This is a genomic window from Mesorhizobium sp. M4B.F.Ca.ET.203.01.1.1 (assembly GCF_004791025.1).
GTDB classification, from domain to species: Bacteria; Pseudomonadota; Alphaproteobacteria; order Rhizobiales; family Rhizobiaceae; genus Mesorhizobium; species Mesorhizobium abyssinicae.
This window is the reverse complement of record NZ_SRUO01000017.1, coordinates 1-40,779: the sequence shown is the minus strand read 5'-3', so window position 1 is coordinate 40,779 and position 40,779 is coordinate 1. Positions and strand designations below refer to the sequence as shown.

Below are 40,779 nucleotides of genomic sequence, written 5' to 3'. Positions count from 1 at the left end.
CGCGCGCCGCCATTTGCTTTCGCAGCCGAGCAGTGCGCTCGCGGTATTCCTGCTGACTAAATGCAGGTACGCGTTCCTGTTGCCTAGAGGTGGGCATGAGCAGCTTTCTCCTATCTTGGTAAATGTCGATCGCAGGAGGCGATCAATTGGTTTTGCTTTCTTCAAGTGCGCCTTTGAATCCGATCGTACTTGGCTAAGTGGGCAGCCTAGGTCGACCCGTTCGAGGGAGTCAGGTACCGGTCCGATGCGGAGGCGTCGGCAATCCAATCCATCAGCCCCTTGCTAAGGCTGCGCGGGACAAGGAGGTCGCATTCGAACCCGCTCCTGCGCAGCAGCAGCACCGGCATATGATCGAGGCCCGTCTGGATTGCCCGTCCATCTCCCAGTGTCTCCCAATCCGCCGCGACACACCGCTCCAGCACCTGTTTGAGGCCCCTGCCAGACAGCCGGAGCCGAATCCTGCCCTCGCCGAGCGGGAGTGTGCAGCCGAATTCCGCGTCGACGTCGATCACAGGCGGCGGGCCGTCGCAAAGCAGCCAAAACCGGCGCGGCGCGATCCGAATGACGAGCCTATCGTCATGACGAGCAGTGTCGCCGACCTTGTTCGGCAAAGGCTCGCCCAGTATCCTATTCAGTACCACCTCAAATTTTGCCATTGCGCCGTCCCAACCCTCGAATTGCAGGATCGAGCAGTCATAGGCCGCCATCTCAAACCCGCCCATGTTCGAACCATCAGCCATGGAGTCGCTCACCCTTCGGGTCGAGGAAAATAGGCGAGACTATCCGGGCTCGAACCGTCTGGCCCTTCATGGGATAGGCAGCGACGATCTCAGCGCCCTCCTCCGCGGCATTTCGGGCAATCAAAGCGAGCCCAACCGAGGCGTCGAGCGTGGGGCTGTAGGTCACCGAGGTGATCCGGCCGAGACCATGGCCGTGCATCCGCTCGCCAGGCCTGAATAGAATAGCGCCTCCGCTCAACCTCTTGCCCGGCTCAAGGCAGCGTAGTCCGACCAGCCGCGGCCTCGCCGGGTCACTGAGAGCTTCACGGCGGCCAAGCACATCGCCTACATAGCCGCTGCGCTTACCCGCCATGCGGCTGAGTCCGAGGTCGTCGAGCGTCGTCCTGCCGTCGATCTCCGGCCCAGCGACATGGCCTTTCTCGACGCGCAAGGCGCCCAGAGCCTCGACCCCGTAAGGCTTTTGGCCGAAAGGCGTGCCGGCCTCGATCAACCGGCACCACATTTCCTTGCCGACGCTAGCACCGGTATAGATCTCGTAAGCCCGCTCGCCCGAAAAGCTGAGACGAATGATGCGCAGGGGCTTGTCCCTATATCGACCTTCAAGAAAACCCATATGCGGCAACGCTTCATTGGAAACGTTCAGATCGGGGAACGCGGCGGCGAGGATTTCCCGACTCGTTGGACCGGCCACGGACATCGCCGCCCATTCGTCGGTGACCGAAGTTACCGAAACACGCAGGCCCGGCCAGGCGGTATCGAGCAGGAATTCGAGCCGGGACATCACGTCCGCGGCCTTCGCGGTCGATGTCGTCATAAAAAAATGCCGCTCGCTGAGCCGCATCGTTGTGCCATCATCGAAGACGATGCCGTCGTCGCGCAGCATGATGCCGTAGCGCGCGCGGCCGATCGGCAGCTTGGCAAAACCGTTAACATAGACTCGGTCGAGGAATTCAGCCGCGTCCGGCCCCTGGACGTCGATCTTCCCTAGCGTGGAAATGTCCATCAGGCCGGCCGCCTCGCGTACCATTCGCATTTCGGCGGGATAGGCCTGGTCAACATCGCGGCCGGAAGCAAGGTAAAACGAGGGCCGCATCCAGACGCCCGTCTCCAGCATCTGCGCGCCGTTAGCGACATGCCAGTCATGCATTGGCGTGCGCCGGAACGGCTTGTAAAGATGGCGCTGGCTGCGCCCAGCCAGCGCTCCGACGGCGACTGGGGTATAGGGAGGCCGAAATGTAGTCGTGCCAACGTCCGGAACCGCCATCCCGCGCAGACCGGCCATGGCGGAAATCGCGATGACATTGCTTGTCTTGCCCTGGTCGGCGCCCATTCCGAGCGTCGTATATCGCTTCAGATGTTCGACCGACTCGTATCCCTCACGATGCGCCAGCGCGACGTCACTGACGGTTACGTCCATCTGCAGGTCGATGAAGGCCTTGCCTTTGGTAAGTTCCGCCTTTCGGTTCCCGAACCATCTCTCACCCGATCGAGTGGGGAGAGAATCCTGCGGCCGTCTGGCAGGGCTACCGTCCTTTCCCCCCACGAAGTGGGGGAGAGGTCCCGAGCGAGGCGAGGTGACGAAATGGCTACCATTAGGTCCCGCGTTGATCTCAGCAAGATCGAGGCTGAAGGGCGGCTGGACTGATTTCGTTGCGCCGCAGAACGCAGCTGCTTCGGCCCCCGCACGATGCCCCTCCTCGATGGCACCGGCTGTGATGAAGCCTCCTGTCACGGCGCCGGCGACGAACTGCCCCGCTCCGAGCTTTCCGGGAACGAAATCCTTTATGTCCTCGCGATATACGGGCCTTACCCCAAGATGGCAGGTCAGATGCACCGTCGGCGACCAACCGCCCGAGACCACGACCAGGTCGCATTTCAAGGTAATCGTACCGCCCGGTTCGGAAAGCGTAACAGCGCGTACGGCATGACGCCCCAAAGCATTGGAGATTAGCGACTTCCTACGGACGGCAATGCCCCAGTGGCGCGACTGTTCCAATCGTTCATGTGTCGGTTCCGCGCGGCCGTCGGCTATCGTCACTTCGGCCCCGGCTGCCGCAAGATCAAAGGCTGCGGAATAGGCGCTGTCGTTGTCGGTTGCGACCATCACCCTCGTACCCGCAAGTACGGCAAAGCGGTTCAGATAGGTCCGCGCCGCGGAGGCCAGCATGATGCCGGGCCGGTCATTGTTGGCGAAGGTAAGCGGCCGCTCGATCGAGCCCGTAGCGTAGACCATCGTTTTCGCGCGCAAAAGCGCGACCATCTGGCGCGCCTCGCCTTTTGCCGGATCGGCGGTTCCTGAGCCGTGCCGCTCCACGAGCCCGAGCACATTGCTGTCATAGGCACCAAACGCGGTGGTGCGCGTCATCATCGAAACATTCGGCATGTGGGCGAGCCGTGCGAGCGTTACGGAAAGCCAAGCCCGGGCCTCGCCGTCCGCCGGCTCCGACAAAAGCGTACCGCCAGCCAAAAAATCCTGCTCTACGAGGACCACCTTGGCGCCCGCCTCGCCCGCCGCCAGTGCCGCTGAAAGCCCCGCAGGTCCGGCCCCGATCACGGCCACATCGGCGAAGAGATTGCGCACCTCGTACCGATCCGGATCTGGCTCCTCGCCCGCTCGGCCGAGCCCGGCGGCATTGCGGATGAAATGCTCATAGACCATCCATGCCCGCCGCGTCGGGCCCATGAAAGTCTTGTAGTAAAAACCGGCCGACAGAAAAGGCGCGAACAGTCCGTTCACGCTTTGGATGTCGAACTTCAACGACGGCCAGCGGTTCTGGCTCTCGGCAACCAGCCCGTCGGCCAGTTCCACCGTGGTAGCTGGTAGGTTCGGCTCGCGGCGCCCCCTCGCCCCCACCGTCACGAGCGCATTCGGCTCCTCCGGCCCTGCAGAATAGATCCCGCGGGGCCGGTGGTACTTGAAGCTGCGGCCGACCAGGCCGAATCCGTTCGCCAGTAGCGCCGAAGCGAGCGTATCGCCTCGGTACCCAGCTAAAGCCTTGCCATCAAAGATGAATTCCATCGGTCGCGATCGGTCGATCCGGCCGCCTTCGTGAAGCCGCCTCATGCGCGTGCCTCCCGCGCGGAGCGGACTGAGGCGATCTCATGGTTGCGTGTATCGCGCCCGACCACCAACCATTGACGGCACCCTATCACGTGCTGCCAATACTCGCGATGCGGTCCGGCCGGGTTCTCGCGCACGAAGACGTATCGGTACCAAGCCTCGAAATCCGCGTCGTCGTGGACAGGACGGATGACCGACGCGTCACCGCCGTAGCGGAACTCGTCGTGGTCGCGCGGACCGCAGTAGGGACATTCGATGCGTAGCATGGTCTTGGGTCTCTCGGTTATTGCAGCCAGGCGAACGGCCCGATGCCGGCCTCGTCGATCGTGCGGCCGGTGCGGAAACGGTCCAGGCTGTAGCCGGCGCTCAGCGGATGCGCCTTTCCGGTGGCGATGGTATGCGCGAAGCACCATCCTGAGGCCGGGGTGGCCTTGAAGCCGCCATAGCACCAGCCACCGTTTAGGTAGAGCCCGTCGATTGGCGTAGGGCAGATGATAGGGCTGCCGTCCGGCGTCATGTCCATCACCCCGCCCCAGTGGCGCAGAATGCGCAGGCGGGAAATGCAGGGCATCAGCGCGACCGCTGCCTCCGCGACTTCACGTACCATGCCGAGATTGCCGCGTTGGGCATAGGAATTGTAGCCGTCCAGCCCGCCGCCGAACACCAGCCCACCCTTGTCGGATTGGCTAACGTAGAAATGCTCGGTCCCGTGGGCCACGATGTGGTGGACCAGGGGCTTGATCGGCTCTGTGACAAAAGCCTGCAAGACATGGCTCTCGATCGGCAGTTCAAGGCCCGCCTTCCGGCCGAGCAGTGAGGTGTGACCCGCCACTGCAAGCCCTACTTTCCCGGCCTGGATCCGGCCCCTCTTCGTATCAACTCCAACGATGCGCTCGCCGTCACGAACGAAACCCGTCACCTCGCAGCCCTGGATGATGTCGACGCCATGGGCGTCGGCGGCGCGCGCGTAGCCCCAGGCCACCGCGTCGTGACGTGCCGTGCCGGCGCGACCTTGGAAGATCGCGCCATGGATCGGGGCACGCGCCTTATCGGAGAAATCGAGGTAGGGGACGAGCCGCCGCACCTCATCTCGGTGGAGAATGTCGGCGTCGATGCCGTTCAGCCGCATGATGTTGGCGCGGAAGCCGAAGCTATCGAGCTGGTCGGCCGAATGGGCCGTGATGAGCATGCCTCGCTGCGAGAACATGACGTTGAAATTCAGCGCCTGCGACATGCCTTCCCAGAGCTTCATAGAGAATTCGTAAAACTGGGTGTTGCCGTCGAGCAGGTAGTTGGAGCGGATGACCGTGGTGTTTCGGCCGACATTGCCGCCGCCGACATAGCCCTTCTCCAGCACGGCGACGTTGCGGATGCCGTGGTTCTCGGCGAGATAGAAAGCGGCCGCCAAGCCGTGCCCGCCGCCGCCCACAATCACAACATCATAGGCCGGCTTCGGATTGGGTGCGCGCCAGGCGCGCCGCCAGTACCTGTCGCCGGAAAGGCCATTGCGTAGGATGGAAAAAACCGAATAGCCGGGCATACGGTTCCCTTATTTTGACGAAGAGGAGGCGGGCGAACCTGCAGAAGGCTTCCGCACCTTGCTCGAAGATACGGAAGGGTTCGGAGATTGCGATGCCGGGAAAGGGAAGCGTCGTGTGTCGTAGTTGAGGAAGGGTAGTATTGCGCGTCCATGTCTTGTGACGGCGCGATCCTGGGAGTCAGAATCGAAGAGGTTTGGCATTCCGTGCTGTCCCTTCCGGAGCTTCAAAGACAGTTCATAGAAAACGCGGATGCATGTGAACTCGGTCGTTACCAATTCACCAACATAGATGAACTTCGTCCTGAGTCAGGCCGGTCCGGATAGCAATCGGGTCGTCACAGAAAAATGCCTCAATACCAGGCGAGAGGACGTCTCTTATATGCACTACACTTCACTCTGCGTTGACGGGGCGGATGCAGCTGGAACACTGCCCCTAAAGTATGCGCCACTTGGCGTTGGATGCGCCAACATAGAGTCGCGAACGGTACCATCGCGTTTTCAGATGACAGAAGACGTGGCCCATGGGATGCGCTGGCGTTGAGTTGGCTCCTCGAAAGGTGGACCGCTATTCGACGCTTTGCCAGGCCCTAGCGCAGGCATCTTGCATGTGACCAACCCATCGCGGGCATTTAAGGACAGGGATCTGCGATGCAGGTCGCCACGAGGGTTAGATCGCCGCCAAGAGCGGTTTCACCCTACAAAACGAGGCTACCCACCTCTGACACTGAAGCCCGTGTCAAGCCGCGGGTACTGGACGCGCGCGCTGAAGGCCCAGGGTCGATCTCCACCCCGCAACGAAGAGGATCATCAAAACGACCAGGGGCAAAAGGATAAACAGCGTCGCTACTGCGGCAATGGTAGGGTCGATTTGGTGGCGAATATCTTCCCACATCTTTAGCGGCAGGGTGCGCATCGAGATCCCTCCTACCAAAGATGTAATGACGACCTCATCAAAGGAGTGAAGGAACGCGAACACAGCGCCGCCGATTATACCCGGCCGAATCAGCGGCAGCGTCACCCTCATGAAGGTCTGCAGTGGCCCAGCCCGCATGCTCATAGCTGCCTGCTCCAGCTGCGGGTCGAAATTCGCCAGCGACGCCGATACGATTACGAGGACATAGCCGATAGCGCCGATGGTATGCGCCAGGACAATGCCGGTCATCGAACCGAGCAACCCGAGTTTGAGCAGCCCGAGATAGGTCGCTATGCCGACGACGATAACCGGAAAGGTGATCGGCGTCAGCATCGCCATTGTCAGGAAGCTGCGCAGGCGCGGAAGGGCGCGGTTAAGCCCGAAGGCTGCAAGCGTGCCGATGATGGTCGACAGGATGACAACCATAAAGCCGATCTGGATGCTCATCCAGGCGGCGGCGTACCATGACGGATCGCCAAAGAAGGATTCATACCACTGCAGCGAAAAACCTGACGGAGGGAATTGCAAATACTTCCCAGCACTGAAGGACATGATGACGACAAGAACCTCTGGAAACAGTAGGTAGAACATAACGAGCGCGAGAAACATTATGCCGACTAGCTGCGGCCAGCGACCGTCGCCACCTGCGCGGTAGAGCTGTGCTATCCAGCGCTTCGCCCGATAGGAAATAAAAAACTCACCGAGACGGTGCCATGACTTCAGCGATGGTTGCGCCGTGCGGCGCGACGTACCTGAGAGATCGAGCCCGACCATCGAGAGCACGACGATGGCGACTGCCAGGAGGACAAAGGCCGAGGCAGCGACGCGTCCCATGTCGAAAGAGCTACGGACCTGCGACGCAATGAAGGTCGATAGCATGGCGTCTCCCAACCCGCCGAGTGCGGCTGGCGCGATGTAGAAGCCGAGGCAGACCACAAAAACCAACAGGCAGCCGCTGCGCACGCCCGGCATGCTGAGAGGGAAGAAAACGCGCCAGAAAGCTGTGGCCGGTCGCGCGCCCATGCTGCGAGCCGCCGCCATCAGTGATTTGTCGATGCCCATCATGGCACTGACCAGAGGCAAGATCATCATAGGCAGCATGATGTGCACCATTCCGATATAGACGGCCATGCGGTTGTAGATAAGTGGCAGCGGACTGGAAATAAGGCCGTGGTCAACCAGCAGATTGTTTATCAGACCGCCATCGCCAAGGATCACGATCCACGCATAGGTCACGACCAGTCCACTGGTCAGATAGGGCACCAGGACGAGCACAATGAGCGCCATGCGTAGCCGTTTCGAGGCGGCCACGATCAGATAGGCCGTGGGATAGCCGATAAGGAGGCAGATAGCCGTGGCTACTACACTAATCTCGATGGTCTGGAAGAGAACGCGCACATTTGCCGGCTGGCCGAAGAACGCCTTATAGTTGCCAGTCGAAAAAGCCGGTGCGTTAAAGCTGGTCAGGAAGAGCTGAACAATTGGTATGCCGAATACCACGAGAAGCACGGCAAGGGCCGGCCCAGTGAGAGCGATGGGCATTCGGCCAAATTCCCGAAGCGTCTTCATCAGAACCTCACGCCGTGACAAAGCGAACGTCGGACCGCAGCCAGTCGAGGCGTACCTCATCGCCAGGTCGGAAGATCTGTTGGCCCGCAGCCACGTGCTCGCGAACGATAAGCACACTGTCCCCGGCGCGCACTTGGTATTTCCGCAACGGGCCAGCATAAATCATGTCTTCGACAACGCCAGTGACAAATTGTCTTTGGTCCGCGTCGGCTCGCCTTTGAGCCCCCCGAGCGGCAACGCAGATACGCTCCGGCCGGAGCATCGCGACAGTGCCCAAGGGCGGCGCGGCATCGGATTCGACTTTGAACCCGCAATTCTCGAGGGCATTAGCCTCGCCCATAAAGTTCGCCACGAATTGTGTCGCGGGCCGGTCATAGAGAGCCTCCGGTGTATCGGTCTGCTCGATTTCCCCGGCGCGCATGACGACGATTCGGTCCGATAGCGTGAGCGCCTCCTCCTGGTCGTGCGTGACGCAGATGGTTGTTTTGCCAAACTCCCGGTGCAGGCTTTTAATCTCGCCTTGCATCTGCTCGCGAAGGTTGCGGTCGAGGGCCCCCAAAGGCTCGTCGAGCAGGAGAAGCGGCGGATCGGCGATCAGGGCTCGGGAAAGCGCCACGCGCTGTTGTTGCCCACCGCTCAGTTGGGATGGCACACGGCCGCCGAACTCTTTGAGGTGGACACGCTCAAGCATTCGATCGACCTGTACTGCCCGGTCGGAGGCCTTCATGCCGCGCATTTCGAGCGGAAATTCGAGGTTGCGGCGCACCGTGAGGTGCGGAAACAGCGCATAGCTCTGGAAGACGATGCCCTGGTCGCGCCGGTAAGACGGCACTGAAGCAACCGACTTACCAGCAATGAGGATGTCTCCCTTTGTAGGCGCTACGAACCCGGCGAGCAGCATCAGCACTGTGGTCTTGCCCGAACCGCTTGGACCGAGAATAGTCAAGAACTCGCCGCGACGGACTGCAAGTGACAAGTTCTTGACCGCAGCGACCGCCCCATACATCTTAGTGACGCCGCGGAACTCAATCTGCGCCGGAACCGTGTTTTTCTCCGAAACTTCATTTTCGGAAAATGGCCGGGTAATGTTTTCATGCAAGGTCACAAGTGATCCTTTAATACTGCCGGGACGTAGCTTTAAGCGAACAAGCTCCCAACCGCAAAGAAGAGCGCCGGACGAAGCGGCTCCATCGAGAGTTAAGAGGTGGGAAGGCGACGGACTCGTTCCTCGCCACCTTCACAACATACTCTGATCGGGGATCACTGAAGAATCCACTCGTTCCAACGTTGGATAATTTTGTCGTTGTTGGTCTTGCCGTCTGATCCCACCTCACTGTACCACTTGGAGTCCATTGTTATGGTGGACGCCGAGTAATCGGGATGGCTAGCGAATTTACGTGCGACAGCTTCTGGTAACAGTTTGAACGCATTTCGGTTGGTTGGGCCGTATGGCATGAGCTGTACAAAGGCTGCCTGCCTGTCAGCGCGGGTTATGAATTCAATGAATCTCTGTGCGTTCTCGGGATTCGGGCTATCCTTGGGGATTGCCCAGCTTTCCCAGGTCATCTTTTGCTGGTTTCGATTGATCTCAACCTGCGCGCCTTGGTCGATCAATGCAACGGCCCGGCCATCGTAGGACTCCGCCAAGTCGACAACCTTATCGTGCAGCATCTGTTGGATCTCGGACCCTGTAGCGAACCATTTGCGGATATGCGGTTTGATCTTGTCGAGGCTTGCGAAAGCTCGATCGATATCCAAAGGATAGAGGGCGTCAGCAGGCAAACCGTCCGCCAGAAGAGCTTCTTCCCAAGGGCCGTATTCTCCGTACTCTCCGGTTGGCAACGTGCGAACTCCGGGATACTTCACGACATCCCAAAACTCTGCCCAAGTAGCCGGCCGCGGTTTGTTAGCTGGGAATTTCTCGATGTTGTAGACCATGCATAATGCGTAAACGATCGACCCGACACTGTGCGGAGACTTGGCGAAGTCTAGCATCGCGTCCAACTCGTCTCTTTTATAGATGGAGTAATCGATTTCTTCGAGGTAGCCCTTTCGCGAAGCCTGCAAAGTTAGGCCTGGGCCTATGGGAACTACATCAACCGAAACGTTATTGTTCGACACCTCTAGCTCAAATTTGGCCATAGAAAATTCATCGGTAATCGGGGTCACTTTGATTCCCGTCTCGGCTTCGAATGGCCTTACATAGGCTTCCATACAGGCCTTTGCGTAGTCGCCACCATTGAGCATGGCTATCACTTCGCCCGCCGATTGGGCTGCGGCGCGGCGGGGTTGGTAAGACATCGCACCTGCTGCGATAGCGGATGCCCCGTGGATGAAACGTCTGCGGTTTATCGACACCATTTTTTGTTCTCCCTCATTGTCCCGCCCCTGGGCAGGATTCCTTTAGTGTTTTGCACTTCGACCTTAATCTCGGGCCGCCAGCGTAGTCTCAACCAGGCTCACCCAATAGCCGATGCTATCGGGCAGGGATTCGTCGTTGATGTCATACGCCGGGTTGTGCAATGAAATGTCGGGCCATTGCCAAGGTTAATATAAGAGCGAGGCTTCGCTTCAAGCATGTAGCGAATTCCTCAACCCCCATGCTGCTGGGTCGTGGCCTATCGTTGACGGAATTAAATCCAACGCGACCGCATGCCGCTGCTATCGCCAGATTAGTCCCTTCCGTGTGGTTCACCATGGATTTCCTAGCCGTCGGTGCGTGAACTCAATTTCCGCGCCGTATGCTTGCGCTTAGCACCTCCATCAAAATCAATCGCCTAGCGCCTCCCGTCAAATGCAGTTTGTATATCGGCGTCATCTAGGACCGAGATGGCTGTCCGAGTAGTCACGGGGAAGATGATCATATGGGGGTCATCGCGTCCGACGCTGATGCCGCGACGCTGCTGCGATCGATGCTGCGTGACATCCTGTCTTGATGAGATCTCCGCTGAGGTCGTGACTACCCGGTGCCCATTGCGCCGTCGGATTGCATTGATGCGCAGAATTCCGCACAGGATGGACAGACGGTGCGGTCAAAGCGCGTGAGCGGCCTGATGATCTCGCCGGCTGCGGCGGTCGGAGCAAGCTTGATCGCCACCATGGGTCACCGGATGATTGCGAGTTGGTCCGGCGGCATCCATTGGCGAGACAAGCCATAGTGGCGGATGCGGTGGAAGCCGTCGCGGGCAATGCAGCGGACGCGACCGGATGAACTCGCTCGGATCGAGCGACGTCAACCAGGGCGCGTTGCTGTGATGATAATCCCGCCAGCGGAAGGTTACGCTTGTCTCGTCGGCGCCTGACTAGGCGACTGTTGCGATGGCGACCCCGTGGGTATACGGCCGAGTATAGACGAGAACCTGCTCGGGCGAGCCGAACGGCGGCTTGGTATAGAAGGTCTAGCTTTGTCACGAAGCATGAGGAATCGCGCTCATCAAGGCGTGAGCCTGACCGAGTCCATCGAGCGTGCCGGGGAAGCGCAGTCGCATGGGCCGCCTGAGGAACAGCCACAGGAACGGGCCGGAGAGGAATGGATGGGCAAGAAGAAGGGTGGCCGCCAGCTAAGGGCTTAGGAGGGGTAGCGGCTCGGCGACGATGGAACTTGAACGCTGCGGCGACGCCGTCGCACAGAATGGCATAGACACTGCCTTATTTTGAAAGGCAATATCGGCGACTTCGGTCGGCACCGTAAATCGACTTGGAAGTACGCTAACGGCAGCAGATCGGCCGACGGCCGGTGAGCCACCGTCCGCGCGTTGCGCTCTGACACTGGGAGCCGGCAGCAGTTATAGCAGACGCGGGGATGTGCGCAGTCCTCACAGGCCTCGATGACCGCCAAGCGCCGGAGTCCGGCAGAGCTCGATCGCGGACATGACGCGGCCGAGATGGCCGCCATTAGGCAACACGAGACGAATGACATGGTACAGCAGACATGCCCACCTCCAGCTCGGTGCGCATCGCCCGGGCTTAGGCGGGCGGCGGCCACCTCCAGCGTCAGGCGGTCGAGCGGGCTCGGCGTCCTGGCGATTATTGCCACAGGGTGTAGTGCACGCCGTCTTCGAGAGGTCATTACGCGACGAAGCAGCCTTCGTCGCGCGCACAGTTGGGCTTCTTCAACGGGATGCTAATTACTCTGGAAGGCACCAGCATCTTATCTCCTTTTCCTGCTGGTGCGGTCCAGCGGGAGTTCGATGCGCATCCGACTGTCAGAGTTTGAGCGATCGCGCCACGAGCGCTACTCCTTCGTTGGCGTCGACATGCGCGCCCGATCGTATGGCGAAGACGATGGATGTTCCAGGCGCCCGGATGTCAATGGACTCAGCGGACAGCGAATCCATCGGATGCAGGATGCCTATGAGATCTCCCTCCTTCACTTCATCCAACACCGAGCAGCGAGGTTCGAAGATGCCCGGTGCAGGCGATTTCAACTCGTCGGACGGATGCGTTTCGAGCGTTTGGCCGGACTTCTGTTGACGGAACGTTGGATACTTGGCTTTACCCTCGACCAACCCGAGCGCGATGAGCGCGTTGCGTACTCCAGCCTCGTAGATGGCGAGATTATCCGCGCCGACCGTGCCGCCGCCGAATTCAGCGCACACAAAAACCTTGCCCTGCTCCTGGGCCAGGATATCGAACATTCCAGCCGTGTCGTTGTAATCCCAGACCAATGACAAGGGCAATTTAAACGCTTCCGCCATTCTCACCGTCCTGGCCATAAGATCGAGATCGGCAATGGGGTGCGTCGTGGCCGCCGGTGGAAAATCCCACGTTGGTCCGAAGCTGTGCAAATCAAATACAGTGTCGGCCATTGGCAACAATACGCGCGAAACCGCATCCGCGATTCGTTGTGTCACTGACCCGTCGGCGCGGCCCGGAAACACGCGATTGAGATTCAACCCGTCGAGCGGAGTATTGCGGCTCCATGCCTCCACGGCCAATGGATTGAGCACCGGTAGGACGATGACCCTTCCACAGGTTTGCGCTTCTGGCAGCCAGTCGATAAGCCGTCGCGCGACAAGTGGCCCCTCCAGTTCATTACCGTGATTTCCGCCGGTGACAAGAAGGCGTGGTCCCTGCCCTTTATTGAGACTGAAGACCGGGAGCGAAAGCTCTCCGCAGTCGACACCTCCAGGCACAACGAGATGCCCCCTGCTCACGCCAGGCGTATCGAGATCAAACGTAAGATGTGATGCTTCGCTCATTGTTCAGCCTGTTGGTTTTTTGGAGCATTTTTCAAGAGACGGACGCGAGCGTCAGTCGACATAGTTCCGTGATGTCGTAGATGGGCAGCCCTGTGCTACGGTGATCGCCGGCGTTACCACCGGGAACGCCGTGCATTCGAACAAGATCGCAGCGATCGCAGGATGCGCTGCACGGAGTCGAGAGATGCAGGCACTAACCTCTTTCTCGATATCCGCGACTTCGGTGGGGATTGGGGGCCGCACCAACTCGTTTCGCAGCAACTTGCCACCTTCGATGCCGCCGATAACCACCCTCCCCAGATCGGCCGGATAGTCGACCCAATCTTCGCCGCAATTGGTCGAGTCGGCAGTCACAACGGCGAGCTTAGCAGCGCCAGGCAACTCCCGGAGCAGCGTCGGCACCAGGAGCAGGCTCGATAGCGCCACATGGACCTTGATCGCCACAGCAACCGCCCCCTGGTGCCGGATAAAGAAGCCGTAGTCCGCGCTTACTACGATCGCACCCCGTTCAACTAAGCTCTTGGCAGCTGCTATGCAGGCTGGCTCAAGGGCTGGATCGCCGCGGATAACGATATCCGCCCAAGCTCCCTCTACAGTCTCCGTGATGATCGGAAACTCGTAGGTAGCCGGATTCAATATGGAGCCGGGATCAGGCATCGATGAAATAGCTCCAGGCAGGAGGCCATATTCAAGGCTTAGAATCCCCAGAGAGCGTTGGGTTAGCGATCCCACGTACTAAAGTCCTTCAAACGATGCTTCAGGCCTTGTGCCGGACCAGCCGCTCTGCTGACCGAATTCGCAATCGACGGCACGCGCTCAGCCCTGTTCCGCCCAGTCATAGGAGCCTTCGTCTTTTCCGAGTTGTTATGCGCGATAGAGCGTGGGTGGTATTTGGCTCAGTAGTTCCGCACCACGCTCTGTCACTAGGACGTGAGCGCCAGCCCCGAATAAATAGCCGTTTTCGCTGCACAATATATTTGGCATGTGCAAGGTCATGCCAGACTTCAGGATATCCTCCGCGCCCGGCTCCAAGCTCAGATCACCGCGTTCAGTCCAGTTGATGCCGGTTTGGTATCCGGTTCGTTGGCGAAAGACTCCCTTTCTCCCAGATCGCTTCAGCACCTGACGGCCGGCAGCGTCGACTGCCGCCGCGGAAGTGCCCGGCTTAACCGCGGCAACGAGGGCGTCAATGACTTCCTCGGCCAAGGTGTGTAGAGACTCAGCCTCAGGATGTCGGCCAAGCACAGCGCACCGGACCATCCCAACGGTATATCCGTGTTTTGATGCGCCGATTTCCAGAAAAGCCGGCTCGTTATTACTAATTGGATGCTGAGACGGGGGACCATGCGGCAACTTCGTCCGCTCCCCGAACAAAATGGTACCGGGAGAAAGTCCAACTTCCCCGCCAGTGTTGGCGGCCGCTCCGCTGATGGCCGCCGCCATTGCCGCTGCCATCTCCAGTTCGGTAACACCCTCCCGTAGCGAGCTTTGGAAGGTTCGCACTGCCAGGTCAGTCATGCGCATTGCCTCTCGCATGCACTCGAGTTCTAGCTCGCCCTTCACCGCCGCCACCGAAGAAACCAGCCGACTCGCATCAGAGATCTTTAAATCGGGAAGCTGCGCCTGAAGCGCACTGAGGTCGGCCGGTGCGAGGTTCCAGCAGCCCAGCTCAAAACCGATCCTCTTGCGTTGCAAGCCATACCGACGGAGGACGTCGGCACACACTTTCCCCAAATCTTGCTGGTGGGTATAGGTAACTAGCTCTTCAATACAACTATACGACCGAACCGCTTGCTCGTCATACTGTCGTACCACAAATGTTGGCGATCGACCGGGCACCATGATCAAAGGAAACGGTGCGAAGTATCCACCGCTGCCATCGTATCCACTGAGATACCGAAGATGGCCATGGGCAGTCACTACAAGTGCGTCTAGCCCGGCGTTCGCCACTGCCTCCAGCACGTTGAGCCGTCTGCGCTCGTACTCGGATCTCGGGAACGGCACACCCGTCAGAGGAATACCTGAGCACATAGGCGCCATATCTCACCTCAATGATTTGCCATGTTGTGGGTCGCTTAAGCATCGGGTGCGCCTCAGACCGATGTTCGAAGCTGTCGCTTAACGTGCTTTGGTTCAGCCAGACATTCAACCGTCCTAGCGGCTTGCGTCAAATGCAGTTTTTATATCGTCGTCATCTGGCGGCGAGATGCAGCTAAGGCACAGCGATCGATGAAGGATAATTCCTGCTCCGCCACACATTCGGTCCGCGGTGAATTGCTTGCTAACCACGACGCCAAGAATAGTAACACGAGTGAATGTTGAAACCGAACAAGGCATCCCGCGCGCGGCGGATGCGATGCAAACCGTCGGACAGTGTACGCAGGAGAAGGCGACGGATGAACTCGTGCGGGTCGAGCCTCACGATCTTCGTCTTGCCGCGATGGCGATCGTCCGGGAGCGGGACGGAACCCGATCGTCCTGACGCGCCATGTGAAAGCGTTCCTGAAGGCGCAGCCAAACAAGACGGATCGTAATGACGCACGCGGCATCGCGCAGGTGATGCGGGTCAACCTGTACCGCCCGGTGCATGTGAAGACGCTCACGAGCCAGAAGCGGCGGGCACTGTTGACTGCCCGCAAGCTTCTGCATGGGAAGGCGATTCGCCCTGGAGAACGACATCCGTGATCTTCTACGCAACTTCGGCCTCAAGGTCGGTTTTGTGAAATTGAGGAGCGTATTCTCGTCGCAGGAATGCCCGATCTCGAGATCATGGCACAATTGCTTGCCGCTCGGCGGAAGCTGCGTGAGGATTCTCTCGTTTGCACCGAAAGTACTGACGATCACCAAGGAGGATACGACCTGCAACCGCTTACAAATATCCCCGTGTCGGCCCCATCACTGCGCTGGCCTTCACCAGCGCCATCGATATTCCGGCCCGCCTCCACAAGTCCAAGGCGGCGGGGCCGGTTCTGGGACTGACGCCGGCCCTCAATGAATCGGACGAAAGTCGCCGCGTGGGGCGCGTCTCGCTATGCGGAGACGGCATGATGCGAACATTGCTTTATTAAGCCGCCCAAGTGTTGCTGACGCGCGTGACGAAATGACCATGGCTGAAAGCGTGGGCGATGAACGTCGCCAAGCGGCGTGGCTGCGTTTCTTGGTTTGCTGCTAGACTGGCCGCGACTTACTGAAACGACTGTCCGGGACTTAGCGAATCCCTGTCCGGCTTTTGACGGGCTCGGCTTCGGCCACTCCGAAGCAAGCCCCGATCTCATCTCACGGCGCAGGTAGTCGACTGTGAACAATCTTGATCGCTAAGCGGCAAGCTGCTTCGGCCGGTTCAGGAACGCGGCGATCAAGAGCCACAAAAATTGCTTCAGCCACCTGAGCAGGAGGGAGAAGTTGTAACCGGCTGCGGCCAGGATGGCGTTGATCGCACCGCCTTGGGTGTGAGCGAGGTAATTGCGGCCCATTCTGCGTTCGTTCTTGATGTGGCCGATCACCGGCTCGACGGCCGATCGCCGCCGCATCTGGCGCTTGATGGCCGGTGTCACGCGGCGCTTCTGACCAGCGGTGAAGACCCTGAACTTGTGGCTCTCCGGTGCGTTGTGGCCGCGAAAGCCGGCGTCGGCGAGAACGCGGCTGATCTCGTTGCCGATGGTCTTTTCCATGTCAGGGATGATCGCTGCGAGCGTGTGGCCGTCATAGGGATTGCCGGGCAGCGCTTTTGCATGCAGGGCGAACTGGCCACCATTTGAGCGCTTCAGCGTGGTGGCCACCGACACCTTCACCCCGAACTCGTAGGGCGCATGCGCCTTGCCCTTACCGATGCATTCCACCTCGTGCGCATGCAGGCTGTAGATTTTGCGGACGCGCTGGCGCTGACGCTGCTCGAGAACGGTGAAGGCCTGGTAGAGCGACCATTTGAAGAGCGCGTCCAGTTCCGCATCGCCGGCGATCTGGCGGGAGATGTCGCGGACGGTCCGGCCGAGATAGGTCTTGAGCCTGCGCAGCGCCTTACTGGCCCGCTTGAACTGCTTGGCGTGCGCATAGCGCTGGTGCTTGATCAGCGCCAGCTTGCCGACCCGCACATAGGTCTGGCGCAAATCCAGCCCCGCCCGTTTGGCCAGCCGCACCAGCCGTTCGCGGGCCCGGTGGATGAGCTTGGCGTCGGTCGGGAACATCACGTTCTTCGGCTGCACGGTCGTGTCCACGATCACTTGGCGCGTGTACTGCGACTTCATCGCCCCGCTCTTGACCGCAATACTGAGACTTTCCTGCAAAAGCGCGACGATCCGCTCCTCGCCCATGCGGCTGCGCCAGCGCGTCATCGACGAGCGGTCGAACGGCAGGTCATGGCGGAAGAACTCCTCGCCGCACAAATACTGGAAATACGAGTTCTCGATCCAGCGTGCGCACAGCGCCTCGTCCGACAGGTTGAAGGTGTGCTTGAGGATATGGAGCCCCGCCATCATCAAGGCGAGCGCGGAAAAGATCCCTGTTCTCCAGTCTCGCGCCGCTCGCGTGGTCTGCCCATCGCCTGGCTCCCGATTCACTGCGATGAAAGCAGTGAATCACGCTACGCCAGGCGGCGAAATCGCAAACTGGAATTGCAAGAAAACTATCCACAAACTGGCCTTTACCTGCAATTCGGAAGCCTAAAAAGTAGACTATTCCTATACGATATCAGCGGCTTCCGTATTCTTCCCGGCCGACAGGGAGGCCACATTCACGCCGAGAACATACGGTCTGAGCTAACCAGCTCGTTTCCAACCGCTTAGTGGGGTGGCTCGGTCGTTGGATCCAGAATGGCCGCGACGATCTCATCGTCGAGCGGATGGGCGAAGATAGTAACGTAGAAGCGCTCCACTTCGGCCTTTAGGTCGATCTCACCAAAAACCTCCGGGTTGATCGTCCTTGCCGCCCACAGCACGGTCAGCGGCTGCTCCGCCGTGCGATTGCCCCATGTATGCGCGACTACAGGAAGCGGAAAGACGCGCCGGGTCACCACCGCGCGAACGTCCTTTAGCAGCGGGTTGCCGAAGACCTTCTCGACATTTTTCAGTTGGGGGACCAAGATTATATCGGGGTTCCAGGCCAGCACCTGCTCGATGTTGAAGGATAGCACTTCTTGGCTGCGTCCGTCGTCGGAGACGCTGACGCCGCCGGCCTGCTGGATCCACCACTCCGCGATGAGATGCGGCTGGCTGATCGTCTCCGGCTCGAAATAGAGCACGCGCGGCTTCTCGGTGACCGCAAGGGATTGCGAAATCGCCGAGACCCGCGCCAGAGTTCGGTCGAAGTAGTCGACATAGGCGGCTGCTTCCTTCTCCTTGCCGAGAAGGCCGCCGATGAGTTCCATCGCCGCCTTCACGTCATCGGGCTCCTGCCATTCAATGACGACCGCAGGCACGCCAACGCGCGCCACCGCATCCGCCATGGCTGGATAGGTCGTCAGGATGACATCCGGCTGCAGCGCGATGATCGCCTCCAGGTCCGGTTCGCGGCTCTGCGTCTCGATCAAGGGCGCGTCAACCAGTTGCGGCGCGAAGACTTTTTGAAAGGTCCAGCGCGGGTTCTGGCCGAATCGCGGCGGCAAACCGCTGACGAGTCGATCCGACGCGCCGACGGCGAACAGAAGACTGTTTAGTGGCGGCACGGAGCCCATGGTGGCGACTCGCTTGACTTGGGCCGGCACGACGACGCTGCGGCCCGACATGTCGGTAATTGTGCGGATCCCGGTCGCATCCGCCTTCGCCAAGGTGATGGGTAACGGGAGCAGCAAGAAGGCTGCAATTTTCAGGAGGGATCGACGCCTCATGTCAATTTCCTTCAGATTTGGAGCTTGCCCAATCGGGAGTTTCGGCGGACAGGAAAACATACGGTCATGGGACCGAAGCCATCGTCACTTCCGCCGACGGAGACCAGCCGCACCGGCACATCGTACAGCGCGCTCAGCGTGAGATCGTTGACCACGTGGCCTACGTCTCCCTGCGCAAGCACGAACCCGTGTTTCAGCAGAACCGCTTGCGTCGCCGCCGCCAGGGCGTGGTCGGGATCGTGCGTGGAAAATACCACCGTGCGCCCCTGCGTTGCCAAGCCCGCGATGATGTCGAGGATACGCGTTTGGTTGGCGAAATCGAGGCTGGCCGTCGGTTCGTCGAGCACGATCGTCGCCGCGTCCTGCGCGATTGCGCGGGCGATCAGCGCAAGCTGACGCTCGCCGCCGCTCGACAGATTGAACGGATGGTTGGCGAGATGCCCGATCCCAAGACGGTCTAGGCTGTCGAGGGCAATGCGCCAGTCATCGGGCGACGGCACGGTGAAGGAGCCGAGATGCGGCGTACGGCCGAGAACTGCGATGTCGGCCAGCGTATAGGGAAACACGGCCGCGCCGTGCTGCGGCACGTAAGCGATGCGACGCGCCCGCTCGCCGTCACCGAAGCTCGGCAGCGGCCGGCCGTCTATCTCGATGCCGGCGCCGCCGCCCTGGAGCCCGACGAGACAACGCAGGAGCGTCGTCTTACCCGACCCGTTTGGTCCGAGAAGGCACAGCACCGCGCCCGCTTCGGCCCGGATCGAAATCCCGCGCAGGGTCGGTGCGACGTTGCCGGCGTGAGTGAAGGAGACATCGCTGGCGACTAACGCGGCCATCAGAACCAATGCCTCCGGGCACGGCCGAGCACGATGGCGAAGAATGGCGCCCCGACAAGCGAGGTTACGACGCCGAGCGGTAGCTCCTGCGTCGCCACGCTGCGCGCCAGTGTGTCCATGGCAAGCAGGAACAGGCCGCCCGTCAGGGCGCTGACCGGCAAGAGGCGGTCGAAATTGGGACCGACCAGAAAGCGGGCGATGTGGGGGACGACCAGCCCGACCCAGCCAACGATGCCGCTTACGCTGACAGCGAGCGCGGTCAGTACGGTAGCTCCGGCGATGGCAACGCCGCTCACCAGCGGCGCGTTTACCCCGAGCGCCCGTGCCGCGTCGTTGTCGGCGCCGAGTACGTTTATGTGCCAGCGGATGGCGTAAAGCTGGGCGAGCATAAGTGCGACAGGAACGCCGATGATGCCGAGATCATCATTGCCGATGCGGTTTAGACTGCCCATCAGCCAGAAGGTGATCGACGGCAGCACGTCGAGCGGGTCGGCTATGTATTGCACCACCGCAACCAGCGCGTTGAAAACGGCGGCGACCACCAGGCCCGCCAGCACCAAGGTGATCATTGAGCCACTGCCGAGATGACGGCCGATCAGCGCGGTGGCCGACGTGGCGAGGATACCGGATGCCACAGCCATACCCATGATGCCCGACCAAGACAGGCGCAATAGCAGGGCCAGCGAGGCGCCTAAGGCCGCGCCCTGCGAAGCGCCGAGGATCGCGGGCGAAACCAGAGGATTGCGAAAGATACACTGATAAGTCGCCCCGGCCGCAGCTAGGCTGGCGCCGACCAGCAGCGCGCCGGCAATGCGCGGCAGCCTGATTTCCCAAACGACTGTCTCCACTGTCGCGGTCCAGTCGGCCTCGCCGCCGATGATGGGGTGCAGTAAGATCCGCAACGCCATCAGCGGCGGCACGGGATAGCGCCCGGTGGCGAAGGCCAACACCACCGCCGAGAGCAGCAGCATGAAAAGAACAAGATAGAGCGGCCACAACGGTTGTCGCCGCGACCCTCCCCGGCCTCGACGACCCTTATGTGAAGTGGTCATAGTTGCCGCGCCGTTTCTCCCGATGGCGAGACCAGAGTGCAACTAACCACGGAGCCAGGGGCGTCCCCGGCTCGGACCGTGGACGAAACCACCGCCTGGGCGTTGGTATCATCAAGACGTTGCGCAGCTTCGGCCGCGAACCTGTGGACGAATTCGAAGGCCAAGGCGGTTAATTCCTCAGCAGGAGGAAGTAAATGAGCCACAACAGCTTCTTCAGCTTCAATGCACGACGAGATTGAACTCCGCTCCCTTACCGCGCCTCATTGGAGTGAGCCAGAACGCGCTGAAACTCCTTCATAGCTAAACCTGAACGCTCGAACTGAATTTCGTTATCCAAGACTTGATCGAGTAATGCTTTGCTTCCAAATGGCGTTCGCGTCCGCGCGCTGGATAAGTGTGGAAATATTGAGCAATACGTACTATTAATCCGGCCACAGTAATGCACCGCCGGCTATAGGTCGGTTCAGCGACTAGGATTCCTTTCGCGATTATCATTTCCTGAACTTTTTCAACATCCTACTAGACGAAAAGGGAGCATATAACTGTAGTTGTGCGAGATCACGTATTTGAAGGTTTCCCGCATTCTAAATCAGCTTGAGCTCGGTCGCGATAGCCGCTGGCCTGCGCGAAGAGCCCAAGTGAACGCCCGGCAGGAGCCGGCCGGACGTCTTGGGAGGCGGCGAAAGCAGGTATACTCGCGCATCGATCGAGTCAGCTCTAGGCGCCATGATCTCGATCCTAGAAGATAAAGACTAGCGCCGCGCTGCGGCGCGTCGGCGGAGCCAGCGACGGGCGACCACCACGGCTCCGACGGCAACCGCGACTGCGATGTATAGTATCTCGGTTGTGCCGTCGCCCCCATCGGGGGCGACGCCGAAGATCCGCTCAATGAAATCCATGTCTCTCGCCTTTTGTGGGATGAATGCTCACTCAACCATATTGAACTTACGCCACACCTAAGGCTTGGCCGGTCCAAGTAGCTCGACGCCGGCGCTCCTGAGCGCGGCGTTGAGCGGAGTGACCTGATCCACGAGCCCCTCCAGCTTTTTGATTTGGCCGTCGACTTTCTGCATGATCTCATCTGAGACCTGCCGCGCTTGCAGCGTCGGCGCCGCGTCGGCAATTTCGACTAGGTCGATGAGGCCCATCAGCGTATCGTTTAAGCCGGCCGGGTGGCGCGCGTCCTGCGGCGTCTCCCGCTTGATGTCGACAAGCGTTCCCTCGATCACCTCGAGTTGCCCGACCAGTGCTTGCGCCCTCTCGCTAAGCGTTTCGTCATTCTCTCCAAGCCGCTTCTGCGCGTCCGCGAGCTGCCGCTTCAGGAGGCGGATGCGATTGACCGCCTGATTGAGCGCAGAGAGCATATCAAACAGCTTTTCTAAAAGCGCAAACTGCTCCGCGAATTCCTTTTCGGTCGTGGCTATCCGGGGATCCTTGACAACAGTGAAATCGACTGTCTGGACTTTGCCGCCGGCCTGGAGCTCAACTTTATAGCTGCCTGGGACCACCGTCGGGCCGCTCGGGTCGCCGCCCGGTGCAAGAGGCTCGTACTTCCTGGTCACCAGCGACTGATCGAGCTTCGCCGGTCCCGGATGCTTGAGATCCCAAACGAAACGGTTGAGCCCGACTTTCGTGCCCGGCTTCTTATGGAAGGGGGCGTCCTGGTCATCGCTCGAGAAAGCGACGATGGTCTTGCCCGCGGCGTCCTGGAAGGTGAGCTTGACAAGCTCCTCAGCATCCTTGGGCAGCCAGTAATAGACGATCGCCCCATTAGGAGGATTCTCGCCGCAGTCGAGATAAAGACTATCAAGCCATCCGTCCTCCAGCTCCACACCCTCTCTGCCGGCTGCGATGCCTTCGGTGTAGCTGATCCCTGCCTTGGCGGTGCGCGTCCCGGCCCAGTAGCTGAGCTTGGTTCGGATCGTCGGGCGCGGGCTCACCAGCTTCATGTGCTTCTGATCGACGGCCAACTCGCGCAATGGCGCCACATCGTCGAGGATCCAGAGCGAGCGCCCGTGGGTTCCAGCGACGAGGTCGCTTCCTTTGATCTTGAGGTCGTAGACCGGGACCACGGGCAGGCCGCCAGCCACGCGCGCCCAGTGTGCTCCGTCATCGAGACTGAAGAAGACCCCGGTCTCGGTGCCGACGAACAGCAGGCCTGGCCGCACCGGATCCGCGCGCACCACCCGCGTAATCTCGCCTATTGGGAAGTCTCCCACGATCGACTGCCAACTCCTGCCGCCGTCCCTGGTACGGAACAGATAGGGCTGATAGTCGGCAAGTTTGTAGCGCGTGACCGCTACATAAACGGTATCCGCGTCGTGTGATGAGATCTCGACGCAGCCAACATAGGCGAGCTCGGGCATGGCTTCGGGCGTGACGTTGATCCACTGGCCCCCGTCGTTACGCGTCACATGGACGAGTCCGTCATCGGTGGAGACCCAAATCTCGCCCTTGCGGTGCCAGGACTCGACGACTGAGGCACACGTCGCATGCACTTCAGAGCCGAAGTTTTCGTGGGTCAAGCCGCCCGAATAGTCCTGCCGAACCGGATCGTTGAGGCTGAGATCAGGAGAGATCGTGGTCCAGCTCGATCCTTCGTCGCGACTGCGGAAGATGTGGTTACCCCCGGCATAGAGCGTATTCCGATCATGCGGCGAGAAGGCAAGCGGGAAGGTCCAGGCGAAGCGGTAGCGCATGTTCTTCGGCGCCATACCAGTCGACTCTTCCGGCCAGACGTTGACGAGGCGAACCTGCCGGGTGCGGTGGTCGTAGCGTTGCAGAGCTCCTGCGCCGCCCGGGCTGTAGCCTATAGCGCCGCAATACACTACGTCTGGATCACCGGGATCAACGACGATGAAGCCACTCTCGCCGGTGCCCGGATAGGTGCAGTCGTTCAGGGTAATGACCCCCCATTCCGAGGCGCTCGGAACAGAAATTGAGGTGTTGTCCTGCTGGGTGGCGTAGATCCGATAGGGGTGCTGGCTGTCGACGTCGATGCGATAAAACTGGGCTGTGTTCTGATTGTAGATCGACGACCAAGACTTGCCGCCGTTGAAGGTGATACACGCACCACCATCGTTGCCTTCGATCATCCGCGTGGGATCGGCCGGGTCAATCCAGAGATCATGGTTATCGCCGTGGGGTGTGGACACTTGGGTAAAGCTGGCCCCGCCATCGGTCGATTTCCACATCCGTTGATTGGCTACGTAGACCGTATCCGCGTGTCCAGTGTCGGCGAAGACATGCGTATAGTACCAAGGACGGTGGATTAGATCGCGGTTCTGAGACACCTGGATCCAGCGGCCGCCGTAATTGTCGGTGCGATAGAGCCCGATCTTGTCTCCCTCCGCCTCGATGAGAGCGTAGACGCGCCCGCGCTGCACCTTCGAAACAGAGGCACCAATCTTACCGAGCACGCCGTCAGGCAGGCCGTTCCGCCCGGATAGTTCTTCCCAAGTGTCGCCGCCGTCAAACGTCCGGAAGAGGCCGCTCCCCGGCCCACCGCTACTGAGGTTCCAGAAGCTCCGCCGTGTCTGCCACATCGTAGCGAAGAGGATGCGTGGATTGTTGGGATCCATCGAGACGTCGACTGCGCCGACGTCGGCATTCCGGTAGAGGACTTTCTGCCAGGTCTTGCCGCCGTCCTTGGAGCGGAACACGCCCCGTTCCTCGTTGGCCCCAAATGCGTCGCCCAGCGCCGCAACATACACGACGTCGGGATCGTTGGGATGAATACAGATCTTGCCGATGTGGCGTGTCTCGTTCAGCCCTAAATGAGTCCAACTGCTACCGGCATCGGTCGACCTGTAGACGCCGTCGCCGTACGAAACGTCGACCCGGATCGTCGTCTCACCCATACCTGCATATATGACGTTGGAGTCGGAGCCAGCAACCGCAAGTGCGCCGACGCTCGCGCTCGTGAAGAAGCCGTCGGACACGCAGCGCCAATAAATGCCGCCGTCAATCGTCTTCCACACCCCACCCGCGCATGCGCCGAAGTAGAAGACCAACGGCTCGTTGGGGTCGCCCGCAACCGCCACAACGCGGCCCCCTCTGGCTGGTCCGATGCAGCGCCATTTGAGGGCCTGGAGGCTTTTAGGATCAGTCATAGGATCCGTGTTGCCATCGCAAGTTCTGCTTCTGATGGTGGGCATAGGTCTCTTACTGCCTCAGCTGTTCCGGTGGTATGATTTCTGGTCAAAACCTGAATCATCGCCGCAGTCGTGGATCGAGCGCATCTCTGAGACCGTCGCCGATATAGGCGACGCTGAGGACGGTTAGCGAAATCGCAATACCCGGCCACAGCACCAGTTGCGGATAGATCTGCATATAACCAATCCCGTCAAAGAGCAGCCGCCCCCATGTTGGGAAATCTGGTGGAAAGCCCAAGCCAAGAAACGACAGCACGCTTTCCGTGATAATCGCGTCGGCGATGCCGAGAGTGGCCGAGACAATGATCGGCGACATGACGTTGGGCAGCACATGCCGAAAAATGATCCGGTGCGGCGGGGTGCCGATGCTGCGCGAAGCCATTACGAATTCGCGCTGCTTGACGGCCAACACTTCGCCGCGCACGATGCGTGCCGTGCCCATCCAGCTCATCACGCCGATGATCGACACGATGAGGATGAAACTCCCCAGATCGCGTCCGAAAACGTTTGCCACTGCATCACGGAACAGCATTACTGCGATCAATAGCAGTGGGAGAACCGGCAATGAAAGAAAGAGTTCGGTGAGCCGCATCAATGGCCCATCAAGGGATTTGAAGTAACCGGTAAGGACACCGACAAGCGTGCCAAGAAAAATAGAGATGACCATTGCCGCCAGGCCGACGGCGATCGATATGCGACCGCCCGTCATCATCCGCGCAAGTAGATCGCGACCAAGCTGGTCGGTGCCCAACGGATGGGCCCAGCTTGGTCCCGCGTTCATAGTCATGAAGTCGATATAGGTGGGGCTTACGCGCCAAACGAAGGGGCCGAAGACGACACCAACGACAATCAGGAAGAAGACGGCCGCCCCGGCGAGCGCGCCCTTGTGGGTCTTGAACTGGTCCCAGACGTCCCACCACTGATTGCGCGACGGCGCTCCGAGCAACAAGGACTCAACGCTGGCGACGGGATCGGTAGTTGGCGATCGAGAAACAAACGCCTCGGCAACTTCTTTCGGCTTGTTGTAGCTAAGCAGATCAATCATAGCGAATCCTGGGATCGAGCAAGCCGTAGAACAGATCGGCGATCAGGTTGAAGACGACGATCAGCACTGCGAAGATGAAGGCCAGTGTCTGCACCATCGGCACGTCGTTGGCGTAGATGGCAGTTATCAGGAGTTCACCGATTCCATTAACCTTGAAGATCTGCTCGGTGACGATGGCGCCGGCGAAGATGCTTGGCAGCCCGAGCGCGATAACAGTGACCACCGGGATCATCGAATTGCGCAACACATGGATCAACACGACGACATTCTCGCCCATGCCCTTGGCCCGAGCCGTGCGGACGTAGTCCTGGTTGAGATTGTCGAGCATTGACGAGCGTAGATAGCGGCTGATGGAGGCTGTAGTCTGAACCGCCAGCACCATCACTGGCATGGCCATCTGCCGAAGCTGCTCGATGAAGCTGCTCCAGCTGTTGACGATGAGATTGGTGTTATAGATAGTGGGAAGCCAATCGAGATACACAGCGAAGATCAAGATCGCCAGAACGCCCGAGAAGAAAGACGGCACGGCAAGGCCGAGCATTGAAAGGAACGTGCCGATCTGATCGAACACAGAATATTGCTTGTAGGCCGAGACAATACCGATCGGGAGGGCAATTAGCAGGCCTACGATATAGGCGAGGCCGACGACTAACAGCGTCTGCGGAAGCCGCTCGGCGATGATTCTGAAGACCGGACCGCGTGATTGCCAGGAGATGATGCGCTGCATACCGTCCGTAAAATGCGTCCCGAAAAGAACGTCGAAGCCATGCAGCGGCTCGATCACGAAGAACTGCTTCAGCCAAAGGAGATACTGCACGAACAGCGGCTCGTCGATGCCAAGAGCGGCGCGCATGTTCGCGCGTACTTCGGGCGGAAGAGAAGGGGGCAACTGCGATAGCGGATCGCCAGGCGCCATTTTGAGCAGTGAGAAGATCACGAGGCTGATCAAACACAAGGTCGGGACCGAGATAAGCAGTCGTCGGATGGCATAGTTGAGCATGCGCCGTACCTATATTGCTGCCGGCCGGGGCAATAGTGACCGCGGCCGGCGTGGGACATGGAAAGGCGGGCGCTCTTGCAAGAACGCGCAGCCAATTTCACTTGTTGCGATACCAGTCCTGAGCGTTCCACAACTCGGAATCCCAGGCGTTACTGGCAGTGCCGCCCAGCGTGTTGGAGATCCCCGAGACGCCAGCGCGCCAGACCAGCGGCATGATCGCGTAACTGTCCATTAAAATGGTATTGAGCTTTTTGACTATCTCGCCGCGCTTCTCGATATCAGCGGTCTTTCCGAGCTCTGTCACCAGCGCGTCGTAGTTCGTGTCGCAGTAGCGCGGGGTGTTGCTTCCATGCGACTGGCCACAGGTGTAGCTCTCGGCATATGCGCCGGGATCGGAACCGCTAAAGTAGTTGGCCCACATCTGGGCGTCGGCATAAAAGTTACTGTACGTTTCCGGATTGCTCGGATCGCTTCCGAAAAAGACCGAAGCGTCGATGCTCCTCAATTCTACCTCAACGCCTATATCGTGCCACCACTGCTTGATGATCGCCTGGAACTGGTTGCGCACCGGGTTGGTCGTGGTCACCAAAGTGAGCTTTAGCTTTTCGCCGTCCTTCCCCCGGATTCCATCAGGACCCTGCCTCCAGCCCGCCTCGTCAAGAAGCCTCTTGGCACCCGGGATGTCCTGCTGCAGGCAGCTCGTACTGCCGGCGGCGAAGATCGGCGGCGCCGGAACGAAGTCGCAGGTGGGCTTGCCCATGGAGCCGTAGCCGATGTCGCTCAACCTCGCGCGATCTAGAGCCATCGACAGAGCCTTGCGCACGCGAACGTCGCTGAGAATCGGGTGTGGATGTTTCGCCGTCGAACGCTCCTCCGGCGGGAGGCTGGGCGAGGGATCGGTCAGGTTCATGAAGAGGAACTCAACTGTCGTCCCAAAGGTAAAGCCAGCCTTGCCCTTGTCCCCTTTCTCCATCTCGCTCAGCACGTCCGGAGCGAGCTGCAAGTTCAGGGCGTAGTCATATTCGCCCGTCTGCAGCACGGCACGGGCCGCCCCGAGCGCATCGCCGCCGCCTTTGACGTTGACCTCGGCGAAAGCGGGCTTGTTCGCGTCGCGGTAGTTCGGGTTGGCCTTTAGCTGAATCGCGTCATTTGGCTTGAAACTGGTGACGACAAACGGCCCGGTGCCGATCGGATAGAAATTGGCTTCGGTGCAGGTCGGAGCCTTTGCGCTAAGGCAGTCGGCGAACTGGTTGGCCTGGATGATCGGAGACCACTGGCTGACAAAGAGAGTATAGGGGACGCCAGTCGGCTCCTTAAACGTCACTTTCACGGTCAGATCATCCAGCGCCTCGACCTTGTCGACACCCTGGAACCCAGCAAGTGCTGCGCAGCCAACCTTCGGGTCCATGCAGTAGTTGGCGGTGAAAACCACATCCTTCGAGGTGACCGGCGAACCGTCGGACCATTTGAGGCCCGATTTCAGCTTCCAGGTGATCGACTTGAGGTCCTCGGCGACGCCGCCGTTCTCGACGGTCGGGATCTCCGCGGCCAGCCGCGGGAAAAGCACACCATTCTCGTCGTAACCGGCTAGTGGCTCGAGCACCAACGATGCTGCAATGACCTCTTTGTCCCCTCCCGCGAGGTAAGGATTCATCATCGACGGCGCCTGCCAATTCAGGATCTTGACGATGCCGTCTGCGCCGCGTTTGGCAAACGCAGACGTTACCAGTAAGGTAGCAATGACCCCCCCGGTTAGAAGCGATTTCAATCTAAACATTCTGTGTTCTCCTCTTTTTCTAATCAGGCTCGGCTAGTCGAGCCCGTTGCCTTACGCCAGATCCGTGCTCATAGGTCGCGTACTCGCTGGCGCGAACTTCGTGCGAGGGACCTTGCCTCCCTCGCTTCACTCGGCCCTGTGGCAAGCGACCCAGCGATCTCCAGCCAGCTTTCGCCAAGCCGGTTGCTCTACCGCACACCTGTCGAACGCGACCGGGCAGCGGGTGCGAAAGCGACATCCCGAAGGAGGATCAGCCGGGCTCGGTACATCGCCCTTCAAGACGATGCGCTGGCGCGCTCGCTCGAGTCTCGGATCGGGCACAGGGACTGCAGAGAGCAAAGCCTTTGTGTAAGGATGCATTGGATTTTTGTAGATGAGATCCCGCGGGGCGAGCTCCATTACTTTGCCCAGGTACATCACCGCGACATCGTCACAGAGGTGACGGACCATCGAAAGATCGTGGCTGATAAAGAGGTATGTCAGCGAGAGCCGCTCCTGGAGGTCTTTGAGGAGATTGACCACCTGAGCTTGAATCGAGACATCCAAGGCGGAGATCGGTTCATCGCAGACAATGAATTCTGGACTCAGGGCGAGCGCCCGGGCGATGCCAATACGTTGGCGTTGGCCGCCTGAAAATTCGTGCGGGTATCGGTTAGCGAATTTTGGATTGAGGCCTACTGAATCGAGCAACTCGCAGATTCGCCTCTCCTTTTCCGTGCCTCTCAGCACACCGTGCTCATTGAGCGGTTCGGCGATGATCGAACCCACGGTCATGCGAGGATTGAGGCAGGCCTGCGGATCCTGAAAGATCATTTGCATGCGCGCGCGCATGCGGCGCAGCTTGTTGCCCCCGATGTGCGTGATGTCTTCGCCATCAAATACGATTCGACCACCGGTCGGGTCGTAAAGGCGCAGGATAACACGCCCCGTAGTCGTCTTGCCGCAGCCGCTCTCGCCGACCAAGCCTAACGTCCGACCGCGCCTAACGTCCAAATTCACTCCGTCCACCGCTCGGATGCCGCCATCCTGCCGGCCGAAGACTCCCCGATAGGTCGGGAAATGCAAGCTCAGGTTACTAATACGGAGCAGCACGTCATCGTCGCTGACCCTTTTATCTCTCTTGAGTGTGCTGGGCTCAGAAATCATCACGCGCCCTCCCCTCGGTTACGTCCCACCAGCACGCCGCATCGTGACCTTGGCTTACAGACATCAGCGGCGGACTTTCGCTGCGACACCGGTCGAAGGCGTAGGGGCATCGTGGCGCGAACGGGCAGCTTGTCGGAAAGACGGTGAGGTGGGGCGGCTGGCCGCCAACGCTCTTCAGTCGTTCCTGACCCGACATATCGGCCCGCGGCAACGTTTCCAGAAGCGCGCGCGTGTACGGATGACTGGGATTTGCGTAGAGATCGTCGACAGCGGCAGACTCGACAACAAGTCCGCCATACATCACCATCACTCGATCCGCGATCCCCGCTACCACGCCGAGATCATGAGTGATCCAGATAATGCTCATGCCGATTTCCTGGCGCAACTTCTGGACGAGATCCAGGATCTGGGCCTGAATCGTCACGTCGAGGGCGGTCGTTGGCTCATCCGCGATAAGCACTTTCGGGTTACAGGCAAGAGCAATGGCGATCATCACCCGTTGGCGCATCCCGCCTGAGAACTGGTGCGGATAGTCGCTTATCCTGTCCTGCGGCGAGGGAATGCCTACGCGAGAGAGAAGCTCGATGGCACGCATTCGCGCCTCTCTCCGGCCGAGCCCGAAATGCTTGCGCAACGGCTCCATCAACTGGTAGCCGACTGTAAAGACCGGGTTGAGCGAGGTCATCGGGTCCTGGAAGATGAACCCAACCTCGCCACCGCGAACCTTTCGCATTTCGCTGGGGGGGAGCGACAAAAGATCCCGGTCCCCGAGACACGCCCGCCCAGATACGATTTCGGCTGGCGGCGACGGCAGAAGCTTCATGAGCGACATCATCGTGACGCTCTTGCCAGAGCCGCTTTCACCTACGACGCCAAGCAGTTCGCCGGGCCGAAGTTCGAAGCTGATGCCGTTAACCGCATGGATCGCGGTGTCGCGGGTCCTGAAAACAATCCGCAGGTCCGACACCTGCAAGACAGGCGCCTCATTTGTTCTGCGCGATATTGGCTCCGCCAAAGCCACCCCTCCTTGGTTCACCGAGCGGCCTCCACCTGAGTGCCTAATCGCTCTGTCCGTTGGGTCCCAAGCAGGAGCACGCGTGTATTCAGAACGGCGACGGAAATCATCGGCATTCCTCCCTATTTTCGGCTGTGACCCGGCACTTCTATTTTTTATTTTGCGGAGCCGATTGATGGCCAGCGGCGACTGTCGCTGACAATCAACTGACGAGCGTCCTTGGTCAATTATAGTTTGTATATGGCATCATCTAGAATCTAGATGATTCAAGAACTTATTAGATTAGCGAATTGTAAGAGACTATTGGAGCACTACGCCCCTATTGCAGTCGAGTTCGCGCGGATGTGGACTGGCTTCGCGGCTTCATCTTTGTGCGAGCACCCAGCGGCCGATTCAGCTCATCGAGCGATCCCATTGTTCCTATGTGCAACTGTTGGCACCCTGAAGAACCAACAATTTTGCCTAGTCAGTCGAAAGCTCCTCCACTCGGCGGACGGGCGACCTCTTCATCGGTAGCGAGATATCCAGAGACGCTTGTCAGTTGCGCCCCGCTCGCAGGCTTGGATGTCGGCGTCGCCATGGGCATGCCTCTTCGAGATCGCGCGAGATACGCACCAACGTTGCCTCATCACCGAAACGGCCGACGATTTGGAGCCCGATTGGCAAGCCATCAGCGCTTTGGACCAACGGCAACGACACCGATGGATGCCCGCTAATATTGAAGACACTCATGTACCCATAGATTCCGGTCGCAGCATCCGCGTCCAGGAATTCCGCGGCGGAAACCGTCGGGTTGGTCGTGCAGTAAATGCCTCCATGAGGCGGGGCAACAATTGGCATCGTAGGCGTCAGCAAAATATCGAATTCATCGATCGCTTCGCCGACCCGATATCGGAATCTCCGGATGTCCTCGAGTAAGTCTCCCATGGAGGCGGGTGGAAAGCATCGGCCGTACTCATAAAGCTTGAGATTGACAGGTTCCAAGGTGTTCTCGTCGACCTTTCGACCTATGCCGCGCGCTGCTTCTTCAAGTGACCTTGCATTGAGAGCGCAGGCGCCGAGCGATATCCTCGTCCTCTCCCCGGGGTCATACGGTGGGTCGATCTCGGTGACCAGATGGCCCATATCCTCCAGAAGCGAGGCAATTGTATCCACTGCCTGAAGGATTTGTGGTTCAACGTCGGTCCCGCCCCATTTGGTCTGCGCGGCTCCGACCCGGAGACTACCAGTAGGTCGAGATAGCTCTTCCACACACGGGCGGCCAGGCTGGACAATGATAAATGGATCTCCAGGATGAGGGCCCGAAAGGACGTCTAATGCGGCGGCCATGTCGCGCACCGTTCGACAGAGAACAAATTCGCGAGTGCGACCAAACGATGCGTCTTGGTTGTTCGGCCCACCTGAAACACGTCCGCGGGAGGGATTGAGCCCGACAAGACCACACCAGGATGCAGGAATGCGAATTGACCCGCCCCCATCGCTGGCATGTGCAATAGGTGTAATGCCCGACGCGACCGCCGCGGCGGCGCCCGATGACGAGCCCCCTGCAGATCGTTCCAAATTCCATGGATTGGCGGTAACGCCATTGAGAATGGATTCACTCATACCTGAGGTACCCAACTCCGGGCATGTTGTTCTCCCGATTGTACGGAGCCCTGCGTGTCGCGCGCGGCGAAAATAGTGACTGTCGGTTCGGGGCCGATATCCTTTGAAGAGACGGCTGCCCTGTTCTTGAAGGCGCCCAGATTCGGTAGCGCCGATATCCTTGCGGAGGAAAGGTACTCCGCCGAAGATGCCTTCGTCCGCGACAACAACTGTCTCGGCATCGTCGTAGAATTCTATGACGGCGTTGATGCGTGGGTTGACCTCATCATGCGCCGCCCGCGCCAACTGGGTCAGCTCCAAACCCGTCACTTCGCCCGCCTTCACGAGAGAGGCCAAACCGGTGGCATCGTGGTCCGCATATTCGCTCAATCTCATTCGGCAGATCCTTACTCGCCAACTGCTCTATTGAGGGCTGGCGCGGTTGTGTTCTCAACCTGCCCGGATTGCCAACGCCGAAGCCGGTATCCATGACAAATAGCGACCGGATCGAAAGCACACGTGTCTCCAGAACGATGGAAACGCAGGTCGGCTGGTGAAATCGCCATTGTCAGTCCCCAATCGAGAACGTGGAGGTCTTGTTGAAGGAGGAGGTGCGGCCGTGAGAAGCACGGGCTTATGCCACTAAGGGATATAGACCTCGTGTGTTGCAAATAATGCAACGCTGTTGCAATTTCATTTGGAATGTGACAGGGGTGTAAACAGTTGTCAAGTGGAGCTGAGGAGTCATCGATGGATCCTGTTAATTATCCCCCGAACGCCCGTGACCGAGCCCCTGGGGAGGTTACAACAGTTCAACGCGCGTTGAATCTGCTGAGGATCGTCGGCGCGAGTGAAAGGCCGATCGGAGTGAATGAGATCGCGCGGCGGCTAGAACAGCATGCGAGCGCGGTTTCGAGGACACTGTCGACGCTTGAGCACAACGGATTCGTCGAACGTGACGAAGAAACGGGACGGTTTGTGCTCGGGGTTGAGCTGATCGCGCTGGCGAGCAGGCTTCTTGCTGAACTTGACGTGGTCCGTGTGGCGCGACCCCATCTGGAGGAACTTGCCGAAAGCACGAGGGAAACGGCCTCACTCAGTCTTTGGAACAAGACGGAGGCTATCAACATCGAGCACGTACTTGGTCCCGGGTCGATCAAGCATGTCGCTGCACCAGGGCGCCGCAACCCGGCGCATTGCACAGCTACTGGAAAAGTCATGCTGTCGCAGATGCCTGCGTCAACCCTGGAAGAAGTTCTGGCTCTCGGCCTAGAACGTCATACGGACCGCACGATCACCGAGAGGAGTGCTCTTGAACGCGAGCTGCATTGCGTGCGCGAACGAGGATACGCGCTGAACGTCGGCGAGTTCATTCCTGAGACCGCCGCCATCGCAGCCGTCATCCACGACCGGAGAGGGAGAGTTGTGGCGGCAATTGCCGTTACGATGCCGGTTTTTCATTTCACTCAGCAAAGTGAACTTCAGCTGGCGCCTGTTGTCATGAATGCGGCCGCGAGTATCTCGCGGAGGCTAGGATATCAAGGCGCTCGCACGATATGAAGTAGACGCCCTAAACGCGTCGTGGGGGTGCGGGCCCTGGGCGCGAGGTGACGCAAACTGTGTCCTGTTCGATGACGACGTGGCCGGTCATGTTATTTTCGTTCCAGCCGCTTCGCCGCTGTTTCCAGCGCGTGCCAGAGCGATGCGGCGGATGACCGCGCCCCCAGAACGGCGACATGAGCTTCGCTGCGGCGGATGACGAAACAGCTCATATGCTCAATGCCGGTACGCCTCGCGCGACCTGGGCCAAAGTCCGCGAGATCGATGTTGATAAGCTTCGAAAGCAATGCCTCGAGAGGCCTTGACCCGGCCCGCAATACAATCTCGAAAGCGACCCAGCCATCGGTCTGCTCGGTCACCGAGCAGCCGGCGGCGAATTGCTTGAGCTCGGCGGCAAAACCCAGATCGGCGCGGCCTTCATACTCGATCATCCACTGATCCGGCCCGGTCCACAGCGCGGCAACCCCCTGCCCCGCAATCCAGCGGCCTGGTCCTGGCAGAGTGAGCCCGAAGGGCCTAGGCCCAATGGTTCCGCGGCGCAGCGCCAGAGAGGCAAGCGCCAGACCAACGTTCTCCCGAATCTCCAACGCCCCGAACGAAGCGAGGCGTGGTAGTGCGGCACCGAGCGCCGTGATGGGTATCAGCTCACTCACGAAGACGTTCTCCCTCGGGGTCGACGAAACAGGCAGGCACGACCAGCAGGCGCGCGCTTTCACCTTCGAGCGGGTTCGCAGCCACGATTACCTCGCCCAGCCGTTCATCGCCCTTTTCTAGGAATCCGAGCCCGATCATCGAGCGGACATGCGGGCTGTAGCAGGCCGAGGTGACCCAGCCCTGATCGGTATCGCATTTCCGCGGTGCGCCTTCCGCAAAAAGATGCGAGCCGCTGACCACCTTCCCGGCCGGATCGACGGGCCGCAGCCCCACCAGGCGTCGCCTGTCGCCCGCAAGGCCCCCGCGCCGCGACATCACAGCGCCGACGGAATCCTTCTTCTGCGACACCATACTGCCAAGTCCGACCATGGCGGCCGTCGTCTGTCCGCTCAATTCGGGGCCGGCGGCGTGGCCCTTCTCGATCCGCAGCACGCCCAGAGCCTCGGTGCCATAGGGCGTCGCTCCAAGATCGGCTCCCAGTTCCATCAGCCGCTCTATCAATGCGTGGCCGAAGCGTGCGGGAACCGCAACTTCATAGGCGAGTTCGCCCGAGAAGGAGATCCGGAAGAGCCGCGCGCGAAGGCCGTCGCAGACGGTGAGTTCCGCGCAGGCCATGAAGGGGAAGGCCTCGTTCGACAGGTCGAACCCGTCAACGATGCGGGCGAGCAGAGCGCGCGACTTCGGCCCGGCGACCGCGATCTGTGCCCACGCATCGGTCGTGGAGATGAGCTGGACGTCGAGGTCCGACCACAGACATTGCCGCGCGAATTCCATGTTGCGATAGACCAGACCGGCGTTGGCAGTCGTCGTGGTGACCACATAATGATCCTCGGCCAGCCGCGCGCAGGTGCCGTCGTCATAGGCAAATCCGTCTTCGCGCAGCATAAGCCCGTAGCGGACACGGCCGACTTTCAGCGTGGCCATGATGTTGCAGTAAAGGCGGTTGAGAAACTCGCCCGCGTCCGCGCCCTGAACATCAATCTTGCCGAGCGTGGTCACGTCACACAGGCCCACCGCGCTGCGCACGGCCCCGGCCTCGCGGTCCACGCTCTGGCGCCAATGCGTTTCGCCCGCTCGCGGGAAATATTGCGCGCGCATCCACTGGCCGACCTCGACGAACACGGCGCCCTGCCCCTCGGCCCAGTGATTGGTGGGTGTGAGGCGGCGTGGTCTATAATGCCGCCCTATATCGCCGCCGCCCAGGACCGAGAGCGTCACTGGAATGTAAGGCGGGCGGAAAATCGTTGTTCCAGTTTCCGGGATCGTTCTCCCGGTCAGCTCCGCCATCACGGCAAGACCGGTCACATTTGCGGTTTTGCCTTGGTCCGTCGCCATGCCCAGAGTCGTGTAGCGTTTCAGATGCTCTACCGGCCGCATGTTCTCGGCATGGGCGAGCTTGATGTCCTTCACCGTCACGTCATTCTGGAAATCGACCCAGGCGCGCTTCTTGCCGGGTACATTGAACACGGGCGCAACCTTGTAGTCTGCCTCCTCCGCGCGCGGCAAATCGGGCGACGATGCGGCGATTCCAAGTTCGTCCATCGCACGCTTTGCGGCTTGCGCGCCGGAACGCAAGGCGTCGGCGGTGGAAAAATTGGCCGCCGCCGCACCTGCCGGAATTAATCCTGGAGGACCATCCTCCCCAGGCAGGAACGCCTGCAGCGATTCATTCCAAATAGGCCGACCGCGATGATGCGAAAAGAGATGCACATTCGGGTTCCAGCCGCCAGAGACCCCGAGCGCGCCGCACTCAATCCATTCGGACCTGCCGTTTGCCTGAACCTCGATCGACTTCAGGCCAAGCCGGCCGCGTGAGCCAGTCACCATGCCCCCCGCGATCAGTCGGTAGTCACCGCGAGCCTTCGCCTCGGGGCGCGCGTCGATGACGGCGGCGATCTGGACATCCTTGGCGGCCAGATCGCGCGCGGTGCGATGACCGTCATCGTTATTGGTGAAGACGGCGACCGTCTCGGACGGGCATGCCGCCCAGCGATTGGCGTAAGTTCGCATCGCGCCGGCCAACATGATCCCGGGACGGTCATTGTCGGCAAAGGCGATGGGCCGCTCTGTCGCGCCCGCCGCCAGTACCGCGCGCTTCGCCGTGATACGCCAGAGTGTCTGGCGCACACGCCCGCTCGCCTCTGGGAGATGATCGGACACGCTTTCCACCGCGCCATAGATGCCGTGGTCATAGACCCCGAAAACCGTGGTGCGACGCATCACGCGAATATTCGGCAGGCTCTCGAATTCAGCCTCCAACGCTGAGACCCAGTCGGTGGCTTGCCCTCCGTCCAGCGTTCCCGTCTCGGACAGAAGCCGCCCGCCCAGGCGGAAATCCTCGTCGGCCAAAATCACACGTGCGCCCCCGCGCGCCGCCGTCAGCGCCGCAGCAAGCCCGGCCGCCCCCCCGCCGATGACCAAAAAGTCGCAATGCAGGAAACCCTTGTCGTATGTATCCGGGTCGGCCTGCATTGAAAGGCGCCCGAGGCCTGCCGCCCTGCGGATCGCCGGCTCGTAAAGCTTTTCCCAGAAGCCCTTCGGCCACATGAAAGTCTTGTAGTAGAAGCCGGCCGTCAAGAAGGGCGACAACAAGTCATTTATCGCCAGTGCGTCGAATCCGAGCGAAGGCCAGCGGTTCTGGCTTCGCGCCTCCAGCCCTTCGAACAGCTCCACCACCGCGGCTCGCGTGTTCGGCTCCTGCCGTGCCCCCGTTCGCAGTTCGACGAGAGCGTTCGGTTCTTCCGAACCGGCCGAGAGAACCCCGCGCGGGCGGTGATACTTGAAGCTGCGGCCCATCAGACGAACGCCATTGGCCAGCAGCGCCGAGGCGAGCGTGTCGCCGGGATGGCCCTGGTAGCGCTTGCCGTCGAAACTGAAGTTCAAGGTCTGCGAGCGGTCGATCAGCCCTCCGGTTAGCCGTGTCATTTGCCGCACCTCGTCCGCGAAAGGGCGACATTGCGGGCCAGCTCCGCACCGAGGACTTCATGGGTGACCGTGTCGCGCGTGACCACCAGCCATGACCGGTCGCCCTGCTCGTGGAACCACAGTTCGCGGTGCACGCCCGCCGGGTTGTCGCGCAGGAAGACGTAATCGCAAAAAGCGGCCTCGGCATCGGGCGCGGAGGGGTCTGGACGGTCGATGAGCCGCGCGTCGCCCAGATAGGTGAATTCCTGCGCATCGCGCGGGCCCAGAAGTGGATGTGGGATCAGCATTGGACCGCCTCAGTGGAGATTGGGCTGGGCACCGGCGCCGCGCTCGTCAACCACATGGCCGCGTGCGAAACGGTCGATGCGGTAGGCGCGCGCGGTCTCGTGGGGTGCGCCGGTGGCAAGAAGATGGGCGAAGGCATAGCCGCTGGCAGGCGTCGCTTTGAAGCCGCCATAGCACCAGCCGCCGTTGAAATAGAGGCCATCAATTTGCGTGCGGTCGATGATCGGCGAACCGTCCATCGACATGTCCACCACCCCCCCCCACATGCGCAGCAGCCTCGCCCGCCCGATCATCGGCATCAGCGCCATACCGCCTTCGGCGACGTCCTCTACCACCGGCAGGTTTCCGCGTTGGGCAAAGGAATTGTAGCCGTCGATATCGCCGCCGAAGACAAGTCCGCCCTTGTCGGACTGGCTGATGTAGAAATGGCCTGCCCCGAACGTGATCACACCGGGAATGGTGGGTTTGAGCCCCTCCGTGACGAAGGCCTGCAAGACATGGCTTTCGATCGGAAGCCGCATTCCAGCCATTGCCATAACGCGGCCCGAGGACCCCGCCACCGCCACCCCGACCTTGTCGGCGTCGATATAGCCGCGCGATGTCTCCACGCCACGCACCTTGCCGCGATCGAGCCGGAAACCGGTCACCTCGCAATTCTGGATCAGGTCCACGCCGTGGCTGTCGGCCCCGCGCGCATAGCCCCAGGCCACGCCGTCGTGCCGCGCGGTGCCGGCACGCGGCTGCATCAGGCCACCTTTGATCGGGAAGCGCGCGTTCTCGTAGTTCAGGAACGGAACCATGGCGCGCAGTTCCTCTCGACCTAGCAGCCGGGCGCCCGCACCTGCTAGCATCATGGAGTTGCCGCGGCGGCGGAAGGCATCACGCTGTGCATCCGTATGAAACAGGTTGATGATGCCGCGCTGGGAAACCATAGCGTTGAAGTTGAGTTCCTGCTCCAGTCCTTCCCAGAGCTTCATCGAGAACTCATAGAAGGGCTCGTTGCCAGCAAGCAGGTAGTTCGACCGGATGATCGTCGTGTTTCGCCCGACATTCCCGGATCCGAGCCAACCCTTCTCCAGCACGGCGATACGGGATCGCCCGAAACTCTTGGCCAAATAATACGCTGTCGCCAAGCCGTGACCGCCCCCGCCGATGATCACGTAGTCATAGGCGGGCTTGGGCTCAGGGTTGCGCCAGAGCGGCCGCCACCCGGTGTGACCCTTGAGCGCTTCAGCAAAGATGCGGAATCCGGAAAACTTCATATCAAGTACTCCTTGGACCGCCGAGACTATGTCACGGCAAGGGCAGTGAGGTGTTTTCAAAATTGACTCATGTGTGCTTTTGCCGGACATGGGCGAACGATGTGGATGATAGGATTTTCAACGGGATGATTGACGGGAATCTCGGCAGCCCGCGGCGATACGGTTTCCTGCTGATCGAAGGCTATGCCCTGATGTCCGCAGCCTCCGCGGTCGAGCCGCTGCGCGCCGCCAACCTGCTTAGCGGGCGGATTGTTTACGATCTGAACTTCATGTCGGCCAAGGGCGGGTGGATGCGCAGTTCCGTCTCGGGCGCGTTCGAGACCGAACCTGTTTCACAAGCAGGCACTGATTTCGATATTCTCTTCGTCGTCGCCGGCGGCAACCCGCTCACCTATCGAGACGACAGGATCCTCGCTTGGCTGCGCCGTCTCGCCCGGTCGGGTGTGCCTTTGGGCGGAATCTCAGGCGGAGCGGCAATCCTGGCGGCAGCGGGTGTGATGTCGTCACGCCGGTTCACAATTCACTGGCAGCACATTGATGCAATGCGGGAGATGTATCCCGACGCACTCATCGAACGGCGGCTGTTCGTCATCGATCGTGACCGCTTCACCTGCGCGGGCGGCATGGCCCCCCTAGACATGACCCATGCGCTGATCGCTTCAGATCACGGTGTGGAATTGGCCCGTGCGGTCAGCGATTGGTTCATCCATACCGGCATCCGGCAGGCCGAGGCCCCTCAGCAATTGGACCCAATACGCAGGTACGATCTGCGCCATCCCGCTCTGGTCGCCATGGTGCAATTGATGACAAGCCACATTGCGGACCCGCTGAAGCTGGACGATCTGGTACACTTGAGTGGTATTGGGATGCGGCAATTAGAGCGGTTGGCAACGGAACAGTTAGGACAGAGCGTGATGCAGTTCTATCGGTCTTTACGGTTGGAGAAGGCCGACGAGATTCTCCAACAGTCAAACCTGCCGCTCGTCGAAGTCGCGCTGGCCACAGGCTTTTCCAACCGCAGTCATTTCTCACGGGCCTTTCAGGCCCATTTCGGCGTGGGTCCCGCAACCCACCGCAAACAGCGCCGCCATAGCGAAAATTATCACGCCAGGACGCATTTTGGGGGGCGGTCAAGTGTAGACTAGGAAAGGTCTCCACAACCTCGAGCTTCTCGTCGGCCAGACGAAAACTTTTTACGCAATCCTCGAGCCGAGATGTTCTCGCAAGAGGATGGCCTGAGCGCCTACTTGGCAATCTGGTCGCCGAATAAAGCGAAGCTGTCCTCGTCTTCATCCAGACGGCATCGACAATCTTCGACATATCGTCGACGAGAGCAGGGCTACATGACACTCCCCCAACCCGCCTCAGGAAAATCTTCCGAGACCATAGCGGCCTTGGCCGTTTGGATACCAGTTATGTGCTTGCCCGTCCGTCTCGACGAATCACTGGAACGCTTCGGAAGATCGGGCCAGTTCACGCGCGGCGTCTTCTTCGGCATATCGCCTGCCCCGTCGAGAGAGGGCATCCAGAAGGGGCCCAAGGCCTGCCGTTTCGAGGTTGCCTATTGCCGAGAGGATCTCGTCCTGCCACCGCGGGTGAACGTTCTCTCTGCTGAGGCCCTTGAATTTCTCCCAGATCTGAT

At 60.1% G+C, this 40,779-nt stretch carries 28 protein-coding genes and 3 pseudogenes; 3 read left to right on the top strand and 28 right to left on the bottom strand.

Annotated elements, in window-relative coordinates; all coding sequences use genetic code 11:
* Positions 1-206: 206 nt before the first annotated feature.
* The 11 genes and pseudogenes from EN846_RS27315 to EN846_RS35980 form a co-directional block, all read right to left on the bottom strand.
* Positions 207-740 carry a sarcosine oxidase subunit gamma gene (locus EN846_RS27315; RefSeq protein WP_127282601.1) on the bottom strand — a complete coding sequence of 178 codons (534 nt, stop codon included), beginning with the start codon at positions 738-740 and terminating at the stop codon, positions 207-209.
* A complete protein-coding gene (locus tag EN846_RS27310) occupies positions 733-3,804 on the bottom strand; it encodes a sarcosine oxidase subunit alpha family protein (protein WP_127282602.1) in 3,072 nt (1,023 codons plus the stop codon). Before EN846_RS27310 ends, EN846_RS27315 begins: the two co-directional genes overlap by 8 nt.
* The gene (locus tag EN846_RS27305) at positions 3,801-4,067 is read right to left on the bottom strand and encodes a sarcosine oxidase subunit delta (protein ID WP_127239356.1); all 267 of its coding nucleotides are present in this window, start codon (positions 4,065-4,067) and stop codon (positions 3,801-3,803) included. Before EN846_RS27305 ends, EN846_RS27310 begins: the two co-directional genes overlap by 4 nt.
* Before the next feature lie 17 nt (positions 4,068-4,084).
* A complete protein-coding gene (locus EN846_RS27300) occupies positions 4,085-5,341 on the bottom strand; it encodes a sarcosine oxidase subunit beta family protein (protein ID WP_127282603.1) in 1,257 nt (418 codons plus the stop codon).
* Positions 5,342-6,077: 736 nt separating this feature from the next.
* The gene (locus tag EN846_RS27295) at positions 6,078-7,823 is read right to left on the bottom strand and encodes an ABC transporter permease subunit (RefSeq protein WP_127239358.1); all 1,746 of its coding nucleotides are present in this window, start codon (positions 7,821-7,823) and stop codon (positions 6,078-6,080) included.
* Between the two features lie 7 nt (positions 7,824-7,830).
* Positions 7,831-8,829, bottom strand: a complete 999-nt coding sequence (locus EN846_RS27290; protein ID WP_189523705.1) for an ABC transporter ATP-binding protein — start codon at positions 8,827-8,829, stop codon at positions 7,831-7,833.
* Between the two features lie 254 nt (positions 8,830-9,083).
* Positions 9,084-10,184 carry an ABC transporter substrate-binding protein gene (locus tag EN846_RS27285; RefSeq protein ID WP_127282604.1) on the bottom strand — a complete coding sequence of 367 codons (1,101 nt, stop codon included), beginning with the start codon at positions 10,182-10,184 and terminating at the stop codon, positions 9,084-9,086.
* 1,844 nt (positions 10,185-12,028) lie between these two features.
* Positions 12,029-13,024, bottom strand: a complete 996-nt coding sequence (locus EN846_RS27280) for a succinylglutamate desuccinylase/aspartoacylase family protein (protein ID WP_127282605.1) — start codon at positions 13,022-13,024, stop codon at positions 12,029-12,031.
* 51 nt (positions 13,025-13,075) lie between these two features.
* Positions 13,076-13,681: a hypothetical protein gene (locus tag EN846_RS35310; RefSeq protein WP_245460517.1), complete on the bottom strand. Its 606-nt coding sequence runs from the start codon at positions 13,679-13,681 to the stop codon at positions 13,076-13,078.
* 207 nt (positions 13,682-13,888) lie between these two features.
* Positions 13,889-15,055 carry a Xaa-Pro peptidase family protein gene (locus EN846_RS27270; protein WP_348630833.1) on the bottom strand — a complete coding sequence of 389 codons (1,167 nt, stop codon included), beginning with the start codon at positions 15,053-15,055 and terminating at the stop codon, positions 13,889-13,891.
* A gap of 316 nt (positions 15,056-15,371) precedes the next feature.
* A pseudogene (locus EN846_RS35980) lies at positions 15,372-15,476 on the bottom strand (transposase); the annotation flags it as partial.
* A gap of 29 nt (positions 15,477-15,505) precedes the next feature.
* Here EN846_RS35980 and EN846_RS27265 point away from each other — a divergent pair.
* Positions 15,506-16,125: pseudogene (locus EN846_RS27265) on the top strand (transposase); the annotation flags it as partial.
* Positions 16,126-16,338: 213 nt separating this feature from the next.
* Here EN846_RS27265 and EN846_RS27260 read toward each other — a convergent pair.
* From EN846_RS27260 to EN846_RS27210, 12 genes and pseudogenes are all read right to left on the bottom strand, one after another.
* Positions 16,339-17,561, bottom strand: a pseudogene (locus EN846_RS27260) (IS5 family transposase).
* Positions 17,562-17,801: 240 nt separating this feature from the next.
* Positions 17,802-18,845 (bottom strand): ABC transporter substrate-binding protein, encoded by a 1,044-nt coding sequence (locus EN846_RS27255; protein ID WP_189587187.1) that lies wholly within the window; start codon positions 18,843-18,845, stop codon positions 17,802-17,804.
* An 11-nt stretch (positions 18,846-18,856) separates the two neighbouring features.
* Positions 18,857-19,678 carry an ABC transporter ATP-binding protein gene (locus tag EN846_RS27250; protein WP_127239362.1) on the bottom strand — a complete coding sequence of 274 codons (822 nt, stop codon included), beginning with the start codon at positions 19,676-19,678 and terminating at the stop codon, positions 18,857-18,859.
* Positions 19,678-20,676 carry an iron ABC transporter permease gene (locus EN846_RS27245; RefSeq protein WP_206519853.1) on the bottom strand — a complete coding sequence of 333 codons (999 nt, stop codon included), beginning with the start codon at positions 20,674-20,676 and terminating at the stop codon, positions 19,678-19,680. The genes EN846_RS27250 and EN846_RS27245 overlap by 1 nt, the downstream gene beginning before the upstream one ends.
* 806 nt (positions 20,677-21,482) lie before the next feature.
* Positions 21,483-21,629, bottom strand: a complete 147-nt coding sequence (locus tag EN846_RS35300) for a hypothetical protein (protein ID WP_164746627.1) — start codon at positions 21,627-21,629, stop codon at positions 21,483-21,485.
* Positions 21,630-21,686: 57 nt separating this feature from the next.
* Positions 21,687-24,773: a hypothetical protein gene (locus EN846_RS27240; protein ID WP_206520143.1), complete on the bottom strand. Its 3,087-nt coding sequence runs from the start codon at positions 24,771-24,773 to the stop codon at positions 21,687-21,689.
* A 169-nt stretch (positions 24,774-24,942) separates the two neighbouring features.
* Positions 24,943-25,929 (bottom strand): ABC transporter permease, encoded by a 987-nt coding sequence (locus EN846_RS27235; RefSeq protein ID WP_127239365.1) that lies wholly within the window; start codon positions 25,927-25,929, stop codon positions 24,943-24,945.
* Positions 25,922-26,929, bottom strand: a complete 1,008-nt coding sequence (locus EN846_RS27230) for an ABC transporter permease (RefSeq protein ID WP_127239366.1) — start codon at positions 26,927-26,929, stop codon at positions 25,922-25,924. Before EN846_RS27230 ends, EN846_RS27235 begins: the two co-directional genes overlap by 8 nt.
* 97 nt (positions 26,930-27,026) lie before the next feature.
* Positions 27,027-28,706, bottom strand: a complete 1,680-nt coding sequence (locus tag EN846_RS27225) for a peptide ABC transporter substrate-binding protein (protein WP_127282608.1) — start codon at positions 28,704-28,706, stop codon at positions 27,027-27,029.
* Between the two features lie 126 nt (positions 28,707-28,832).
* Entirely contained in the window at positions 28,833-29,852 is a 1,020-nt protein-coding gene (locus tag EN846_RS27220; RefSeq protein WP_127239368.1) for an ABC transporter ATP-binding protein, read from the bottom strand.
* Positions 29,842-30,819, bottom strand: coding sequence for an ABC transporter ATP-binding protein (locus EN846_RS27215; RefSeq protein ID WP_348626858.1), 978 nt, complete (start codon positions 30,817-30,819; stop codon positions 29,842-29,844). Before EN846_RS27215 ends, EN846_RS27220 begins: the two co-directional genes overlap by 11 nt.
* 585 nt (positions 30,820-31,404) lie before the next feature.
* On the bottom strand, positions 31,405-32,847 hold the full coding sequence (locus EN846_RS27210; protein ID WP_127282609.1) for an amidase: 1,443 nt from the start codon (positions 32,845-32,847) through the stop codon (positions 31,405-31,407).
* A 354-nt stretch (positions 32,848-33,201) separates the two neighbouring features.
* On the opposite strand from EN846_RS27210, the gene EN846_RS27205 reads away from it, so the two are divergent.
* Positions 33,202-34,011 (top strand): IclR family transcriptional regulator, encoded by an 810-nt coding sequence (locus tag EN846_RS27205; RefSeq protein WP_127239370.1) that lies wholly within the window; start codon positions 33,202-33,204, stop codon positions 34,009-34,011.
* Positions 34,012-34,103: 92 nt separating this feature from the next.
* Here EN846_RS27205 and EN846_RS27200 read toward each other — a convergent pair whose 3' ends face one another.
* Genes EN846_RS27200 through EN846_RS27185 form a run of 4 tightly spaced genes read right to left on the bottom strand, consistent with a single transcriptional unit; the run spans position 34,104 to position 39,137 of the window.
* Complete coding sequence (locus EN846_RS27200; protein ID WP_127282610.1) at positions 34,104-34,664, bottom strand: sarcosine oxidase subunit gamma; 561 nt, start codon at positions 34,662-34,664, stop codon at positions 34,104-34,106.
* The gene (locus EN846_RS27195; RefSeq protein WP_135899039.1) at positions 34,657-37,590 is read right to left on the bottom strand and encodes a sarcosine oxidase subunit alpha family protein; all 2,934 of its coding nucleotides are present in this window, start codon (positions 37,588-37,590) and stop codon (positions 34,657-34,659) included. The genes EN846_RS27200 and EN846_RS27195 overlap by 8 nt, the downstream gene beginning before the upstream one ends.
* Positions 37,587-37,877: a sarcosine oxidase subunit delta gene (locus EN846_RS27190; RefSeq protein WP_127239372.1), complete on the bottom strand. Its 291-nt coding sequence runs from the start codon at positions 37,875-37,877 to the stop codon at positions 37,587-37,589. The genes EN846_RS27195 and EN846_RS27190 overlap by 4 nt, the downstream gene beginning before the upstream one ends.
* A 9-nt stretch (positions 37,878-37,886) precedes the next feature.
* Positions 37,887-39,137 (bottom strand): sarcosine oxidase subunit beta family protein, encoded by a 1,251-nt coding sequence (locus EN846_RS27185; RefSeq protein WP_127243071.1) that lies wholly within the window; start codon positions 39,135-39,137, stop codon positions 37,887-37,889.
* A 125-nt stretch (positions 39,138-39,262) separates the two neighbouring features.
* Between EN846_RS27185 and EN846_RS27180 the strand changes: the two genes are divergently transcribed.
* The gene (locus EN846_RS27180; RefSeq protein ID WP_206519992.1) at positions 39,263-40,282 is read left to right on the top strand and encodes a GlxA family transcriptional regulator; all 1,020 of its coding nucleotides are present in this window, start codon (positions 39,263-39,265) and stop codon (positions 40,280-40,282) included.
* Between the two features lie 297 nt (positions 40,283-40,579).
* Here EN846_RS27180 and EN846_RS35615 read toward each other — a convergent pair.
* On the bottom strand, positions 40,580-40,779 hold a 200-nt coding region (locus EN846_RS35615), incomplete at its 5' end, for a hypothetical protein (RefSeq protein ID WP_135899035.1).

Coding starts and splice junctions, on each gene's coding strand:
- EN846_RS27235 (WP_127239365.1), bottom strand. CDS start 25,929: ATGATTGATCTGCTTAGCTACAACAAGCCGAAAGAAGTTGCCGAGGCG.
- EN846_RS27180 (WP_206519992.1), top strand. CDS start 39,263: ATGATTGACGGGAATCTCGGCAGCCCGCGGCGATACGGTTTCCTGCTG.
- EN846_RS27210 (WP_127282609.1), bottom strand. CDS start 32,847: ATGAGATTGAGCGAATATGCGGACCACGATGCCACCGGTTTGGCCTCT.
- EN846_RS27190 (WP_127239372.1), bottom strand. CDS start 37,877: ATGCTGATCCCACATCCACTTCTGGGCCCGCGCGATGCGCAGGAATTC.
- EN846_RS27280 (WP_127282605.1), bottom strand. CDS start 13,024: ATGAGCGAAGCATCACATCTTACGTTTGATCTCGATACGCCTGGCGTG.
- EN846_RS27250 (WP_127239362.1), bottom strand. CDS start 19,678: ATGGCCGCGTTAGTCGCCAGCGATGTCTCCTTCACTCACGCCGGCAAC.
- EN846_RS35310 (WP_245460517.1), bottom strand. CDS start 13,681: ATGCCTGATCCCGGCTCCATATTGAATCCGGCTACCTACGAGTTTCCG.
- EN846_RS27305 (WP_127239356.1), bottom strand. CDS start 4,067: ATGCTACGCATCGAATGTCCCTACTGCGGTCCGCGCGACCACGACGAG.
- EN846_RS35300 (WP_164746627.1), bottom strand. CDS start 21,629: ATGGATTTCATTGAGCGGATCTTCGGCGTCGCCCCCGATGGGGGCGAC.
- EN846_RS27310 (WP_127282602.1), bottom strand. CDS start 3,804: ATGAGGCGGCTTCACGAAGGCGGCCGGATCGACCGATCGCGACCGATG.
- EN846_RS27300 (WP_127282603.1), bottom strand. CDS start 5,341: ATGCCCGGCTATTCGGTTTTTTCCATCCTACGCAATGGCCTTTCCGGC.
- EN846_RS27185 (WP_127243071.1), bottom strand. CDS start 39,137: ATGAAGTTTTCCGGATTCCGCATCTTTGCTGAAGCGCTCAAGGGTCAC.
- EN846_RS27205 (WP_127239370.1), top strand. CDS start 33,202: ATGGATCCTGTTAATTATCCCCCGAACGCCCGTGACCGAGCCCCTGGG.
- EN846_RS27195 (WP_135899039.1), bottom strand. CDS start 37,590: ATGACACGGCTAACCGGAGGGCTGATCGACCGCTCGCAGACCTTGAAC.
- EN846_RS27315 (WP_127282601.1), bottom strand. CDS start 740: ATGGCTGATGGTTCGAACATGGGCGGGTTTGAGATGGCGGCCTATGAC.
- EN846_RS27290 (WP_189523705.1), bottom strand. CDS start 8,829: ATGTATGGGGCGGTCGCTGCGGTCAAGAACTTGTCACTTGCAGTCCGT.
- EN846_RS27255 (WP_189587187.1), bottom strand. CDS start 18,845: ATGAGGCGTCGATCCCTCCTGAAAATTGCAGCCTTCTTGCTGCTCCCG.
- EN846_RS27230 (WP_127239366.1), bottom strand. CDS start 26,929: ATGCTCAACTATGCCATCCGACGACTGCTTATCTCGGTCCCGACCTTG.
- EN846_RS27225 (WP_127282608.1), bottom strand. CDS start 28,706: ATGTTTAGATTGAAATCGCTTCTAACCGGGGGGGTCATTGCTACCTTA.
- EN846_RS27220 (WP_127239368.1), bottom strand. CDS start 29,852: ATGATTTCTGAGCCCAGCACACTCAAGAGAGATAAAAGGGTCAGCGAC.
- EN846_RS27270 (WP_348630833.1), bottom strand. CDS start 15,055: ATGTGCTCAGGTATTCCTCTGACGGGTGTGCCGTTCCCGAGATCCGAG.
- EN846_RS27295 (WP_127239358.1), bottom strand. CDS start 7,823: ATGAAGACGCTTCGGGAATTTGGCCGAATGCCCATCGCTCTCACTGGG.
- EN846_RS27285 (WP_127282604.1), bottom strand. CDS start 10,184: ATGGTGTCGATAAACCGCAGACGTTTCATCCACGGGGCATCCGCTATC.